Raw genomic sequence first — 57,671 nt, 5'->3', positions numbered from 1 at the left:
TCGAAGTCGCAGCTCGAAGAACGCTTGTACGCGTTTGGTGCGGAAATCGAGAGCAACACCATTGAGGTGTATATCAGCCGTCTGCGCAAAAAATTGGGGCGCGACCTGGTGGAAACCGTGCGTGGCATGGGTTATCGGCTGATGGCCGTATGAACGCCTCGATCAGCCTGCAAAAACGCCTGGGCCTGGGGTTGACCCTGGGCATGACCTTGCTGTGGCTGGGGGCAACCGTCGGCGCCTGGTTGATGTTGCAGCAGGAGCTGAACGAGGCGTTCGACAGTGCTCTGGAAGAAACCGCGCAACGCATCCTGCCCCTGGCCGTGCTGGAAATCAGCAACCGCGAGGATCCAAGCGCAGCCCAGCACATCTCCGGGCTGAAATTGCACAAGGAACACTTGACCTACCTGGTGCGCGATGCGCAGGGCCAGATCCTGATGCAATCCCATGATGCCAACCCGAAGATCTTCAACACACAACCGGCCGAGGGGTTTTCCACCACTGGAAAATACCGACTGTATGGCGCGAGCGCGCTGCGCAACACGTTGTTTATCGAGATAGCCGAGCCTCTGGCACATCGACGTGAGGCGGCGCGGGAAGCCGTGTGTGCCTTATTGATACCGCTTTTGGCGCTGATTCCCATCAGCCTGTTGGGCACCTGGCTGTTTGTGCGGGTCAGTTTGCGTAGTGTGTTGGCCTATGGCCGTGCCGTAGAGGCCCGCGGCGCGGGAGACTTATCGCCCATCCGCGTGGAGAGGTTGCCGGCGGAAATCGACCCATTGGCCGACGCGATCAACCACCTGCTCGAGCGCTTGCGCAAGGCATTGGAAGCCGAGCGCAGCTTTACCGCAAACAGTGCCCATGAGCTGCGCACGCCGTTGGCCGCGACGTTGGCGCAGATCCAGCGCCTGCGTCATGAAGCGCCGGAGGGGCCGTTGCGCTTGCGGGCGGCGAAGATCGAAAACGCGCTGCGCGAGCTGTCACGGCTTTCGGAAAAACTCATGCAGTTAGCCAAGGCCGAGGGCGGCGGGCTGCTGTCCGAGGTGCCTCAGGACCTGATTCCATTGCTGGCCCATGGGGTCGATGAGTGGCGGCACAGCAGCGCGCAGCGTATCCGGTTACAACTTCCGACCCAGGGCAGTGTTTATTCAGCGATCGATGCGGACGCCTTTGGCATCCTGCTGCGCAACCTGATCGAGAATGCCTTGAAGTATGGGGCTGCCGATCAATCGGTCGACGTCATCCTCACGGAGCAGGCGCTGCTGCGGGTCATCAATGGTGGGCCGGCTGTCCCGGCGCCGGTGTTGCAACGCCTGACCGAACGCTTTGTGCGGGGCGCCAGCGCATCCAGCGGCTCGGGGTTGGGCCTGGCGATTGTCAAAACCATTGTCCAGGGGAGCAAGGCGCGTATGACCCTGGTATCGCCAGCGACAGGAAGGGCGGACGGATTTGAAGTGGATGTCCAGTTTTTACCCGTGGCGGTGATTGAGTGAATCGTCTGTCGTGACGGGCGCGGTGGGTGGTTCGCGCAAAAAAAGCCCCGAACTCGTCGGGGCGTTTAGAGGCCGGCACGCTGGTTGCGTGTGTTGTTCAGCGACGCGCCTCAACCGCGTTCGGGCGGTTTTTCAGGTTCTTGTCGGCCTTGTAGCGCAACGCGACGTCCGGCACCGAGCCGCTCTTGCCGGTTTCGACCCAGTTGCGAATACGACTGGCATCGGCGAAGTGGGTGAACTTGCCGAATGCATCGAGGATCACCAGCGACACCGGGCGATTACCCATGCTGGTGACCAGTACCAGGCAATGACCGGCCTGGTTGGTGAAGCCGGTCTTGGTCAGCTTGATGTCCCAGTTGGCGCGGTTGATCAGGTGATCGGTGTTGGAGAAGCCCAGGGTGTAGTTGGGCTTGCGGAACGCCACGGTCTTTTCCTTGGTGGTGCTCAACTGGCTGAGCAGCGGGTAATGGCGCGCGGCGGCCAGCAGCTTGCTCAGGTCGCGGGCGGTGGAGACGTTGTGGATCGACAGGCCAGTGGGTTCGACGTAATGCGTGTTGGTCATGCCCAGGGCCTTGGCCTTGGCGTTCATTGCCGCGATAAAGGCCGCATAGCCGCCTGGATAATGGTGGGCCAGGCTCGCGGCGGCGCGGTTTTCCGAGGACATCAGGGCGATCAGCAGCATTTCCTTGCGCGGCATTTGGCTGCCGATCTTCACGCGGGAGAACACGCCTTTCATCTCTGGCGTGTCGGTGATGTTGATATCGATGTATTCATCCATGTTCTGCTTGGCTTCCAGCACGATCAGGCCGGTCATCAACTTGCTCACCGAGGCGATCGGCACCACCACGTCGGGGTTGCTGGCGTAGATGACCTTGTTGGTTTGCAGGTCTACCAGCATGGCGCTACCGGAGGCAATCTGCAGTTTGGACGGGTCGCGCGGGGCCAGGGTGGATTCGGCGGCGTGCGCGAAGGTGCCTGTGAAAGCAAAAAATAGGCTGACAAGAGAGAGACGAATTTTCACGCGGATGAACTCGCTAAAAAGGTAAGAAGATACCGTTCTGCAACGGGTTATATGACAAATGGCGTTACATTTTAGGAGTATGGAACAAAAACTGTCGAATGTTCTTCTAGAACCAGACGAAAGTGCTTAAAAACTAAGAAAAAACAGGTTTTATGCCGGGCAATAAAAAGCCCTGCGATAAGGCAGGGCTTTTTCAGTACCGCTGGTTATTAGCTGTGCAGGGTTTCTGCCGCGTACAGGGTATTTTCCAGCAGGCAGGCACGGGTCATCGGACCTACGCCGCCGGGCACCGGAGTGATCCATCCTGCGCGAGGCAGGGCGGTTTCGTACACCACGTCGCCGACCAGCTTGCCATCTGCCTGGCGATTGATGCCCACGTCGATGACGATGGCACCTTCCTTGATCCACTCACCCTTGACCAGGCCCGGCTTGCCGGCCGCAACCACCACCAGGTCGGCACGCCCGACGTGGCCGGCGAGGTCCTTGGTAAAACGGTGGGTCACGGTGACGGTGCAGCCGGCCAGCAACAGTTCCATGGCCATCGGGCGCCCGACGATGTTGGATGCGCCCACCACGACGGCGTCGAGGCCGTACAGGTCGACACCGGTGCTTTCCAGCAGGGTCATGATGCCTTTCGGGGTGCAGGGGCGCAGCAGCGGGATGCGCTGGGCCAGGCGGCCGACGTTATAGGGGTGGAAGCCATCGACGTCCTTGTCCGGACGGATGCGCTCCAGCAGTTTGGAGGCGTCCAGGTGCTGAGGTAGTGGCAGTTGCACCAGAATGCCGTCGATCGCCGGGTTGTCATTGAGATCGTCAATCAGGTCGGTAAGGGCCTGTTGGGTGGTGTCGGCAGGCAAGTCGTAGGCCTTGGAGATAAAGCCGACCTCTTCACAGTCTTTACGCTTGTGCGAGACATAAACCTGAGAGGCAGGATCGCTGCCGACCAGGATCACCGCGAGGCCCGGCGTACGCAGGCCTTGCTGGCTGCGCTCGGTGACTCGTTTGGCGATCTGCTGGCGCAGGCTGGCGGCGATTGATTTGCCGTCGATAAGTTGTGCAGTCATTACGCGTGATTAACCATCGAGAGGGGGAGGAAAAGTGCGCGCATTCTCGCACGCCAAGACGTGAGGGCAAAGGCGGTTGGTCTGCAAATTGGCCTAACCCCTTAAATAAAATGAATTTTTTTTAAAAAAGATTTGACGGGTTTCCGGGCCCTCTATACTATTCGTCGCACTTGTCGGGCACAGCCTAGCACTGGTTAAGAAGGCCGAGCAGAATGGTTGTTCTGCAAGGCTGGAAGCACTTAGTTTGTAATCCTCCAAGAGTACAGATTAATAAGGCGCCCGTAGCTCAGCTGGATAGAGCATCCGCCTTCTAAGCGGATGGTCGCAGGTTCGAGTCCTGCCGGGTGCGCCATTAGGCAGCTTTGGCACAAGTAGCGCTATATGGTGGGCGTAGCTCAGTTGGTAGAGCACGGGATTGTGACTCCCGTTGTCGAGGGTTCGATCCCCTTCGTCCACCCCATATTCTGAAAGGCGCCAGATTAATCATCTGGCGCCTTTGCTTTAAGAGCTTCAAGCGCGGATGTGGTGGAATTGGTAGACACACTGGATTTAGGTTCCAGCGCCGCAAGGCGTAAGAGTTCGAGTCTCTTCATCCGCACCAATTACAGCGTTGCCCGTTGGCATGAAGGGCAGGGTTGAACAAAGAAGTGGTTTGGTTTCTTTGTTGATGCAATATGGTGGGCGTAGCTCAGTTGGTAGAGCACGGGATTGTGACTCCCGTTGTCGAGGGTTCGATCCCCTTCGTCCACCCCATATTCGAAAGGCGCCAGATTTAACAGTCTGGCGCCTTTTTTGGTTTCAGCGGTTCGAAAGGTTGGCGGCTGCAGGTGTTGAGTCGCAACGTCAGGGCGTTTCATCGTATTTATGTGTCTCGATGATGCCGCGTTGTCTGCCCGCCCTCACTGCGGGGCGGCGCGCCGGGGCGATGAATGGCGGCTTCTTCTATATATAGAAGGGCGGCGCAGAGCCCTGGGGTAATTGGCTGTATTTGTCAGCGGGGCGAGGTGCAGCAGTGCTCTCGTACCGATAAATTGCCGGCTGTTTACGGGCGTATTTCCAGTAGGGTGACTTCTTGAGTTTGACCCACTAGAATGCATGCCCTTGATTGGGGTCGGAAATGGCCGGCTAACGTCTGTGCAACGAGGAATATCCATGCAAGTTTCTGTTGAAAATACTACTGCTCTCGAGCGCCGCCTGAGCATCACCGTGCCGGCAGAACGTATTGAGACTGCGGTCAACAAGCGTCTGCAGCAGACTGCCCAAAAGGCCAAGATCGCTGGTTTCCGTCCAGGCAAGGTGCCAATGAGCGAAATCAAGCGTCGTTTTGGTGCCGATGCGCGTCAGGAGGCTGTGGGTGACGTGATCCAGGCTTCCTTCTACGAAGCAGTTGTCGAGCAAAAGCTGAACCCGGCTGGTTCGCCTTCGATCGAGCCTAAGTCCCTGGAAGCCGGCAAGGACCTGGAATACGTTGCCGTATTCGAAGTGTTCCCGGAGTTCACCGTTGCCGGTTTCGACGGTATCGCCATCGAGCGCCTGAGCGCCGAAGTGGCTGATGCCGACCTGGACAACATGCTGGAAATCCTGCGCAAGCAGAACACCCGTTTTGAAGTGGCCGAGCGCGCTGCTCAGAACGAAGACCAGTTGAATATCGATTTCGTCGGCAAGGTTGACGGCGAAGCATTCGCTGGCGGCTCCGCCAAGGGTACTCAGCTGGTGCTGGGTTCCAACCGCATGATTCCTGGTTTCGAAGACGGCCTGGTTGGCGCCAAGGCTGGCGAAGAGCGCGTTCTGAACCTGGAATTCCCTGCTGACTACCAGAACCTGGACCTGGCTGGCAAAGCCGCCGAGTTCACCGTGACCGTCAACAGTGTTTCCGGGCCTAAGCTGCCAGAGTTGAACGAAGAGTTCTTCAATCAGTTCGGTATCAAGGAAACCGGTATCGAAGGCTTCCGCACCGAAGTTCGCAAGAACATGGAGCGCGAGCTGCGTCAGGCTATCAAGTCCAAGGTCAAGAACCAGGTCATGGACGGTCTGCTGGCCGCCAACCCGATCGAAGTGCCTAAGGCCCTGCTGTCCAACGAAGTGGATCGCCTGCGCGTTCAAGCGGTCCAGCAGTTCGGTGGCAACATCAAGCCTGACCAATTGCCGGCCGAGCTGTTCGAAGAACAGGCCAAGCGTCGCGTTGTGCTGGGCCTGATCGTGGCCGAAGTGGTCAAGCAGTTCGACCTCAAGCCTGACGAAGACCGCGTTCGTGAAATGATCCAGGAGATGGCTTCGGCCTACCAGGAGCCTGAGCAGGTCGTGGCTTGGTACTACAAGAATGACCAGCAACTGAACGAAGTACGTTCGGTTGTGCTGGAAGAACAAGTTGTGGATACTGTTCTGCAGAAGGCTAAGGTGACCGATAAAGCGGTCTCTTACGAAGAAGCAGTCAAGCCGGCGGAAGCAGCACAAGCCGACTGATTGTCCAACTCGTTGGAAATTCAACCATAAGCCAGCCTCGCGCTGGCTTATGCGTTTTCAAGACATGACTATTTGGGAGTAACTGCAGAGCATGTTCCGTAATTCCTATATTCAGCAGAACTCTGATATCCAGGCCGCAGGCGGCCTGGTCCCGATGGTTGTCGAGCAATCCGCTCGAGGCGAACGCGCCTACGACATCTACTCGCGCCTGCTCAAGGAGCGAGTGATCTTTCTGGTGGGTCCTGTAGAGGACTACATGGCCAACCTGATCTGTGCGCAATTGCTGTTCCTTGAGGCGGAAAACCCGGACAAGGACATCCATCTCTACATCAACTCCCCAGGCGGTTCGGTGACGGCGGGCATGTCGATCTACGACACCATGCAGTTCATCAAGCCGAACGTATCGACGACCTGTATTGGCCAGGCGTGCAGCATGGGTGCATTCCTGCTGACGGCCGGCGCCGAGGGTAAGCGTTACTGCCTGCCGAACTCGCGCGTGATGATTCACCAGCCACTGGGCGGTTTCCAGGGGCAGGCGTCGGACATCGAAATCCACGCCAAGGAAATCCTCTTCATCCGCGAACGCCTCAATACGCTGATGGCCAAGCACAGCGGGCACACCCTGGAAGAAATCGAGCGTGATACCAACCGTGACAATTTCATGAGCGCCGAAGCCGCACGTGAATACGGATTGATCGACGCGGTGATCGAAAAGCGCCCCGCTTAATATAAGCAGCTCAAAATAGGGCTGGTCGGCGTGTCCGATCACCGGCGGGCTTGAAAAAGCCCGCATAAGCCTTCATCTTGTGTTGCAAGCCTATCGGATTTGGATCGAACGAATGACTGACACCCGCAACGGCGAGGACAACGGCAAGCTGCTCTATTGCTCCTTCTGTGGCAAAAGCCAGCATGAAGTACGCAAATTGATTGCCGGCCCCTCGGTCTTTATCTGCGACGAGTGCGTCGACCTGTGCAATGACATCATCCGCGAGGAGGTGCAGGAAGCCCAGGCCGAAAGCAACGCGCATAAATTGCCTTCGCCTAAAGAAATCAGCGGCATCCTTGATCAATACGTGATTGGTCAAGAGCGTGCAAAGAAGGTTTTGGCCGTAGCGGTATACAACCACTACAAGCGCTTGAACCAGCGTGACAAGAAAGGCGACGAAGTCGAACTCGGCAAGAGCAACATCTTGCTGATCGGCCCCACGGGCTCGGGTAAAACCTTGCTTGCGGAAACTCTCGCTCGCCTGTTGAACGTTCCCTTCACCATCGCCGACGCCACCACCCTCACCGAGGCTGGCTACGTGGGTGAGGACGTCGAGAACATCATTCAGAAACTGCTGCAGAAATGCGACTACGATGTAGAGAAGGCCCAGATGGGTATTGTCTACATCGACGAAATCGACAAGATTTCGCGCAAGTCCGACAACCCGTCGATCACCCGGGACGTTTCCGGTGAAGGCGTGCAGCAGGCCCTGTTGAAACTGATCGAAGGCACGGTTGCTTCCGTACCGCCACAAGGCGGCCGCAAGCATCCGCAGCAGGAATTCCTTCAGGTTGATACGCGTAACATCCTGTTCATCTGTGGCGGTGCGTTCTCCGGGCTGGAAAAGGTTATTCAGCAACGTTCCACCCGTGGCGGCATTGGTTTCAGTGCAGAAGTGCGCAGCAAGGAAGAAGGCAAGAAGGTGGGCGAGTCCCTGCGTGAAGTCGAGCCTGACGATCTGGTCAAGTTCGGTCTGATCCCGGAATTCGTTGGTCGTCTGCCAGTCCTGGCGACGTTGGACGAGCTGGATGAGGCTGCCCTGATTCAGATCCTCACCGAGCCGAAAAACGCCCTGACCAAGCAATACGCCAAGTTGTTCGAGATGGAAGGTGTAGACCTCGAGTTCCGTACCGACGCACTCAAGTCGGTGGCCAAGCGGGCGCTCGAGCGCAAGACCGGTGCGCGTGGTCTGCGTTCGATTCTCGAGGGCGTATTGCTCGACACCATGTACGAAATCCCCTCGCAGTCCGAGGTGAGTAAGGTGGTGATCGACGAAAGCGTTATTGAAGGTAAGTCCAAGCCACTGTACATCTACGAAAACAGTGAGCCGGCGGCCAAGGCTGCGCCAGACGCGTAAGCGTTTCGCAGTTTCGGTACAAACAAGGGGCCTTTAGGGGCCCTTTGTTTTTCATAAGGTTTTTTACTACGTGTAACAACAGGCTATTGAGCTTGTTTTTTTTACACGCAGCCCCCATCTTGGTTTCAAGCTTATTTTTGAACTGTCATAGAGGCGAAATCATGAAGACAACCATCGAATTGCCTCTCCTGCCGTTGCGTGATGTCGTCGTCTATCCGCACATGGTTATCCCGCTGTTCGTGGGGCGCGAGAAGTCTATCGAAGCCCTCGAGGCTGCGATGACGGGCGACAAGCAGATCCTGCTGTTGGCCCAGAGAAACCCGGCTGATGATGATCCAGGCGAAGATGCCTTGTATCGCGTCGGCACTATTGCGACGGTACTGCAATTGCTCAAGTTGCCTGATGGCACCGTCAAGGTGCTGGTGGAAGGCGAGCAGCGCGGCGCGGTCGAGCGTTTCATGGAGGTGGACGGTCACCTGCGTGCCGAAGTGGTGCTGATCGACGAAGTCGAGGCCCCTGAGCGCGAGTCCGAAGTGTTTGTCCGCAGCCTGCTTTCGCAATTCGAGCAGTATGTGCAGTTGGGCAAGAAAGTCCCGGCTGAAGTCCTTTCTTCGCTCAACAGCATCGATGAGCCGAGCCGCCTGGTCGATACCATGGCCGCGCACATGGCGCTGAAAATCGAGCAGAAGCAGGATATCCTCGAAATTATCGACCTGCCGGCCCGTGTCGAGCACGTGCTCGCGTTGCTGGATGCCGAAATCGACCTCCTGCAGGTCGAGAAGCGCATCCGTGGTCGCGTGAAGAAACAAATGGAGCGCAGCCAGCGCGAGTACTACCTGAATGAGCAGATGAAGGCCATTCAGAAAGAACTTGGCGACAGCGAGGAAGGCCACAACGAAATCGAAGAGCTGAAAAAGCGCATCGATGCCGCCGGTCTGCCGAAAGATGCCCTGACCAAAGCCACCGCCGAGCTGAACAAACTCAAGCAAATGTCGCCGATGTCGGCCGAAGCCACCGTGGTGCGCTCGTACATCGACTGGCTGGTGCAAGTGCCGTGGAAGGCTCAGACCAAAGTGCGTCTTGACCTGGCGCGCGCCGAAGACATTCTCGACGCCGATCACTATGGCCTCGAAGAGGTCAAGGAACGCATTCTCGAATACCTCGCCGTGCAAAAGCGCGTGAAGAAGATTCGTGGCCCGGTGTTGTGCCTGGTTGGCCCGCCTGGCGTGGGCAAAACCTCGCTGGCCGAGTCGATCGCCAATGCCACCAACCGTAAATTCGTGCGAATGGCCCTGGGCGGCGTGCGCGATGAAGCGGAAATTCGTGGCCATCGCCGGACTTACATCGGTTCGATGCCGGGAAGATTGATTCAAAAAATGACAAAAGTGGGCGTGCGCAACCCACTGTTCCTGCTCGATGAAATCGACAAAATGGGCAGCGACATGCGTGGCGATCCGGCATCGGCTTTGCTGGAAGTGCTCGACCCGGAGCAGAACCACAATTTCAACGACCATTATCTGGAAGTCGACTACGACCTGTCCGACGTCATGTTCCTGTGCACCTCCAACTCCATGAACATTCCGCCAGCCTTGCTGGACCGGATGGAGGTGATTCGTCTGCCGGGTTATACCGAAGACGAAAAGATCAACATCGCCGTCAAATACCTCGCGCCCAAGCAGATTTCGGCCAACGGCCTGAAGAAGGGCGAGATCGAATTCGAGGTCGAGGCGATCCGCGATATCGTGCGTTACTACACCCGCGAGGCCGGTGTGCGGGGCCTTGAGCGTCAGATTGCGAAGATCTGCCGCAAGGCGGTCAAGGAACATGCACTGGAAAAACGCTTCTCGGTGAAGGTCACGGCCGACTCCCTGGAACACTTCCTCGGCGTGCGTAAATTCCGTTACGGCCTGGCTGAGCAGCAGGATCAGGTAGGGCAGGTGACTGGCCTGGCGTGGACTCAGGTGGGCGGCGAATTGCTGACTATCGAGGCTGCGGTGATCCCGGGCAAAGGCCAGTTGATCAAGACCGGTTCCCTGGGTGACGTAATGGTCGAATCGATCACCGCCGCGCAGACCGTGGTGCGCAGCCGTGCGCGAAGCCTGGGGATTCCCCTGGACTTCCACGAGAAGCACGACACCCACATCCATATGCCGGAAGGGGCGACGCCCAAGGACGGCCCCAGCGCTGGTGTAGGCATGTGCACGGCGCTGGTTTCGGCATTGACCGGCATTCCGGTGCGCGCCGATGTGGCGATGACGGGGGAAATCACCCTGCGTGGTCAGGTATTGGCTATCGGTGGGCTGAAAGAGAAATTGCTTGCCGCACACCGGGGTGGAATCAAGACCGTGATCATTCCTGAAGAGAATGTTCGCGACTTGAAGGAAATTCCTGACAATATCAAGCAGGATCTTCAGATTAAACCGGTTAAATGGATTGACGAAGTCCTGCAAATTGCGCTGCAATACGCGCCGGAGCCCTTGCCGGATGTGGCTCCGGAGATAGTTGCAAAGGACGAAAAACGTGAGTCTGATTCCAAGGAAAGAATTAGCACGCATTAATGCGAATAAGCCTGGGGTCTTCCTTGACAGCTTTTTAGAGCCCTTGTTATAAAGCGGCTCTTAAGTGTCTGTAGGCCATTCAGCACTGGTTTTTGCTTTTACCAAAAAAACTTAGAATCATACTCAATAGATATATAAGGGGACTTAGAGTGAACAAGTCGGAACTGATTGATGCTATCGCTGCATCCGCTGATATCCCGAAAGCTGCTGCTGGCCGTGCGCTGGATGCAGTAATCGAATCCGTCACTGGCGCTCTGAAGGCCGGCGACTCCGTGGTACTGGTAGGCTTCGGTACTTTCTCTGTGACTGACCGCCCAGCTCGCACTGGCCGTAACCCACAGACTGGTAAAGCACTGCAAATCGCTGCTGCCAAGAAACCAGGTTTCAAAGCCGGTAAAGCCCTGAAAGAAGCCGTTAACTAAGCTTCGATCAAGCCTTTGCTTACCCGGGTCCGACGCAGGTCTGGCCTGGCAGCGGAGCGGAAGCCGACCCATGTATCCATCGGGTCGCCACGCCGGGGGTGTGGGTTCGAACCCCCGTCCGCTCCGCCAGTTACGAGAAGGCGCATCCTCGGATGCGCCTTTCTTCTATCCGGACTCTACCCACGCTCCACGGTTGCCAATTTTTGAAGTTCAACCGTTTCTGGGGGACGCATGCTGCAAAATATCAGGGACAATTCACAAGGCTGGATTGCCAAGACCATTATCGGGATCATCGTCGCATTGATGGCGTTCACCGGTATCGAGGCCATTTTTCAGGCTTCAGGTAATAACAAGCAGGACGTGGCCAAGGTCAACGGTGAAGCGATCACCCAAACCGAACTGAGCCAGGCCGTCGATATGCAACGTCGCCAGCTGATGCAACAGCTGGGCAAGGATTTCGATGCTTCGCTGCTGGACGAAAAACTGCTGCGCGAATCGGCCCTCAAGGGCCTGATCGATCGCAAGCTGCTGTTGCAAGGCGCCGCCGATTCCAAGTTTGGCTTCTCTGAAGCCGCACTGGACCAGGTGATCCTGCAAACGCCGGAATTCCAGGTGGACGGCAAGTTCAACGCCGAGCGCTTTGACCAGGTGATTCGCCAACTGGGCTACAACCGTATGCAGTTCCGTCAGATGCTGACCCAGGAAATGCTGATCGGCCAGGTTCGCGCAGGCATTGCCGGCAGCGGTTTCGTGACGGATGCCGAGGTGCTGGCATTTGCCCGTCTGGAAAAACAGACCCGCGATTTCGCCACTGTCAATATCAAGTCCAACCCTGCGGCGGTGAAACTCACCGACGATGAGGTCAAGGCTTACTACGACCAGCACGCCAAGGAGTTCATGACCCCGGACCAGGTGGTCATCGACTATCTGGAACTGAAGAAGTCGTCTTTCTTCGATCAGGTCAGCGTCAAGGACGATGAGCTGCAGGCGGCCTACGAGAAAGAAACCGCCAACCTCGCCGAACAGCGTCGTGCCGCGCACATCCTGATTGAAACCAATGACAAGGTCACTGACGCGCAAGCCAAGGCCAAGATCGAAGAGATCCAGGCACGCCTGGCCAAAGGTGAAAAGTTCGAAGCCCTGGCCAAGGAGTTTTCCCAGGATCCAGGTTCGGCCAACAATGGCGGCGACTTAGGTTTTGCCGGCCCTGGGGTGTACGACCCGGACTTCGAAACCGCCTTGTACGCCTTGAAACAGGACCAGGTATCGGCGCCGGTGCGCACTTCCTTCGGTTGGCACCTGATCAAGCTGTTGGGCGTGGAAGCACCGCAAGTGCCGACGTTCGCCAGCCTGAAAGACAAGCTGACCCGCGAGCTCAAAGCCCAGCAAGTCGAGCAGCGTTTTGTCGAAGCGACCAAGCAATTGGAAGATGCGGCATTCGAGGCCTCCGACCTGGCTCAGCCAGCGTCCGACCTGAAGCTGACCGTGCACACCTCCGCGCCGTTTGGCCGTGAAGGTGGCGAAGGTATTGCGGCCAACCGTGCCGTGGTCACTGCTGCGTTCAGCCCGGAAGTACTGGATGAGGGCGCCAACAGCAGCGCCATCGAGCTGGACCCGGAAACCGTCATCGTGCTGCGTGCCAAAGAGCACCGCAAACCGGCGCAACTGCCGCTGGAAAGCGTTGCCACGGCGATCCGCACCCAGATGGCCAAGGAGCGCGCCAGCGCGGCCGCCAAGGCTCACGCTGAGGAGTTGATCGCCAGCCTGCGTGATGGCAAGACCCCGCTGAACCAGCCCGTTGATGGTCAAGCCTGGAAAGTCACTGAAGCGGCCACCCGTAACGCGGAAGCGATCGACCCGGCCGTGCTGCAAGCCTTGTTCCGCATGCCCAAGCCTGCGGCCAAGGACAAGCCGACCTTCACCACCGTGACCCTGGCCGACGGTAGCCTGGTGATCGTACGCTTGAACGGTGTGAACGAAGCAGCCGCCCCATCGGACGAAGAAAAGGCGCAGTACCGCCGCTTCCTCGCTTCCCGTGTTGGCCAGCAGGACTTCGCGGCGTACCGCAAGGAGCTGGAAAGCAAGGCTGACATCAAGAAGTACTGATGGCGGCTTGAATGAAAAAGCCCCCGGCCTGAAAAGACCGGGGGCTTTTTCATGGGAACGCCATTGTGTGGGCCTGTGACGTTTTACCGACAGGAATGCGCGCGCCAAGGCCTCGTTCTGTTGCACAATACCGGCCAGACCGTTTTCCTCAGGATTTTAAATGTCCACATCATTTCATTTGCGTTGCCTCGGGCTGGCGCTGGTGTTGGCGGGCGCCGCGGGCTGCTCGTCACCCAAGACCGCTATTTACGAACACGAGAATTTCGACGACTCCGGTACGTTTTCCCGGGATTACCCGGTCAGTGATACGGCGGCGTGCGAAGCCGCCAGGCGTGCCTTGTTGAGCCAGGGTTACATCATCACCAGCAGCGATCCGAAACTGGTGGTGGGTAACAAGAGCTTCCAGCAGACTGGCGAAACTCACCTGCAGATCAGCTTTAACGTGGTGTGCGCCGCTGACGGCAAAGGCGCCAACCACTCGACGATGTTCGCCAATGCCCTGCAGGATCGTTATGCGCTGAAGAAGGTCAACAACTCGGCGAGCCTGGGTGTGGGAGTGCTGGGCTCGGTGTCGATGCCGATCGGTTCCACCGACGACTCAATGGTTAAGGTCGCCAGCGAGACTGTCTCGGCGCCGAAATTCTACGAGCGCTACTTTGCGCTGGTGGACGTGTTCCTGCCCCAGGAAGTGAAAAAGGCCAAGGATACCCCCGAGCAGCCCAAGGCTGAGCTGGGTGTGCCGGAACCCAAGGTTGCGCCCGATGCCGAGAAGGTCGAGGCACCGAAGGAAGAACCGGCCGGCGCGCAACCCGTGGCGCCACCTGCCGAGCTCGCGCCGATCACGCCGATCACGCCTCAGGAAACGCCGGCCCCCGCACCGACACCTGCACCAGCCCCCGCACCTGCACCGACCCACTCGGACCTGCCTGCGCCGACGGAAGCCATTCCACCGCTGCCGACGCCAGCGCAGTAAATCAGCGCGCTACGGGATCGAGGTTGATCCCGTAGCGACAACGATTGCGGCGTATCTCACCCCCTCGCTGCTAAATCCACGCAACATTGCTACGTCTATTCTGAGTGTGCAGGAACGTCATGACGCCGACATTTTTTCGTCATCACGGCACTTTAGGCTGGCTGTGCAGGTCATTAATTGTGCAGCCGCTTTTAACTCAACAAGGAGTCCACCATGGACGATTACCAGGAAGAACTGCTGGAGTACCAGGCCTTTGAATGGGATCCGTTGGATCCGGCCGACGACGCCACCGAGCTGTAGGATCGACTTCAGGCGGAATGCCGCTGACTGCGGCGAAATTCCCCTGGAGTCTGGTTGTTCCATCGCCTGAACGCCCGTTGGAAGGCTTGGGCGGAGGCAAAACCGAGCAAGTAGGCGATTTCGCCGAAGGCCAGTTCCGTGTCGCGGATGTAGGTCATGGCCAGGTCGCGGCGGGTATCGTTGAGAATCGCGCGGAACTGAGTGCCTTCTTCGGCCAGTTTGCGGCGCAGTGTCCAGGTGGGCAGCTTCAAGCGTGCCGCCACTTCTTCCAGGTCGGGTTCCCGGCCGCCATTGAGCATTGGCCCCAGTAACCGAATAATGCGCTCGCGCAGGCTGCGTGTGCGGGTCAACTGCTCCAATTCCCGCTCGCATAATTGCAACAACAGCTGCCAGGTACTCGGGCAATGCTGGGGGTTGCGCAGTGCCAGGGTGTGCTGGTTCAGGCGCAGTTGATTGGCGTCGGCGCCGAAGTGTACCGGGCTGTCACCCAGCACGCGGTATTGCTCGCTGTAGTCCGGCGCCTCGAACTCGATCTCGATCCGCTGCGCCTGCACCGGTTGTTGCGCCAGGCTGGACAGTTGATGCAGCCAGCCAGCGATGATCGAGTCCACTACAAAACGGTTGTAGGCGTTATAGGGGCTGATGGAATAGAAGCGCAGCCAGGCGCCGTTGGCATCTTCTTCAAAACTCGACTGCCCACGATAGTTGGCGCCATACAGCGGTTCGAAGCGGGTCAGCGTGCGTGCGGCCTCGCGTACGTTGGGCGCCTGGGCAGCCGTGACGCCGGCCAGCCCCGCCTGGCTCAAGCGGCTGAGCTGGCCCATGCGCAAGCCCAGGGCGGGATCGCCGGTGAGTTGGATGGCCGCATGGCCCAGGCGCATATAGCGCGGTATCGACAAACGCGCACCGGCTTCGCCGAGGCGTGCCGGGTCCAGGCCGTATTGCAACAGCAGGGGTTGTGGGTCCAGGCCGTGGCTGAGGATCGCGTCGGCCAGGGTGTGCACGAAGCTTACCGACAGATCCCCCAGGCGCACCGGCTTCACGGCGTTACAGCCAGATATTCAGCAGGCGCGCGCCATGGGCTTCGCGGTCGGCGCTGATCTGCCCGGCATGGCTCACAAAGCTCTGCCCGGCGGTGCCCAGGTCCCAGAACTGCCCACGCAGAAACACGCTCATACCGGCGGTTGCCAGGCTGATCGGTGGCTGGCTGATGAGCGTGAGGCGGCGCCACGCCTCGCCCTCGCTGAGCTCCTCGGGCTTGAGGCTGACTTCCGGCGGAGTGAGGGCGCTTTTGAAGCCCGGCCACGGGCGGTCCCAGGTATCGCGTCCGAGGACAAACGCCGGTACGGCGATCAGTTGCGCGCCTTTTTCATTGAGTTTGCGGTAGTTGTCCGGGTACCAGCTGTCGCTGCCCACCAGTACGCCCAAGCGCCCGGCCGGGGTATCAAGCACGTTGACGAGGTTTTCATCGCCCGGCTGGATAAAGCCGCGTTCATCGTAGATCGGGTAGAGCTGGCGTTGTGGCTCGCCAATGGTCAGGCCGTCGGCGGCAAACACAACGCTGACGTTGTACAGGGCGCCGTGGCCGACCTGCAACTGGCCCTGGCTGACACTCGGGTTGGGCAGGGCGATGGAGCCGGCCACCAGCGTGACCCCGAACTCCTTGGCCAGGCCACCGAACAGCACCTGGTAGTCACGCGCCATGTCCGGGGCTTTCATGCGCAGGTAGGCGTCGTCCATGCGGTTTTCGCCAGTGGCGCTGATCCAGCCGCGCAGGAACAGCACCGGGTTGCTGAGCGACAGCCAGTTCATCGCGTCCTTGACGTTGAGCGCCTGGTACACCTCGTTTTTCTCGCCCTTGAGCATCAGCCAGGTGCCGATATGCTCCGGCAGCACCACGATGGTCTTGGCATTGATCAGGCCTTGGTCGCGAGCCTTTTGCAGGTAGGCCGCGAGTTTCAGGTGCAGGCGTTCCAGGCTCTGGTAGTCGGCGGGGAACAGCTCCGGCTGGATGCCCAGCAGGTTGCCACGATCGGCAGGCTGGCCTTCGTTGACGGCGAGGGTGATGCGCAGGTCCGACAGGTAATGCGCCACGGGGCGCTCCTGGGTCCAGACCAGATAAGAGGCGATGGCGGCAACCAGGGCCAGGGTGATGGTGAACGCTAGAAGTTTACGCATGGAGGAACAGACAACAGACCGTTTGCGGGGTTCGCCGACTAGGGTAGGGCCCATGCACCGGCTTGCCAAGGGGCGCTGTGCATTTGGATCAATAAGTTGTGAGTTTAGGTCATTGAGCCGTAGGGGATCGCCTCTTAGTCTGTGGAACATAAACCGATGGGGCATCGTTCGAATGCCCCACGTCCCGTGATGATCCGTTGTGGAGCTGTACCATGACCGCTGCTGCGTACCCGCACCTGCTGGCCCCGTTGGACCTGGGTTTTACCACCTTGCGCAACCGTACCCTGATGGGCTCGATGCACACCGGTCTGGAAGAAAAGCCCGGCGGTTTCGAGCGCATGGCGGCCTACTTTGCCGAGCGCGCCCGTGGCGGCGTGGGCCTGATGGTCACTGGCGGCATTGGCCCCAATGACGAAGGCGGCGTGTATGCCGGCGCGGCCAAGTTGACCACCGACGAAGAAGCGCTCAAGCACAAGATCGTCACCCAGGCCGTGCATGCCGCGGGTGGCAAGATCTGCATGCAGATCCTCCACGCCGGTCGTTATGCCTACAGCCCCAAGCAGGTGGCGCCGAGCGCGATCCAGGCGCCGATCAACCCGTTCAAGCCCAAGGAGCTGGACGAGGAGGGCATCGAAAAGCAGATTCAGGACTTCGTCACCTGCTCGTTGCTGGCCCAGGTGGCCGAGTACGACGGCGTGGAGATCATGGGGTCCGAGGGCTACTTCATTAACCAGTTCCTCGCCGCCCACACCAACCACCGCACCGACCGCTGGGGGGGCAGCTACGAAAACCGCATGCGCCTGGCGGTAGAGATCGTGCGCCGTGTGCGTGAAGCGGTAGGCCCTAACTTCATCATCATCTTCCGTCTGTCGATGCTCGACCTGGTCGAAGGCGGCAGCACCTGGGAGGAAATCGTGCAGTTGGCCAAGGCCATCGAGCAGGCCGGTGCAACCCTCATCAACACTGGCATCGGCTGGCACGAAGCGCGTATCCCGACCATCGCCACCAAGGTGCCCCGTGGCGCGTTCAGCAAAGTCACGGCCAAATTGCGCGGCGCGGTGCGGATCCCGCTGATCACCACCAACCGTATCAATACCCCGGAAATCGCCGAGCAGATCCTTGCCGAAGGCGATGCGGATATGGTCTCGATGGCGCGGCCGTTCCTTGCCGACCCGGAGTTCGTCAACAAGGCCGCGGCCGGCCGCGCCGATGAAATCAACACCTGCATCGGCTGCAACCAGGCGTGCCTGGACCATACCTTTGGCGGCAAGCTGACCACCTGTCTGGTCAACCCGCGCGCGTGCTACGAGACCGAACTCAATTACCTGCCGGCCCGGCAGATCAAGAAAATTGCCGTGGTCGGCGCCGGTCCCGCGGGGCTGGCCGCGGCCACGGTTGCCGCCGAACGCGGCCACCAGGTGACCCTGTTCGACTCGGCCAGCGACATCGGCGGCCAGTTCAACATCGCCAAGCGTGTGCCGGGCAAGGAAGAGTTTTTTGAAACCCTGCGTTATTTCAAGCGCAAGCTGCAGACCACCCACGTCGAGCTGTGCCTCAACACTCGTGTGGATGTTGCGCAACTGGCGGCCGGCGGTTATGACGAGATCATCCTCGCCACCGGCATTGTGCCGCGCACCCCGGCGATTCCGGGCGTTGAGAATGCCAAGGTGCTGAGCTACCTGGATGTGATCCTCGAGCGCAAGCCGGTGGGCAAGCGTGTCGCGGTAATCGGCGCCGGTGGTATCGGCTTTGACGTGTCGGAATTCCTTGTGCAGCAGGGCGTATCGACCAGCCTGGACCGCGCAGCGTTCTGGAGGGAGTGGGGGATCGACACCCAACTGCAAGCCCGTGGCGGTGTGGCCGGGATCACGCCCCAGGTGCATGCGCCTGCGCGCGACGTGTTTTTGCTGCAACGCAAGGCTTCCAAGGTCGGCGACGGTCTGGGCAAGACCACGGGTTGGATTCACCGTACGGGCCTGAAGAACAAGCAGGTGCAGATGCTCAACAATGTTGAATACCTGAAGATCGATGATGACGGCCTGCATATCCGCATCGGCGCCGAGGGCGAGCCGCAGCTGTTGGCGGTGGACACTATCGTCATTTGCGCAGGCCAGGACCCACTGCGTGAATTACAGGACGGCCTGGTCACGGCAGGCCAGACTGTGCACCTGATCGGCGGCGCCGATGTAGCGGCCGAACTGGATGCCAAGCGCGCCATCAACCAGGGCTCGCGATTGGCGGCCGAGCTGTAAACCCCGAGAAGGGGCGGTGTTAGACTACCGCCCCTTTTTTCATGCAGATCTGCCCGATGGGTCCCTTTGCTTGGCTGCCCCACGCTCCCCTTGAACCCCTGCTGCTGGACTGGCTGAAGGGGGTCGAGCTGGCAGTGCTGCGCCTGGACCGTATCGACCCGCTGATCAGCGGCAACAAGTGGTTCAAGCTCATCGGCCATCTGGCCCAGGCGCAACAGGCGGGGGCCAGCGGGATCATCAGCCTCGGCGGCGCTTACTCCAACCACCTGCACGCCCTGGCGGCGGCGGGCAAGCGCTTTGGTTTTCCCACCGTCGGCCTGCTGCGCGGGCAGCCCCAGGACACCCCCACCGTCCAAGAGTTGAAAGCGTTCGGCATGCAGCTGCATTGGCTGGGTTACGGCGGCTATCGCGCGCGCCATGCAGCAGGTTTCTGGGGGCCGTGGCGTGAGCAATATCCGCACCTTCATCCCGTGCCTGAAGGGGGCGGCGGATTGGCCGGCGCGTCGGGTTGCAGGGGGCTGGTCGAACAGGCCCGCGCGCAGTTGAGCAACCTGGGCTGGGCCGACTACGACGCCTGGTGGTTGGCCGCAGGTACCGGCACCACACTGGCCGGGGTGGTGCTGGCCGAGGCGGGCGCGCATCCGGTGTACGGCGCAATGGCCGTGCCGGATGACCATGGGGTGGCGCAGAACGTGAGTGCGCTGGTGCAAGGCGGCTATGAATTGTTCGACGCCAGCCGGGGCGGCTTTGCCAAGGTCGATCCGTTGCTGCTCGACTTCATTGACGTCACGGAACAGGCCTGTGGCGTGCCGTTGGAACCGCTCTACACCGGCAAGGCCTTGCTGGCGTTGAAGCAGCAGATCGAGGCCGGGCGCATCAGGCCCGGCACTCGCCTGATTTTTATGCACACCGGCGGCCTGCAGGGCCGCCGAGGGTTTACAGCCTAGCGCGCTTGCCAGGCATCATGCGCAACGCGGTGTTATCGCGCATCACGTAGTGATGAAAGATCCCCGCCAATGCGTGCAGCCCGATCAGCCAATACCCGATCTGGCCGAACAGCACGTGCCAACCCTCAATCTGCTTGGCCAGCGCCTTGTTTTCGCCAATCAACGGCGGCAACTCCATGCCGTAGAACAGCACGGAATGCCCTTCGGCGCTGACGATCAGCCAGCCCGCAATCGGCATGCCGATCATCAAGGCGTACAGCGCGAAGTGCATCAGCGTGGCCAGCAGGCTTTGCCATTGCGGCGGTGCCGGTACGATCTTTGGCGCAACGCCCAGGCTGCGCGCAAACAGCCGCAACCACACCAGCACGAACACGGTAAGGCCGAGCATAAAGTGCATCTCGACGATCAGCGTGCGTGCGCCGCTGCCCTTGGGGAACTGGCCGCGTAACTCAATGCAGGCGTAAACCACCGCCAGCAGCAGCACCATCAACCAGTGCAACGCAATCGACATGGTGCTGTAGCGCGTATCGGAATTTTTCCATGGCATCGCTGGGTTTCCTCATTCATCAGGGCAAGCCTCCGTTCTTTGGCGACGGAGTCCTTTTACTGTAAGCCTGTTTTGAACGCTTTGTCCGGCGTGAATGCCGTTATCTTGACCTTTATCAGTGGCTTTGCGGCATTTCGCCACGGGCCAGGCGCGCGTTGATATCCGTGATCACCGTCGGCAGCTCGGTGATGGTGTCGATCAGGTAGTGCGGGCGCGAGCCTTGGAACATCGTTTCGATACGCGAGCGCTCGTTGGCCAGTGTGGTGCTGTCGAGGGCGCGGAATTGCGCGTAGGTCAGGCCCAGGGCATTGCCGGAGCAGGTCAGGGCCACGGTCCACATCCCGGCGCGACGGCCTTCGAGGATCCCGGGCACGGTGTCGTCGACCTTCACGCACGCCGCCACATCATCAATGCCCAGCGCGATCACGTTGGCCAGGGCCTGGGCCGGCCAGGGGCGGCCGTTGGGCACCTCGTCGGTGGCCACCACATGATCGGCGACATAGCCGTTGCTGCAGGCCAATGCGACGACCTTGTCCATCACTTGTCTGGGGTAGCCGGAGCAGGAACCGATCTTGATTCCTTGCGCACGCAGCACCGCAATGGTCTCCAGGGCGCCGGGGATCAGCGCCGAATGTTCGGCGATCTTCTCGATCTGCAACGGCATGAAGCGTTGGTAGATGGCGGTGACGTCGTCATCGGTAGGGAGGCGGCCGAAGGCCTGGCGGTAGCGCTCGGCCACCTGCGGCTGATCGCAGAGGGTGCGGATATGGTCCCACTTGCCCATGCCCATCGGGCCACGGGCTTCTTCGATGGAGACTTGCACGTCGAACTCGGCGAAGGCCTCGACAAAGATCTGCGTGGGTGCGAACGAGCCGAAGTCGACCACGGTGCCGGCCCAGTCGAGGATGACGGCCTGGAGGGTGTTGGGGGTTTGATAGTTCATGCATGCAATCCAGACGTAGAGTGGGTGATGCCCATCGCGTTCAGCGCTTGGGCGATAGCGGCGACGGCGGCGCGCATATCAGCCGCATCGACATGGCCAATGCAGCCCACGCGAAAGGTGTCCACTTGGGTCAATTTGCCGGGGTACAGGATGAAACCCTTGGCCTTGACCCGTTCGTAGAAGTCCTTGAATTGGTAGCGTGGGTGTTGCGGGGCGTGGAAGGTGACGATGATCGGCGCCTGGATCGCCGCCGGCAGAAAGCTGCGCAGGCCCAGTTCGGCCATGCCATCGAGCAATACCTGGCAGTTGTTGATATAGCGCCGATGGCGCGCGGGCAGGCCGCCTTCTTCCTGGTATTGCACCAGGGCTTCGTGCAGGGCGGCGACCACGTGGGTGGGCGGGGTGAAGCGCCACTGGCCGGTCCTGGCCATGTAGGCCTGCTGGTCGAACAGGTCCAGCGCCAGGGAGTGGCAGTTGCCTTGGGCGCCGGCCAACGCTTGTTTCTCGGCGAACACAAAGCCCATGCCAGGTACACCTTCCAGGCATTTGCCGGAGGCGGCGATCAGCGCGTCGAACGGCACTTCGCGGGCATCGATCGGCAACGCGCCAAAGGCGCTCATCGCGTCGATGATCAGGCGTTTGCCATGGGTTTTAACCACCTGGGCGATCGGCCGCAGCGGGTTGAGAATACCGGTGCTGGTTTCGCAGTGGATCAACGCGACGTGGGTGATGGTCGGGTCGGCGTGCAGCAGGCGGTCGACATCGGCGGCGGCGGTGGGTTGGTCTTCGGCGGTTTCGAAGGTGCTGAATGGACGGCCCAGCACTGCGCAGATCTTTGCCAGGCGTTGGCCGTAAGCGCCGTTGATCAGCACCAGCACCTTGCCGTCACGCGGGACCAGGGTGCCGATGGCGGCTTCGACGGCAAAGGTACCGCTGCCTTGCAAGGGGATGCAGTGGTGGCTGTCGGCGCCATGAAGGATGGCCAGCAGTTGCTCGCAGACGCTGGCGGTGAGTCTGTTGAAGCGCTCATCCCAGGAGCCCCAGTCGACCAGCATCGCCTGGCGGGTGCGGGCAGAGGTGGTCAGGGGGCCTGGGGTCAGCAGGGTCGGCGCGGCGGTGCTCATCTCAAGTCCTCGCGAGGCATCGGGGTTGACGCTACGGCGCCTAAATTGCAGTTTGACTTGTTATCAATCAAATTGTTTGTTGTTATGCAAGCTATCAGTGAGGCCGATAACGATGAACCTGTTCCAATTGCGCGCATTCGATGCCGTGGCCCGCGAGGGCAGTTTTACCCGTGCGGCGGCACGGTTGTTTATCAGCCAGCCGGCGGTGACCGGGCATATCAAGGCCCTGGAAGAGCACTACCAGATCCCGCTGCTGCGCCGTACGGCGCGGCGGGTGGAGGTGACCGAGGAGGGCGCGCGCCTGGCGGCGATCACCCGCGCGATCTTCGGGCTGGTGGACGAGGCCCAGGCCATGCTTGAGGCCAATCGCCAATTGCTCAGCGGGCGCCTGGAGGTGGCGGCGGACGGCCCGCACCTGGTGATGCCGATGATCGCCAGCCTGCGTGCGCGTTACCCGGGCATCACCGTTAACCTGCGCCTGGGCAATGCCCAGGAAACCCTGGTGGCGTTGGTGTCCGAGCATGTGGATGTGGCCGTGCTCACCGAAGTGGAACCGCGCAACGGCCTGTACTTGCAACCCTTGGTCGAATCACGGATTTGCGCGTTGGTACCGGCCGGGCATGCCTGGGCGGACCAGGCCGAGGGTATTGGCCTGGAGCAGTTGAACGAGGTGATCATGGTGCTGCGCGAGCCCGGTTCGATTACCCGGCGCACCTTTGACGAGGCGTGCCAGACGGCAGGCGTGCAGCCCAGGGTGCTGCTGGAACTGGACAGCCGCGAGGCGGTGGCCGAAGCTGTCGCCGCGCGATTGGGCGTGGGGATCGTGTCATCGGTGGAGGTCAGCCAGGACCCTCGGTTGCAGGCGGTGCCGATCCGCGGCGATGGGCTGCTGAACCGGCATATGCTCGGCTGCATGGAGCGGCGCCGTTCATTGCGCCTGATCCAGGCATTTTTCGAGTGGATGCCCTGAGGGGTTTTTGGTGGAACGATGCGTTCTCGCGCTATAAACTCTGCCCCCAAAGCGCCGGCCAGTAGACGTTTCGGCGCGATGGACGAGAAGAGAGTGAGTCATGGGCGCACAGTGGAAAGTCAAACATAAAGAAGCGGCAGCCAATGCCAAGGGCAAAATTTTCGGCAAGCTGGTGAAAGAAATCACCATCGCCGCCCGCAACGGTGCCGACACCGCGACCAACGCCCACCTGCGTCTGGTGGTGGAGCAGGCCAAAAAGGCCTCGATGCCCAAGGAAACCCTGGACCGCGCGATCAAGAAGGGCGCCGGTCTGCTCGGTGAAACCGTGCAGTATCACCGCGTGACCTACGAAGGGTTCGCGCCGCATCAGGTGCCGTTGATCGTTGAATGCGTGACCGACAATATCAACCGCACCGTGGCGGAAATTCGCGTGGCCTTCCGCAAGGGCCAACTGGGTGCTTCCGGTTCGGTGGCCTGGGACTTCAACCATGTCGGCCTGATTGAAGCCTCGCCGGACACCCCGGACGCCGACCCGGAAATGGCCGCTATCGAAGCCGGCGCCCAGGATTTCGAAGACGGTGAAGAAGAGGGCACCACCCTGTTCATCACCGAGACCACCGACCTGGACGCCGTTCAGAAAGCGCTGCCGGAGCAGGGGTTCACCGTGCTGTCGGCCAAGCTGGGCTATATCTCGAAAAACCCGGTGAGCGGTTTGACTGACGAGCAGATGGCTGAAGTCGAGGCGTTCCTGGAAGGCCTGGACAACCATGATGATGTGCAGGATATGTTCGTCGGCCTGGCAGGCTGATTTAGAACTGAATAAACACCGTTCAAAAAGGTGGGAGCTGACTTGCCTGCGATGAGGGCTAAACATCCAACGTTGACGTTGGCTGTTAAATTGCTATCGCAGGTAAGTCAGCTTCCACATGTGCATCGGGTTTCAGCTTGATTCGAGCAACGCCTCGACTTCCTCAAAAGCAGGGCGTTGCAGCACATCAGGCTGGCAGCAGCGTTCGCGCAAGTCTTCCAGCCGCTGGCGCGTGCCTGTATCCAGCCCCGCCTCGATCCGCTCCAGCAACTCCCCCAGCAACACCCCGAACGCTCGCACTTCAATGCGCTGCAAGGCGCGTGTTTCCAAGGTGTCCACGGTGGCATGGAACGACGCCGCGCCGAAGTCACCGAGCAGGCAATCCCCGGCTTCATTCCACAGAATGTTATGGCCGTACAGGTCGCCGTGGGTGATGCCGTGCCGATGCAGGTGCGTGGCCACCGAGGCGATGCCGCGGGCCATGCGCAATGCCACATCAGCGCTGAAGCGGGTCGTGGGTTCGTAGATGTCGCGGGTGCATGAGGCCAGGCTCGGCAGGGCCGCGAGGTTGCGGTAGCTCGGGTCGATCAGGTCCATCACCAGGGCGGCTTGAGCGTCGGGGTGGCCAACGACGCGGCCCTCTATTTTGATCAGGTTGGGGTGCAGCCCGGCGGCGATGCAGGCCTGCATTTCGTGCAGCGGCGAGCCGTCGCTGGTGATGCTGCCTTTGTAGAGCTTGACGGCGACGGGCAGGGCCTGCGGTACCCACAGGGCTTTGCGAATCACCCCCGAAGCGCCTTCGCCCAGCACGTCGGCCAATTCCAATTCGGCCCAGGGAATGTCCGGCGTGGCATCGTCCGCCGCCAGGTCCACGGCCATTTCCACCGGGTTGCCGGCATAGGCCAGCCACGTCAGGCTCGGCAGCCTCAGCAGCCACTCCGGCAGACAGGTGAGGCGATTGGAGGCGATACGCAGCAGTTCCAGGTTTTTGCAGTTGGCCAGGCTTGCTGGCAACCCGGCCAGTTGATTGCCGGCCAGCATCAGTTTTTGCAAGCGTGGTCGCTCGCCGAGTTCGTCGGGCAAGTGGCTGATGCAGTTATCGGTAAGGATCAACCAGCGCAGCAGGGGCGGCAGGGCGGCGGCCGGCACATGGCTGATGCGGTTGGCCTTGAAAGCGATCATGCTCAGTTGTGCGCACTGGCCCAGGCATTCCGGCAGTTCGGTAAAGGCGTTGTCCGAGCAGAACAGCACACGCAGGTGGGGCAGGCGGTGCAGGTCGTCTGGCAGTCGGCTCAGGGCGTTACCGCTGAGGTTGAGGATTTCCAGGGAGTCGGCCAGTTCGAAGATTTCCCGGGGGAATTCGGTAAGCCCGCAGGACAGGTCCAGGCGCGTGATACCGGCCAATTGGCCGGCCTTGAGTTGGGCGAGGGTATGCATGAACGGCGCGGTCACTCGGCTAGGGGGCGTAAAGGGCGCTCATGATACCGGGTCGGGCAGGTGTTGCGGGCTGGCCTGTTGCAATTGGTTCAATCGGCTGGCGGTACGGGCAAGGTCGATGGCCTGGCCGCCCAGAGCCTGTGACAGCGGTTGTTCGCCGATCAGGACCAAGTGCTTGTCCTTGTCGTAGAGCACATCCACCAGGTTGATAAAGCGCTGCTGCACGGCGATTGGGCACTGCGCCAGCTCGGGCAGGCCGTCGATGATCCAATGGTCGAAGTCCTGGCACAGCTGCAGATAGTCCATCACGGCCGTCAGCTGTTCGCACAGGTCATTGAAGGTGACGGCGAGGGTACGTGCCTGGTGGTAACGGCAGATCAATTGCCGGTTGCCCACCGTCAGCGCCCGCGCCGGGCCATGGGTGTCGGGCAGGCCGAGCGCCGCACGCTGGGCCGCTGTGCCGGGCCACAGGTAGTGGCCGGTGGTAAAGCGCTGTGTGGCATGGGCCTGGGGCAGGCTGCGAAAATCCTCGGGCGCACTGACCTCCAGCACATCCATGCGCGCCGCAATCAGGTCGATGACCGGCTTGAAACGCTGGTGGTAGAGCGGGTTGGGCAACAGCGCTTGCGGTGCATAGTTGGAAGTGACCAGCACCAGGACGCCGCGCTGGAACAGGGCCTTGAACAGCCGGCTGATCAGCATGGCATCGCCGATGTCGTGGACGTGGAACTCGTCGAAACACAGCACACGGCAGCCGTCGAGCAGCTCATCAAGGGCCAGGCCAAGGGCATCGTCCGCCGCCTGGTGCGTAAATATGCCCCGGTGCAGCCGGGCAAAAAACTCATGGAAATGCACGCGCTGTTTCTCGGCGACAGGCAGGGCCTGGAAAAAACCGTCCAGCAGCCAGCTTTTGCCGCGGCCTACCGGCCCATGCAAATACAGGCTGCGAGTGGGTTGGCCGGCGAGAAAACGCGCCGTTTCACGCGCCATGGCGGCGATCGCCCGGGCCTGGCCGGCGCTGAGGGTGTAGCCCTGTTGGCGGGCCTTGTTCTCAAAGAACGCCTGGATAGGCGAGTCTTGGTGACGCTCGGGTTGTTTACCGAGCAAGCGACGGATCAGGGGAAGCACGGCCAATGCGAGTCACTCTGTCATGCGGTGGTCGCTCACTTTAGGCGGCGCGCGACGATTTGACCAATAGTGAAGGGCGCCGCCAGCGATCTCGAACAGGCCTGGGGCGCCGCTCGTCGACGCCAGTGGTTAGAACTTGACCAGCGGCGCTGGCGCCTGGTCTGCCGGGCTGACCATCGCATAGTTGTAGCCGGCGCCGGACCAGTATTGCGCCTGCAAGCCGTCCGCCGTGCGGTTGCCGGGGGGCAGGAAGCCGTTGTTCGGGCCCGGCGGGCGGATGTAGAAACTGATGCGCCGACCTAGCGGGTCTTCGTACAGCACCATGGCGGCGGCGCCTTGCTCGGTGGTGAGCAGGCGCCCGCTGACGGGCGTGAAGCCCGATTGGCTCAAGTCCGGCAGACGGTGGGCATGGTTGAAGTAGCGGTCGAGCCAGGCTTGCATCGTGCCGCTGTCCTGGGCGCTGTAGTCGGCGGGCATGATGCCGTCCTGGGCAAACAGGCGGAATGCTTGCATCGCGTCGGCCATCGGCAACAGGGCCGGCTGGGTCGCCTCGCGGGCGTGCCAGCCGCCGACGCCACCCAGGCTGACAGCAACCAGCAGTACCGCCGCCGTTGCGAAGTGGCGGCGCGATTGGTACCTGACGCGTTGGCGAATCAGCGCCGGGTCCAGCGCCGGGTTGGCCGGTTGTTGCAGAGTGCCACTCAATGACGCGCGCAGCCGTTGCGCGTCCTGTTGCCAGGCGTGGACCTGGGCCGCGACATCCGGGTGGGCCGCCAGCCAAGTCTCGAGGAGGCGCCGATCGCTCTCCAGGAGTTGGTGATCGACGTAGGCATGCAAGTCGTGTTCGCTGGGAGGCAGGCTGATCATTTGAGTATCCGCAAGGAAGGGCTGGCAATTTCGCCGTCGCTGAGTTGCCGCAGGGCCTGGCGCGCCCGTGACAGGCGCGACATCACGGTGCCGAGCGGCACGTCGAGTATTTGCGCGACTTCCTTGTAGCTCAGGCCCTCGACCGATACCCACAGCAGCAAAGCGCGCTGTTCGGCGTTGAGTTGATCGAAGGCCTGCAGGGTCGATTCGGCCATCACGGTTCGCTCGACCGACGGCTGCGCATCATCGCGGCCGGTGAAGAACTCCAGCATGCGGGCATAACGGCGCCCGCGGCGGTGGGCATCGAGAAACTGGCGGTAGAGGATCGAGAACAGCCAGGCGCGCAAATCGCCTTCGAGGCGTTTATCGGCCCAGCGGCTGAGCGCGCGTTCCAGGCTCGACTGCACCAGGTCGTCGGCGCTGCTGGCGTTACGGGTCAGGGACACGGCAAAACGCCGCAACCTGGGGATGAGTTCACGTAACTGTTCGTCGAGTTCATGCATGGGGATCTGGCTGGTCACTACGCTGGGACTAGAGAGACGTGCGGCGTTGAGCGTTATTCCATACGCCGAAAAATAAATCCTGGGGTGAGGAATAGAGCACGTTGGCGTTCGTCTCAATGCTCCGACCTTGTGTTTCCCCCTAAGGCCTTTGGCCCTGGAGTCTGTTCATGGTAGATCACTCATCACCGCCCCGTCCTGCGTTAAGTACCGCGAGTCTGATCGCGCGCCTGGCCGGTATCGGCGCCGTGGTTGCGGTTGTGGCCGGGGCATTTGCCTACGTCAACGGTACGCTCGACCCACAACGCCTGCGCCCGAAAACCCTGGTCAATGCCCTGGAAACCAACAACGGCGTGCATCCCGGCTTTCGCCGCAACCATGCCAAGGGCGTCTGCGTGGCCGGGTATTTCGAGAGCAGCGCCGAGGCTCGCGCGTATTCCAGCGCCCAGGTGTTCAGCGAAGCCAAAACGCCGGTGATCGGCCGCTTTGCCTTGCCCAGCGGCAACCCCTATGCGCCGGACAGCAGTGTGCCGATCCGCAGCTTTGCCGTGCAATTCACTCAGGCTAACGGTCAGCAATGGCGCACCGGGATGAACAGCATGCCGGTGTTCCCGGTGGGCACGCCCGAGGCGTTCTATCAATTGCTCAAGGCCGGTGCGCCTGACCCTGCCACCGGCAAACCGAACCCGGCGAATATGCCGGCGTTTTTTGCCGCGCATCCCGAGACCGCGCCGTTCCTGGCGTGGGTCAAGACCGCCAAACCATCAGCCAGCTATGCCACCGAGACTTATAACGGTATCAATGCGTTTTACCTGGTGGGCGCCGATGGCAAGCGCCAGGCCGTGCGTTGGGAGGTGATACCGCAGCATCAGGATGCGGCGGGCGATGTCGCGCCAGACGGCGCCGACTATCTGGAAAAAGACCTGGTGCAGCGCCTGGCGTCCGGGCCGCTGCGCTGGCAGTTGCACATGACCCTGGCCAACCCTGGCGACCCGCTGGATGACGCCAGCAAGCCCTGGACCGGCGAGCATAAGGTCTTGAACGCCGGCACGCTGGTGTTGCAAAGCAGCCAGCCCCAGGCCGACGGTGATTGCCGCGACATCAACTTCGATCCGCTGATTTTGCCCAGTGGTATCCAAGCCTCCAACGATCCGCTGCTGGCCGCGCGTTCGGCCGCGTATGCCAGTTCCTACCTGCGCCGCGCCGGCGAAGTCAGCCCCTTGCACAGTGCCCCTCAGGAGTCGAAGCCATGAATGCTCAACCGCGCTTTTTCGCGCCACTGGCGCGCCTGCTGCACTGGCTGATGGCGCTGATGGTGATCGCCATGCTGTTTATCGGCGCGGGCCTGGCAGCGTCGGTTTCAGAACGGCATGAGTGGTTGATCCACCTGCACAAGCCGTTGGGGATCGCCATTCTGGCGCTGGTGATTGTGCGTTTGGTGGTGCGTTTTTCCACCCGTCAGCCGCCGCTGCCGGCGGACTTGCCTGGGTGGCAAGTGCTCGCGGCCAAGGCGTCTCACGTGCTGCTGTATGCCTTGATGCTGGTGTTGCCGCTGTTGGGCTGGGCGATGATTTCGGCGGCGGGCGATCCGGTGATGCTCAGCAGTTCAGTGCAATTGCCCGCGCTGGTGGCGGCCAACGCACCGCTGTTCGCGTTGCTGCGCAAGGCCCATGGTTACTTGGCTTACCTGCTGTTCCTGACGGTGCTGTTGCACCTGGCGGCGGCGTTGTTCCACGGGCTGATTCGGCGCGACGGTGTGTTGCAAAGCATGACCGGCACCAAGGACTGATGCCGGGGGGCAGGGGCGGTCAGCGCAGGATGTTGACCATATCGGCGACGGTACTCAACACGTCCTTGCCCAATTGTTTGGAACGTTCACCCGACCAACCGGTTTTGGGGTTGGGCGCGTCGTTGTTGTCCTTGAATGGCATTTCCAGGGTCAGGGACAGGCAGTCGTAGCGTTCGCCGACGGCATTGCAGGCCAGGGTCATATTGGCTTCGCCCGGCAGGTCGCGGGTGTAGCCATGGGTGGTCTGGAAGTCGCGGGTCAACGCGCTCAAGTGGCGACGGAAGTGTTTTTCCAGCGCTTCGATGCGTGGTGTGTAACCGGGGTTGCCTTCACACGCGGCGGTGAACACGTAGGGGATTTCTTCGTCGCCGTGGATATCGAGGAACAGGTCGACGCCGTAGTGTGCCATTTGCTCCTGCACGAACAGCACTTCCGGGCTGGTCTGCGGGTTGGCGGTCTGCCAGGCACGGTTGAGGTCCTGGCCCGCGGCGTTGGTGCGCAGGTGGCCGTGGAACGCGCCGTCGGGGTTCATGTTCGGCACCAGGTACAGGTCGGCCACCGCCAGGAGTTTTTTCATCTCGGCATCGCCGTCCTGTTGCAGGCGCTCGATGATGCCTTCCATGAACCATTCGGCCATGTGCTCGCCGGGGTGTTGCTGCGCGATGATCCACACGTTGCGTCGGCCATCGCCACCTTTGCCACGGCGCAACAGCTGGATATCACGGCCTTCGACACTTTTGCCGGTGGCCAGCAATTGGGTGCCGGCGTATTTCAGTGCCTGGTCGATCAGCCAGTCGTGGCGTGCGCGGCTGTAAGGTTCGAAGTAGGCAAACCAGGCGTGCTTCTCGCGGGTTTCGAGGCTGATGTGCAGGATCTCGCCGTCAAAACGCGTGGGTACGCGAAACCAGTTGATATGGTCATAGGACGCCACGGCGTTGTAACCGCTCCACGCGTGCTTGTAGGAAGACTTGCCGGCGTTGCTCAGTCGGAAGGTGTGGGTGTGGCCCACGTGCATGCCTTCGGCCTTGAAGTGGAACCATTGGAAATGTTGGCTGCGAGTGTCGGGTTTGATTGCCAGCAGTAACTGGTAGGCATCGCTGGCGTCGAGTACCTGGATATTGCCACTGTCGAAGTCGGTGCTGATCTTGATGGAGGTCAAGGCCACGGTCATAGTCTGCTTGCCCGAATAGAATGTTGTGGCGGCTATATTACACAGGACTCCAGCAATGGCTGGATGCAAAATTGTTGCGGGGAGGAGGGGGGCGTCGTCCATGACGCCGCCGCAGCTTAGAATCTATGAGATTGATTCTCAAGCGCTATTTCGTAGAGAGGTGGGCTAGAGCGCTCGCCAGGGTTTCTTTTGACGATGGTCTTTTGCTACCATGCGCGCCATCAAGCAACACACAGTCTTCATTAGCCTGAAGCCACGCCAGTAAACTGGCAAAAAAAAGACCCGGCCAAAGAGCCGGGTCAAAAACCGTGATTAGCCTGATGAGGAGATATTCCAAGAGTCCGACCTAAGGTCCCTTGGTCTATCGACTGATCTCGCGATCAGCTGGGTCCAATAATAATCATTATCATTTGCAAGTCAAATGTTTTTATCCGTGGGATAGAAATATTTTTTCTTCGTGCCTGTCACACATTCGCCTGAGCCTCCGGCGCCTGCAACGACCGCTCCACCATCGCCTTCGCCATATCGATCAGATACACCACTGAAAACGCCAGGTCCCGGTGATTCCCGTCATGGCTGTTCGCTGATTCATAGGCCGTGGCCGCGGCGCTGCGCAGCAGGTCCGAAGCGTGTACCAGTGCTTCCTCCTGGCTGATGCCCGGCTTGATGGCAAACAGGGTGTGATCCGCAGTTGGCATCGACATGGATTGTTTCAAGTAAAAGTCCAATGCGCGCTGGGCAGCACCGCTGCTGCGCAGCTCTTGCAGGTCATCGGCTTCAGGTCGTTCAGGCAGGGCGTACGGGCTCGTCGTCATAAGGGGCGGTACTCTGGGTGGGTGTCGAAAACCTTATGCCTGATAATAGTACGTATCGTATTTATGTCGTTTTATGGATTACTACAAACTGTTTATTGCCCTGGAAAATACCTGACGTATCGTCAGGCCCCATGGATAACTGGATAGCGTTGGTCAAGACCAACATGAAAGACCGCAAGGTCACGCAGGGTGAGTTGGCTGAACGCTTGGGCATGTCCCAGGGCGGTGTGGGCCATTGGCTCAAGAAGCGTCGTGTGCCTAGCCTGGCGGACATGAACCGGGTGCTGGAGGCATTGGGCCTGGATTACCTGGAAGTGGTGCAGGAAATTCGCGAGAAAACCGCCACTGCGTTGCCTTCGGCAAAACACTACAACGCGTATTTCCGCTACCCGGTGAGTGACTGGAAAAGCCTCTGCCAGGTCCGCGAGGGGCGCCCGGCCTACGGTGCCGCGCACTTCGAACTGACCGATTACCCTGCCAGGGGCGACGCCTTCTGGCTGCGGGTCAACGGTGACGCAATGACCGCGCCCAGTGGCCCGAGCATCGCGGCAGGCATGATGATCCTGGTTGACCCGGCCATCGCCGCCGAGCATGGCAGACTCGTTGTGGCCCACTGCGCCGACAGCCCCCAGGCGACCTTCCGCCAGTTGCTGGAAGAGAGCGGCCAGCTTTACCTGGTGCCGCTCAACCCCACCTACCCGAAGCGGTTGTTCACTGACGATTGCCGCATCCTGGGCGTTGTCGTGCAGGCGACGGCGAAGTTCTAGTGCGCCGTTTCGAGCTCCACCAGTGCGCAACCTTCGGCAACCATTTCGCCCTCCTGGCAGAACAGTGCCTTGACCACCCCGGCGTGGGGCGCGCGGATGCTGTGTTCCATTTTCATCGCTTCGAGCACCACCAGTGGGGTGCCGGCCTCAACCGTCTGGCCGACGTCCACCAGCAGCCGTACGATGCTGCCGTTCATCGGCGCCGTGAGGCCGCCCTGATGAGATGGGTTGGCCTCAACCGCGGCGATCGGGTCGAACAGGCTCACGCCGTGCATCTCGCCGTCCCAACGCAGGAACAGCGTGCCCTCGCGACGTACCGCCAGGTGTGAGCGACGTACGCCCTGATGCTCGATCAGCAACTGTTCGCCGTTAAGTCGTGCCGTCTCTTCTCCCAGCATCACCAGCCGATCCTGCCCGTTGCAGCTCAAATGCAGCGATACCTCGGCTGGCAGCCCGGCGCGAAAACCGCGCTTGTCGGCCCATGGCCCGTCACCCGCCGGCAAGCTCTGCATGAAGGCCGCACCGGCGGCCTGCCAGAACCCGTCGCTCAACGCTGCGGCCACTGGCAGCAGCTCGTCCTGGTAACGTGGGATAAACCCGGTGTCCAGTTCTGCCGCCGCAAACGCCGGATGGCCGATAATGCGCCTCAGGAAACCCAGGTTGGTCTTCAGCCCGCCCACCGCAAACTCATCGAGCATGTTCAGCAAGCGCAGGCGCGCCTGTTCACGGTCTTCGCCCCAGGCAATCAGCTTGCCGAGCATCGGGTCGTAGAACGGCGAGACGTTGTCTGCCTGCTCGACGCCGCTGTCCACACGGCGTCCCGCGCCCGGCGCGGATTCGCGGTACAGCGCCAGGTGCCCGGTGGCCGGCAGGAAATCATTGGCCGGGTCTTCGGCATACAAGCGTACTTCGATCGCATGCCCGATCAGGGGCACCTGCGCCTGGGTGATCGGCAGCGCCTCGCCCTGGGCCACGCGGATCTGCCAGGCCACCAGGTCGAGGCCGGTAATCGCCTCGGTCACTGGGTGCTCGACCTGCAGCCGCGTGTTCATTTCCATGAAGAAAAACTCGCCACGTGCATCCAGCAGGAACTCCACGGTGCCCGCGCCGACATAACCGATGGCCTGGGCCGCGCGCACCGCCGCTTCGCCCATGGCCCGGCGCTGCTCAACACTCAACCCTGGCGCCGGGGCTTCCTCGACGACCTTCTGGTGCCGCCGTTGGATCGAGCAATCGCGTTCATTGAGGTACAGGCAATGCCCTTGCTGGTCGGCAAATACCTGGATCTCCACATGGCGCGGCTTGAGCAGGTATTTCTCCACCAGCATCTGCCCGTTGCCAAAGGACGACAAGGCTTCACGTTGGGCGGAGGCCAGGGCTTCGGCCAACTGCTCGACATGCTCGACCACCTTCATGCCCTTGCCGCCACCCCCCGCCGTGGCCTTGAGCAACACCGGATAGCCGATGCGCGCGCAGGCCTCGCGGAAGGTCTCCAGGTCCTGGGCTTCCCCGTGATAGCCCGGCACCAATGGCACACCGGCGTTTTCCATCAGCGCCTTGGCGGCGGATTTGCTGCCCATGGCGTCGATGGCCGAGGCGGGCGGGCCGAGGAAGATCAGGTCTGCGGCTTCAATCGCACGGGCAAAGGCGGCGTTTTCCGACAGGAAACCGTAGCCTGGATGAATCGCCTGAGCGCCGCTGGCCTGGGCGGCGGCAATGATTTTGTCGATTTGCAGGTAGCTCTCAGTGGCCTTGCTGCCGCCCAGGTCGACGCAGATATCCGCCTCGCGGCTGTGCCGCGCATCGCGGTCGATGGCGCTGTGCACGGCGACCGTGGTCAAGCCCATGGCCTTGGCGGTGCGCATCACCCGGCAGGCGATTTCGCCACGGTTCGCCACCAGTACGCGGGTCAATGTACTCATGAACGCGGCTCCTGGGGTTGCCAGTTGGGCGCACGTTTTTGCAGGAAGGCTCTTAATCCCTCCTGGCCTTCGGCGCTGACGCGAATCCGCGCGATGGCATTTTCGCAATAGCGGCGCAGGGCTGGCGTGAGGGCGCCGTTGCCCACCTCGCGCAACAGGTCTTTGCTGGCGCGCATCGCTGCCGGGCTGTTGTGCAACAGGTTGGCGATCCAGTGTTCCACGTGTGTATCCAGCTCGTCCGCCGGGTAGCTTTCCGCCAGCAGGCCGATATCCCGCGCCCGCTGGCCGTCAAAACGCTCGGCGGTGAGGGCATAGCGGCGTGCCGCGCGTTCGCCGATGGCTTGTACCACGAAGGGGCTGATCACCGCCGGCGCCAGGCCGATGCGCACTTCCGACAGGCAGAACTGCGCGTCATCGGCGCCAATCGCCATGTCGCAGCAACTGATCAACCCCAGTGCGCCACCGTACGCTGCGCCTTGCACCACGGCCAGGGTCGGGATTTTCAGCTTGGCCAGGTTGTACATCAGCTCGGCCAGTTCGCGGGCGTCGTCGAGGTTGGTGTGGTAGTCCAGCTCGGCCGATTGCTGCATCCAGGCCAGGTCGGCACCGGCACTGAAGTGCCTGCCACGCCCGCGCAGTACCAGGAAACGCAGGGAGGCATCGCCTTGCACCTGGTCGAGGGCGATGATCAGTTCGCGGATCATTTCGGCGTTGAATGCGTTGTTCTTGGCTTCACGACTGAGCCATAGCGTGGCAAAGCCACGGCTGTCGGTGATCAGTTCGAGGGTGTTGAAATCGCTCATGGGGTACAGCTCCATTTACATGCGGAACACGCCGAAGCGGCTCGGCTCGATGGGGGCGTTCAGCGCGGCGGACAAGGCCAGGGCCAGCACATCACGGGTTTGCAACGGGTCGATCACGCCGTCGTCCCACAGCCGTGCACTGGAGTAGTAGGGGTGGCCTTGGGTTTCATACTGGTCGAGGATCGGCTGCTTGATCGCGGCCTCTTCCTCGGCGCTGAAGCCGTTGCCGGCACGCTCGGCCTGCTCGCGCTTGACCTGCACCAGCACGCCGGCGGCCTGCTCGGCACCCATCACGCCGATGCGCGCGTTGGGCCACATCCACAAAAAACGCGGGTCGTAGGCGCGGCCGCACATGCCGTAGTTGCCGGCGCCAAAGCTGCCGCCGATGATCACGGTGAACTTCGGCACCTTGGCGCAGGCCACGGCGGTGACCAGCTTGGCACCGTGCTTGGCGATGCCGCCGGCTTCGTATTTCTGACCGACCATAAAACCGGTGATGTTCTGCAGGAACAGCAGCGGAATCCCGCGTTGGCAGGCCAACTCAATAAAGTGCGCACCTTTCTGCGCCGCTTCGGCAAACAGAATGCCGTTGTTGGCCAGGATCGCAATCGGGTAGCCGTGCAGGTGCGCAAAGCCGCACACCAGCGTGGTGCCGAACAGCGCCTTGAATTCATCGAACACTGAACCGTCCACCAGGCGCGCAATCACCTCGCGTACATCGAAGGGCTGCTTGGCATCGGCCGGAATCACGCCGTACAGCTCCTCGCTGTTGTACAACGGTGCCACCGGCGTGCGTTGCAGCAACTGCCCCTGTTTGCGCCAGTTGAGGTTGGCCACGCTGCGTCGCGCCAAGGCCAGGGCGTGTTCGTCGCTGTCGGCATAATGGTCAGCCACGCCGGAGACCTTGCAGTGCACATCGGCACCGCCGAGTTCTTCGGCGCTGACCACTTCACCGGTTGCCGCTTTCACCAACGGCGGGCCGGCGAGGAAGATGGTGGCTTGCCGGCGCACCATGATCGCTTCGTCGGCCATGGCCGGTACATAGGCGCCACCGGCGGTGCACGAGCCCATCACCACGGCGATCTGTGGGATGCCCTGGGCGCTCATGTTGGCCTGGTTGAAGAAGATCCGCCCGAAGTGCTCACGGTCGGGGAACACCTCGTCCTGGCGCGGCAGGTTGGCGCCGCCGGAGTCCACCAGGTAGATGCACGGCAGGCGGTTCTGCTCGGCGATGGTCTGGGCGCGCAGGTGTTTTTTTACGGTGAGTGGGTAGTACGAGCCGCCTTTTACCGTGGCATCGTTGGCCACGATCATGCATTCGACACCTTCCACGCGACCGATCCCGGCGATCACCCCGGCGGCGGGCACGTCTTCGCCATACACCTGGTGGGCGGCCAACTGGCTGAGTTCAAGAAACGGCGAGCCTGGGTCGAGCAGGCGATTGATGCGCTCACGCGGCAATAGTTTGCCGCGTGCGGTATGCCGTTCCTGAGCCTTGGTGCCGCCGCCTTGTTGTACATGGGCGAGCAGGGTGTGCAGGGCATCGACCTGTTGGCGCATTGCCGCGCTGTTGGCGGCAAACTCCGCCGAGCGCGGGTTGAGCTGGGTGTGTAAAGGCATGGCTTACTCCGTAAGCGCTACAAGCTTCAAGCCTTTAGCTGCAAGTGAGCACGTCGCTCTGACTTGCAGCTTGCAGCTGATAACTGGCAGCTGCGAAATTCATTTCGTTTCATTGAACAGTTCGCGACCGATCAGCATCCGCCGAATCTCACTGGTGCCCGCACCGATTTCATACAGCTTGGCATCCCGCAGCAGGCGTCCGGCGGGGAATTCGTTGATATAGCCATTGCCGCCGAGAATCTGGATGGCGTCGAGGGCCATTTGCGTGGCGCGTTCGGCGCTGTAGAGGATCACCCCGGCGGCGTCCTTGCGCGTGGTTTCGCCGCGCTCGCAGGCCTGGGCCACCGCGTAGAGGTAGGCGCGGCTGGCGTTGAGCTGGGTGTACATGTCGGCGACCTTGCCCTGGATCAACTGGAATTCGCCGATGCTCTGGCCGAACTGTTTGCGGTCGTGGATGTACGGCACGATCAGGTCCATGCAGGCCTGCATGATGCCGGTCGGGCCACCCGAGAGCACCACGCGCTCGTAGTCCAGGCCGCTCATCAGCACTTTCACACCGCCGTTGAGCATGCCGAGGATGTTTTCTTCGGGCACCTCCACGTCATCGAAGAACAGCTCGCAGGTGTTGGAGCCGCGCATGCCCAATTTGTCGAACTTGTTGCTGCGGCTGAAGCCTTTCCAGTCGCGTTCGACGATAAATGCGGTAATGCCGTGGGGGCCCTTTTCCAGGTCGGTCTTGGCGTAGATCACGTAGGTGTTGGCGTCGGGGCCGTTGGTGATCCAGGTCTTGCTGCCATTGAGCACATAGCGGTCGCCGCGTTTGTCGGCGCGCAATTTCATCGAGACCACATCGGAGCCCGCATTCGGCTCGCTCATGGCCAGGGCGCCGATGTGTTCGCCGCTGATCAGCTGGGGCAGGTAGTTGAGTTTCTGTTCATGGTTGCCGTTGCGGTTGATCTGGTTCACACACAGGTTGGAGTGGGCGCCGTAGGACAACGCCACCGAGGCCGAACCGCGGCTGATCTCTTCCATGGCCACCACGTGGGCCAGGTAACCCAGGCCGGCGCCGCCATATTCTTCCGCCACGGTGATACCCAGCAGGCCCATGTCGCCGAACTTGCGCCACAGGTCGGCGGGGAACAGGTTGTCGATGTCGATCTGCGCCGCGCGGGGGGCAATTTCCTTGGCCACGAAGGACTGCACCTGGTCGCGCAGCATGTCGATGGTTTCACCGAGGGCGAAGTTCAGGGACGGGTAACTCATGACTGGCACCTTAATGTGAGCGTTGTTGTTGTGTGGGTGATGGGCCAGGAGAGGGCGCTCACCTTTACGTTAACGTAAGCTTGCGTTGCGGCACTGTCAATCGTAGTTTACGTTTACGTCAACCTACAAAAAAGACAACAGGGGTCGTTATGGAACAGTCGGACCAGAGCTACAGCCGTGGCTCCCAGGATAAGCCCTTATTGGCCATGACCATTGGCCAGGCTTTCGATCAAACCGTCGCGCAACATCCCGATGGCGAAGCCTTGGTGGTGCGTCATCAGCAACGCCGCTACACCTGGCAGCAACTGGCCGAGACGGTTGAGCTGCACGCCCGTGCCTTCCTGGCCCTGGGCATGCAGGCCGGCGACCGCCTGGGCATCTGGGCGCCCAATTGCGCGCAGTGGCTGATCAGCCAGATCGCCAGCGCCAAGCTCGGGGTTATCCTGGTGAATATCAACCCGGCCTATCGCAGCAGCGAACTGGACTACGTGCTCAAGCAATCCGGTTGCCAGTGGCTGGTGTGCGCCGGCTCGTTCAAGACCTCTGACTACCACGCCATGCTGCAGGAACTGAAGCCGGACCTGCAGGGCATCATCAGCCTCGACCCCAGCCCGCCGCCGGGTTTTATGCCCTGGTCGCAGCTGGCGATCCTCGGCGCAGGTGTCTCGCCCGAGCAATTGCATGACCGCCAACGCAGCCTGCACTTCGACCAACCCGTCAATATCCAATACACCTCCGGTACCACCGGCTTCCCCAAGGGTGCCACCCTCAGTCACCACAACATCCTCAACAACGGCTACATGGTCGGCGAAAGCCTGGGCCTGGGCGCGCAGGACCGCCTGGTGATCCCTGTGCCGCTGTATCACTGCTTCGCCATGGTGATGGGCAACCTGGGCTGCATTACCCACGGCTCCACCATCATCTACCCCAGTGACGGCTTCGACCCGCTGCTGACCCTCGGTGCCATTGCCGAAGAGCGCGCCACTGGCCTGTACGGTGTACCGACCATGTTTATCGCCTTGCTCGATCACCCACGCCGGGGCGAGTTCGAATTATCCACCCTGCGCACCGGCATCATGGCCGGCGCAACGTGCCCCATCGAAGTGATGCGGCGGGTCATCAGCGAGCTGCACATGGGGGAGGTGCAGATTGCCTACGGCATGACCGAGACCAGCCCGGTGTCGTTGCAGACCGGTGCAAATGATGACCTGGAGCGCCGGGTGACGACTGTCGGCCGCACCCAGCCGCAACTGGAAAACAAGATCATCGACGACGCCGGCAACACGGTGGCGCGCGGCCAGATCGGCGAACTGTGCACCCGTGGCTACAGCGTGATGCTCGGCTACTGGAACAACCCGCAGGGCACCCGCGAGGCCATCGACGACGCGGGCTGGATGCACACCGGCGACCTGGCGACCATGGATGAACACGGCTATGTGTGCATCGCCGGGCGTAACAAGGACATGATCATCCGGGGTGGCGAGAACGTGTACCCGCGGGAGCTGGAAGAGTTTTTCTTCACCCACCCGGCGGTGGCCGATGTGCAGGTCATCGGCATTCCCGATGAGCGTTACGGCGAAGAGATCGTCGCCTGGGTCAAGCTCCATCCTGACCATGTGGCCAGCGAACTGGATTTGCACACCTGGTGCAAGGGCCGTATTGCGCACTTCAAGACACCCAAGCATTTCAAATTCGTGGATGAGTTTCCGATGACGGTGACGGGCAAGATCCAGAAGTTTCGGATGCGCGAGATCACCCTGGAAGAGATCAGCCGCGGCTGACACACGTCGCCATACGCAAGGTGATATTTGTGTGCCGCTTGTGTGCCCATGCCACAACCTAGGGTAGCGAACCTATTTCGTTCCCCAGGGTTACGCACGTGCCAGAGACCACTTCAGACCAGAATGAACAAGATGTTCACCTTCACACCCTCAGAGACAACACACCCGGCTGGTACACCGATTCGCTGGCCAAACACAAAACACAACTGGCCCTGCAGCCACTGAACATTCCGGATTGGTTCAAGCATGCGTCGGGTCCAAGCAGGGACGCGCTCAAGGCGATCCATGTACGTAGCCGGCGTTCGTTGAATCAGTTGGACCAACTGCTGATCGGGTTGAACAGTGCCGCGGATTTTGCCGAACCCTTGCTGGTCGAGGCCATCAAGAAAACCTTCGGCCTTCAATTGGATGTCAGGCGGGTTTTTTATGCCCGCAAGATGGAACAAAAGGAATGTGATCGCGTGCCCTATGAAGCTTCCCAAAGCAGTAAGTCGGCACGGACATCAAGGTTCTATTTCTATAAAGGGGTGAGCCTGCTTGAAGCGGCACTGAGCAACTTCAACGAAGATGAAACCAGGGTGCCCGTTTGCCAGGACTGCCACCTGATTACCCGATACGATTTTCATCGGCCTTTACTGCCGCATTCCGGCGATCTCAGGTCTATGCCGGCCGGAATCAAGGCACATGAGTTTGCCCGCATGTGCAGGACACTGGACCTCGGGGCGCGGTACTACGAGCATGTCCGTGCCACCCTCAATACGCAGATCACCTCGACAATTGCGGGGGTAGCCTCCGGTAAGCTTTACAGCTCGATGATCACCGCGCATCGCAACCAATTGGAACTGGCCGCGCAGGTCGCGGTGATGAAGCGGGACATCCAGAATGATGGCCATGCGTTGATAAGGGATATCCTCGTCAACCAAAGCGGCAGGCAGCTGGACGGGGAGGATATTAAGTTCTCCAGGTTTTCGCTGTGCGCATTGACGCTGGAAAATATTCTGATCATCGGGCCTGTGGCGGTAAAACCCCACTTAAGGAATGCTTCGACTCAGCCACGTCGATGCCTGGTTTATATCCCGGGCGATCCAGAATGTGTCTTGAAGGAATACTCCAATCTAGGCTGGTTTGCCGATGAGTTGACCACGCGTTTGTGCAAGGCCGAGTACCGTGCGTTCTTCAGCCAATTCGTGCCGCTTTCCGAACAGGAGGTTTTTTTCACCAAACTCAAGACGCTGCTTGACCCTACGGGAAAGTTCACTCAGTTCCAGGACTTCGACCCGGCTCGTAAAAGCAGGATCCGTAGTCCAGCCGACTTCGGCTACGGCCTGTCATTAAAGGATGTGTGGCTGGACAGCGCGTTGCAGAGCATCCGCGTGATCATGGCCAACAGTCGCGCCGCAGCTGTTTCGACTGCGGACATGGATAACCGTGTCGCAAGCGCCAGGCTGTCGTTGTGGGGAAACAGGCTGCTGGACATTCTGAACGTGGCAGGGCTTGTGGTGCCTGGTCTTGGCGAAGTCATGCTGGCCGTGGGGGCTCTGCAAATGGCCTACGAGCTTTTCGAAGGAATCGAGTCGTGGTCCGGCGGGCACGCTCAAGAGGCCTGGGCGCATTTCTCGACGGTATTGCTGAGTGTGGCGGGGTTGGCGATTCCCAAGGCACTGCTGTTGGCCAAGGAGTCGGCGTTCGTTAAGCGCCTGGTCCGTGTCGAATTTGCGGACGCAAGAGTCCGCTTGCTTGACTCCGATCTGGGGGCTTTCAGGCACTCGATTACGTTGCCTGCTGAGCTCAAACCTGATGCCAGGGGGCTTTACGTTCATGACGGCGAGAGTTACCTACCGGTGGAGGGCGGGCACTATAAAGTCGCCGGCACCCACAACGATACCCGGCTGATTCATCCAGACGACGCTTCGCAGTATTCACCGCGCATTCGGCATAACGGCGGCGGTGCCTGGGTGCATGAGTTCGAACAGCCCCTGACCTGGGACCGCAGGACGTTGTTACGCCGTATAGGGCACACTGTCGATGCCCTGAGCGATACAGACTTGGAGCGGCTCAGGGTCATGAGCGGGGTGACGGATGAAGAGCTGCGCGCCATCTACATCGACCAGCAGTTGCCCCCACCGCTGTTCATGGAGGCCCTGGGACATTTCGAGGCGAACGCCAGGTACCAGACGTTGCTCGAAAATTTGCGCAGTACGGAGCCTGAAGCGCTTATGCGTGTAGACGGGTATCAGCAGCTCAAGCTGATCACGCGCGAGGGTGTGTGGCCTGCTACGAAGACGGTCGCAGTCATTGACGATAGCGGCAACGTCGTATGGCAATCGGCTGATGCAAACACGCAAAAGCCAGTGATTCGTCTGGACGAAGGCGATGTTCATGCAGGGCGTATCTTGCCGTCTCTGTTGGCGCAGATGGACCTGGTCGAAGCGCGTCAGTTACTGGACGAGGGCATTGTGCGCGATACCGTTACGCTCGATCTTATGTTCGGCCCGACCGAAGTCGAATTGCCAGAACACTTGCAACGCCCGCTCCAGAGGCGGGCGCTTGACGTGCCGTCTGATGCCAAAAGGGCTGCGAATTACCAGCGGCGTTTGCTGCAATTGGCAACCGACCATCGCATTGAAATCATCGAGCACAACATTGCGTCCAGTAACCTGTCCGGTGACAGCAATGTGCAGTTGGTCCAGCGCTCCTTTCCTGGCCTGCCCAAACGGGTCATCGAAGAAATCCTGGCTCACGCCAACAGCGCCGAACTGGAACAAATGGCACAACACTCGCGCCTGCCGTTGCGTTTGGCAGAAGAGGCACGCTGTTATTTGCCCCGTGTGCGTATCATGCGCGCAAACGTTGCCATCAACTTTGACACTCGACTGACGATGGACAGCGCGCGGCTTGCCTTGCACAAGCTGGCAGCGATCCCCGGTAAGTTGGATGGTACAGGCATCGAATTGCGCGCCGGCAGCTCCACGGGCACAGTGCTCGACCGCGTTGGCAGCGCAGATGCGCCCCGGCACTTTAAACTGGTACGTGCCAGCATGGAGCATTGGGAAGTCCTCGATGCATCGGGTAGCACCCTGTACTCACGTGCAGACAAAGATGCTTTCTACAGCGCGCTTTGGTACACCACGGGCGGGCAATTCACAGACTGGGAAGCGCTCAATATCGCGACCGAAGATCTGAAATCCGAGCTTGTGCGCCAGCCATTGAGTGAGTCAGTGGCCAGACGTGCGTTGGGTGTGCAGCCCATCAATCCCGCTTACAAATCACCCCTGCGCCTTGCCGATGGGCGTTTCGGTTATCCATTGAGCCCTGTGGGGGGAGCCGCGAAACGTCCTTTCTCTTGTAGCCTTGCCGCAGCCAAGGTCTATCCATCCAAGACACTTGAAGAGGTGGAAGCCTTTCTGGACCTTGAGGGACGTAGCGATGCTGACCTCCTGGCAAGATTGACCGCGCTTGGGCATGAATTCGAGCAGCTTGATACCGTACTGGCCACATGGAGCGAGGAGGCGGGCTCAGCCTATGCCCGTGCCAGGCGCAGGGTTGCCCATTCGATCAAATACGCTTGGCAGCGAGCCTCTGCCCCAAGCTTCGCGGCGGATGGGACGCCCATCGGCTGCAGCCTGGATTTGTCTGAGGAGTCCATCGGGCAACTTCCGATGATCACCGCCAATATGGATCATGTGGGCAGTCTTAATTTGAGCCGTATGAGCCTGACCGACGACTCAATGGCGTTCTTGAGGTGTTTTGGCAGATTGCGCTGGTTGAAGCTCCATGGAAACTATCTGACCCAATTGCCGGATTTTGCCAATGACGGTATGTGGTTGACCAAGCTGGACGTGAGTACAAATGATATTGAGCTGACCGCAGAGGCGAACGCGCGGCTGGAAGGGATGCACCGTTTGAAGATCCTCAATCTGTCCGGCAACCTCCGTTTGGGATGGACCGCCAACCTGAGCGGAATGCGCAGCCTCAATCGGCTTGACTTGAGCGACACAGCCACAACGACCTTTCCCTCTGGCGCGGAACATCTGACGCAGCTTGCCTGGATCGATCTGCATTCGAACCAGATCAGCACGCTGCCCGAGTATGCGTATGAGCATCCTCAACGAATCAATCTGCACGACAATCCGTTATCAGCACAGACGCTCCAGCGGCTTGGTCTCCAGGCCCCTGTGGTTCAGCCAGGCTGGGAGCATGTTACGGCTGCCGAAGGGCGCGAGGCATGGCTGCGTGACCTGGAGCAAACCGAGCGATCCCGCTGTGAAACCATCTGGGACTCGCTCACGGCCAATCCGCAATCAAGCACATTGCTTACAGTCGTGGCCGATACCACACGGTCCGCCGAATACCTCACCGCAGCCACCCGACCGCAATTGAGGGCGCGTGTTTGGGAGATGCTCAAGGCGGTCAGCGAAAGCGAGAGTATCCGCAATGGATTGTTCGAGATTGCCGACGACAGGGTCACTTGTGGTGATGGCAGCACGCTTGAGTTCATGAACCTGGAGCGTGAACTGTTTGTGCTGAACGTTACTGATCTGGCAGATGGACCGGATCTTGAGAATCAGTTGTTGAGCGCATCGAAAAAACTGTTTCGACTGAAGTTGGTCGATGAGATTGCGCAACGAGAGGTGATTTCCAGAGGCGCTGCGTTTACAGAGCAGAGTGAAGTGATTCTGGCGTATCGAATTGGGTTGGCAGACAAGCTGGCTTTACCGGTCAAGTCGCGGGAGATGCTGTTTTCTCAGGTGGCCAACGTGAGCCAAGCGGCCATCAATGACGCCTACGCTCAAATACTCACAGCCGAAGCGGTCAGCAGCGATCAGGAAACGTTTCTGGTTCAACAAGCCTTCTGGGACAGATACCTGCGTACGCACTATGGCGCTGAGTTCAAAGCGCTGATAGCCGGCGAAATCGAGCGTATAGATGAAAAGACCGACGCTTTGTATGAGTTGTCGAGGTCGCAGGAAGCGCCGGGTGCTCAAGTGGATCAAGCGACAAGGGATGCCTGGCAAACAACACGAGACCAGGCGGTCGAGAGGGTGGCAAGTGCGCTGGGCATGAGCCGGGAACAGATTCTGGTGGATGGCTCGATGCAAAGTGACTTCTATGTAAAACAGATGGACGCGCTCAGCACCGCACGAAGGGAACAGGAAAACCTGGGGCTAGCGTTGTTGACGCGAAAAATACTCAATAATCACGCGGCGGAGCAGGGTACGCAGCTCTGAAACATCAACGGGAGAAAGCACAAAGGGGACCCGAAGGTCCCCTTTAATGTGTCGTTGCGTGCTCTTTTTTTATTATTGAGGGGCGGTCTATTGTTGTTTTTGGCAACCGTTACCCTTTACCGCTATTTTTGGCGACCCCCATTCGGGGTCAAGAGCAAACGTATTTTTTTGAGCGCTGATCTGCTTCTTCGTTATCGATCCAACCAGTGGGCAGCTACCTGAGGTAGTTTTATTTTTCTCTAACCGGTTGCGGGTTTCGGCGAGCCTGACCCTGCGAAGCACATCTTCTCCAAAAAAATCTGTTAGCTGCGTCTCTGCCGTGTTGTTTTTGTTATGTCAGAGTCGTTTCGTCTTATTTTTATTAGGTTTGGCGCTTTTTATTCTTGTTATGCCAAAGAGATAGCAGAAGGCGTGCCAACTTTTAAAAGTCTTTTAAAATCAGCGTGTTGTATTTTTTGTGGGAAATGACCTGCGGTAAACCGGGCGAGAAATGTTCCCGTGTTACTCGCTTTGTCAGCGTGCGGTAACACATTGTCACAGCCGCGCTACTCAACCGGCGTTACGTGCCTTGGCGACCCGCGATCCGCTGGGGCGTCCGAGGACGTTGCTGATTTGCCGCCCCGCGCGAATCAACGCCTCCAGGTCAATTCCGGTGTCGATCCCTAACCCATTGAGCAGGTACACCACATCTTCGGTGGCGACGTTACCGCTGGCGCCTTTGGCATAAGGGCAGCCGCCAAGGCCTGCGATAGAGCTGTCGAAGACGTGGATACCTTCCAGCAGGCTGGCGTAGACATTGGCAATCGCCTGGCCATAGGTGTCATGGAAGTGACCGGCCAGCTTGTCCCGTGGCACCTGCGCACCCACCACCTCAAACAGCCGCCGCGTGGCCCCCGCCGTGCCGGTGCCGATGGTGTCGCCCAGGGACACCTCATAACAGCCCATGGAAAACAGTTCGCGCGCGACCGTCGCCACCTGTTCCGGGGCGACCGTGCCTTCGTACGGGCAGCCCAGCACGCAGGACACATAACCGCGCACACTCACCCCATGCTGCTTGGCGGCAGCCATGATCGGTATAAAGCGCTCCAGGCTCTCGCGGATGGAGCAGTTGATATTGCGTTGGGAAAACGCCTCGGACGCCGCCGCAAATACCGCAACCTCTTTGACGCCAGCCGCCAGCGCGTCTTCAAAACCACGCAGGTTCGGCGCCAGCGCGCCGTAGGTCACGCCGGGCTTGCGTTGTATCTGCGCAAACACCTCGGCGGAGCCGGCCATCTGCGGCACCCACTTGGGCGACACAAAGCTGCCGACTTCGATATAGCTCAAGCCGGCGGCGCTGAGGGCGTCCACCAACTGCACTTTGTCGGCCACGCTGATGGGCTGGGCTTCGTTCTGCAAACCGTCGCGCGGGCCGACTTCCACCAGGCGTACGTGTGAGGGTAGGGACATGGCAGTTACCTTCTGATCAATGGCCGGCCTGGCTCATGGTGTGCGCAAGGGCTTGGGTGCAGCGCTCTTCGGCGGTGTCCAGCTCCAGTTTCATCTGTTCGATATCCAACAGTTGCTGTTCCAGCTGCTCGCGGCGCTCGGCGATTTTCGCCAGCATGCTGTTGAGCTGGATATGGTTGCCGCTGGACGGGTCGTAGAGTTCGATCAGCTCGCGGCACTCGGCCAGGGAAAAACCGATACGCTTGCCGCGCAGGATCAGCTTGAGGCTGACCTTGTCCCGTGCCGAATAGATACGCTCCTGGCCCCGGCGCTCCGGGGCCAGCAGGCCCTGTTCTTCGTAGAAGCGAATGGCGCGGGTGGTGATGTCGAGTTCGCGGGCAAGGTCGGAGATGCTGTAGGTCGTGCTCATGGAGGCGCTCAAGAAGGTCTTGGCGCTAAGCTAATGGCAGGTTGACGTAAACGTCAAGCCTGCCGGCTGTTCTCGCTCCTACACGGAATGGGCTTGCAGTTTGTCCAGCTTCTTCTCATGGGCCGTGACCTGCTGGCACAACTCGATCATCTGCTCACGCATCCAGCGGTTCGCCGGGTCCTGGTCGGTGCTTTCGTGCCAGTACAGATGGGTTTCCACCGATGGCACGTCATTGATCGGCAAATAGAACCAGTGCAGTTCATGGCGCCGAGCGAAGCGCTCCGGCACGGTCATCACCATGTCGGTTTGCTGCAGCACTTGGGAGGCCATCAGGTAATGCTGGGAACGCAAGGCGATCTTGCGCTGCAGGCCCATCTTGCCCAGGGCCAGGTCGACATGGCCCAGGCCGTTGCGACGGCTGGAGATATGGATATGGGTCAGCCCCAGGTAATCGTCCAGGCTCAGCTTGTCCTTGCCCGCCAGCGGGTGGCCCTTGCGCATGGCGCACACGTAACGGTCTTCCATCAACTTGACATGGCGCACCTGCGGGTCGGTGTTGAGCGGCGCATCCACGGCAAAGTCCAGGCGCCCGGCGGCCAGTTCCTTGGTGGTTTCGCGGCGTTTGGACAGGAAACTCTCGATGACCACGGTCGGCGCCAGGCGACGCAGACGCTGGAACAGCGGTGGCAGGATCACCGCCTCGGTGAGGTCGGTCATGCTGATGCGATAGGTCTTGGCCGCCTGCTGCGGGTTGAAGATGCGGCTTTCCTGCACCGACACCCGCAGCAGCGACAGCGCATTGCGCACCGGGCCGATGATGTTCTGCGCCATCGGCGTGGGCACCATGCCTTGAGCGGTACGTACGAACAGCGGGTCGTTGAAGGTCTCGCGCAGACGCGCCAGGGCGTTGGACACCGCCGGCTGGGTGATCCCGACAATCTGCCCGGCGCGGGTCAGGTTGGCTTCGGTGTAGATCGCGTCAAAGACGATAAACAGGTTGAGGTCGACCTTGCTCAGATTCATGGGGTTGCGCTCTTATTGTTAGATGGCGATTGGTTGCGTGCTGAGGCGCCGATCATATATCGGTGATGAATGTTAATACACGCCGAGAATAGGCTAGGTAAATTATCAACGCTGTTCTAGCATCGAATGCATGACCTAAACAACCTCTCAAAGAAGGGAGCTGCCCATGGATTTCGCCTATTCGCCCAAGGTTCAGGAACTGCGTGAACGCGTCACCGCGTTCATGGACGCCTACGTCTACCCGGCCGAGCCGGTGTTTGAACGGCAAGTCAGCGAAGGCGACCGCTGGCAGCCCACAGCCATCATGGAAACGTTGAAAGCCAAGGCCAAAGCCGAGGGCCTGTGGAACCTGTTTCTGCCCGAGTCCGAACTGGGCGCCGGCCTGACCAATCTTGAATACGCACCGCTGGCGGAGATCATGGGCCGCTCGCTGTTGGGCCCGGAACCGTTCAACTGCTCCGCCCCCGACACCGGCAATATGGAAGTGCTGGTGCGCTATGCCAATGAAGAACAGAAACAGCGCTGGCTCGAACCGTTGTTGCGCGGCGAGATCCGCTCGGCATTCGCCATGACCGAACCGGACGTTGCTTCTTCCGATGCCACCAACATGGCCGCCCGCGCCGAACGCCAGGGCGACGAATGGGTGATCAACGGCAAGAAATGGTGGACCTCCGGTGCCTGCGACCCGCGCTGCAAGATCCTGATCTTCATGGGCTTGAGCAATCCCGACGCACCGCGCCACCAACAGCACTCGATGATTTTGGTTCCGGTGGATGCGCCGGGGGTGAAAATTGTGCGTCCGCTGCCGGTATTCGGCTATGACGACGCACCCCACGGCCACGCCGAAGTGCTGTTCGACAACGTGCGGGTGCCCTATGAAAACGTCCTGCTCGGCGAAGGTCGCGGCTTTGAAATCGCCCAGGGCCGCCTTGGCCCGGGCCGTATCCACCACTGCATGCGCTCCATCGGCATGGCCGAGCGGGCGCTGGAATTGATGTGCAAACGCTCCGTCAGCCGCACCGCGTTCGGCAAGCCGCTGGCACGGTTGGGCGGCAATATCGACAAGATCGCCGACTCGCGCATGGAAATCGACATGGCACGGCTGCTGACATTGAAAGCGGCGTACATGATGGACACCGTGGGTAACAAAGTGGCGAAGAGCGAAATCGCGCAGATCAAGGTGGTGGCACCGAACGTGGCCTTGAAAGTGATCGACCGCGCCATCCAGATCCACGGCGGTGCCGGTGTATCCAACGACTTTCCGCTGGCCTACATGTACGCCATGCAGCGCACCCTGCGCCTGGCCGACGGCCCGGACGAAGTGCACCGGGCGGCGATCGGCAAGTTCGAGATCGGCAAGTACGTGCCCAAAGAGCTGATGCGCGGCGGGCAGTAAGACCGCCGCGCCCGATGAGCATGGGTATCTACACATTTTCAGAACCTGACAAATCTCCCTGTGGCGAGCGGGGCAAGCCCGCTCGCCACAGCGCGTCACATCCTTAACTGACCAGCATTGGGACAAGCCCGGCTCCCACAACAGCCCTATCTGCCGGGCGTTCAGCGTTGAGCCAACGTTGTGTAGATACCTATGCCGCGATGAGGCCGGCGTCAACAACACAAAACCCAGGGCTCAATACACCCAAACCTCCACCCGCCGATTCTTGATCCGCCCTTCATCCGCCGTATTCGTCGCCACCGGCATCTGCGCGCCAAACCCGCGAATATCGCGCAGCACCACGCGGTGTTTGACCAACTCCCGACGCACCGCCATCGCGCGCAGTTTCGACAGCAACGCCGCGCGTTGCGGGTCGTTCTTGGCATCGCCAAACCCCACCAGCGTGACCTGCTTGTCGAGTTTTTCGTGGTCTTTGAGATACGCCACCACGCGCTGCAGGTCCTGGCGCGCCTTGTTATCCAGGCTGGCGCTGCCTTCCTCAAAGCGAAAATTCACCGTCAGCCGCTGGGCGTCGCGAGCGATGGCCTGATAGTCCTCGGGCATCGACGGGCGTGGCTCCACGGCCATCGCCTGCACCTGCTGCGCGATAAACCCGTTGGCCGCCACGATCGCCTGGCCTTGGCTGCTCTGGGTAAATCTCACCAGTGCCTTGGCCCACGGGTTATGGCCCGATGGCGGCAGGTAAAAGAACAACCGCCGTGACAGCGGGTAATCCTCGGTGGCAATCAAGCTGTTCAACGGCAACATGGGGTGCGAGTCGCCGTCGACAATCGCCACGGCCTTGGCCTTGCGCACGTACGGCAAGCCGATAAAACCGATGCCTTGGGGGTCCTGGCTGACCGCATCGGACAGCTGCTCGCTGGACTCGAAACGCTTGGCCGACGACACAAGGGGTTTGTCGCGCAGGCGCAGCACCAGTTCCTTGAACGTGTCGTAGGTGCCGGATTGGTCATCCCGCGCATACACATGAATGGCACCACCGACGCCCCCCAATGCTTCCCAGGTGCTGGTCTGGCCGTTAAAAATCTGCGCCAGTTGCTCAGTGTTCAGGCTGGTCAACGGGTTGCTTGGGTTGACGATGATCGCCAGGCCGTCGATGGCGATCACTTGTTCGGCCTCGGGGCTTTTCAGGTCGCCGAGGGGTTCCAGGTCCACCAGTTCACCGTCTTTGATCGGGCGCGAAGAGGCGGCGAGGTCGGCGCTGGCTTTTTTCAATGCGGCGAACCCGGTGCTTGAACCGTGGGCCGCGACTTCCACGGTGACCGTCTTGCCCTGGCGCGTCTTGCCAACCATGCGCTGCTCATTGGCACCCTCGACGGGTTCGCTGTGCACGCTGCGCAGCCCCTGATGCTCCATCAACCCTTTGACCAACGCCGGCCCCAGCGCGGCGCCAATGGTGTTGGAACCCTGGATGCGCAATGCGGGACCCTGGTCGGGAACGGGTAGGGGAGCGGCCACAGCGGAAAAGGAAAATACGCCACACAACAGAAACAGAACGCGCAGCGTCATGCCGGCACCTTCTTAAGCCAAAGGGAGTGCCGGGAGATTAAGTCAGTTGCATTTCAATCATGTGACTGATGCGTTATCAATCCAACTGCAGGGGCAGGCCTGCATTGAATGGACTCAGCTCAATTCCAACCAGATCGGCGCATGGTCCGAGGGCTTTTCCAGGCCCCGCAAATCGTAATCGACGCCGGCATCTTTCACGCGCGGCACCAGGCCCGTGGACGCCATGATCACATCGATGCGCAGCCCGCGCTTAGGCTCGTCTTCAAAGCCACGACTGCGGTAGTCGAACCAGCTGAAACGGTCGGTCACGTCCGGGTTCAGGTGCCGGAAGCTGTCCACCAGGCCCCAGTTCTTCAGGCGAGCCATCCACTCGCGCTCCTCCGGCAGGAAGCTGCACTTGCCGGTTTTCAGCCAGCGCTTGGCGTTATCGGCGCCAATGCCGATGTCGCAGTCTTGCGGGGAAATATTCACATCGCCCATCACCACCAGCGCCTGCTCATTGCTGAATTGGCTTTCCAGTAATTGCTGCAAATCTTCGTAGAAACGTTGCTTGGCCGGGAACTTGGTCGGGTGGTCGCGGCTTTCGCCTTGTGGGAAATAGCCGTTCATGATGGTCACCGGATGGCCGTTTTCGTCCGCGAACGTGCCCCAGATAAAACGGCGCTGGGCGTCTTCGTCATCGCTGGCGAAGCCTTTCTGTACGCTCAGGGCTTCCTGGCGCGAGAGCATGGCCACGCCGTAATGGCCCTTTTGCCCGTGGTAGTACACGTGATAGCCCAAGGCTTGTATTTCGGCCAGCGGGAACTGGTCATCGTGCACTTTGGTTTCCTGCAGGCCGATGACGTCCGGCTGGTGCTTTTCAATCAGCGCCGCCAGCTGATGAGGGCGAGCGCGCAGCCCGTTGATATTGAAGGAGACGATTTTCATGGTCGGCAGTCCAGTCCTGGCAAAAGGGCGATGCTAGCCGACAAGTCGGATGGGGGCCAGCATGGCGGTAGGACAGATGCGCTGCTAATGTCTGGGAACGACTGCCGCCGTGCAGGTTCGTACCCATAAGAACGCCATCCTTTGAGTGGCGCCCAGGGAGATTCACCGTATGCCTGATACAGACACCGCCCTTGCCGAGATACGCCTGCTCAACAGCGGTTATTCCCGCGAAGCCCGTTCCCTGTTGTACCAGGCCTATCGGCATGAGCCGACATTCGCTTACATCTTTGAAGCGGAACGCGCCGGCTATGAACAGCGCGTACGCGCCACGGTACGTGAACTGGTCAAGCAGCATTTCTTTCAGAAACTGCCGGCGATTGGTCTGTTTGTGAATGACCGGTTGATCGGCATTGCCTTGATCGCGCCACCGCAACGGCGGCTGGGGATTACCGAGAGCTGGGCCTGGCAATTGCGCATGTGGCTGAGCACCGGTGTGCGCGGTACCCGGCGTTATCTGGAATACCACCAGGCGGTGCTGGCCTGCCTGCCCAGCGAGTCGGTGCATGTGCTGCCGCTGCTGGGCATCCACCCGCAACTGCAGGGCAAACATTACGGTGAGCAGTTGTTGCAGGCCGTGCATAACTGGTGCGCCGAAGACCCTCACTCCTCCGGCGTGGTATTGGATACGGGCAATTCACGCTATCTGGATTTCTATAAACGTCAGGGCTACGAGGAAATCGGTGAAGTCGCTGTAGGCCCTATCCTGGAACACGTGTTTTTCCACCCCAATCCGCAGCCGTTACATGCTGCAACGGCTTAACACAGAATTATTCAGACAATTCTCGGTTCAAACAGCCTCCCCAGCTCGTGTAGCATCCGCGCCTATGAAGTTTCCAGGAAGATTTACCAGCGGCTTGGTTCTGCTGTTCACAAGCTGCGGCGCGTTTGCGCAAAGCGAATTGGACGTGCGGATCAAGCCCTCAAACGACGCGTTGAAAGCCAATATCGAAGGCTACATCGGCGGGGTGGGCGACCGTGATGAAGAGGCTTTGCTGCGCTTCAGCCGTGGCGCCGAGGAGCAGGCGCGCAAGGCCGCCCAGGCCTTGGGCTTTTATCAGCCACGGATCGAAAGCGATGTGAAGGGCGGCAAGAACCCGCGCCTGATCCTCACCATCGACCCCGGCGAACCGGTGCATTTGCGCAATGTGACCCTACGGGTCGACGGCCCTGCCTCGAACCTCAAGGCGTTTCGCGTGCCCGTCAGCGACGACCTCAAACCCGGTGCCGTGCTCAACCACGGCCATTACGAAGACGCCAAGCGTCTGATCCAGAACCAGGCCTCGCGCTACGGCTTTTTCAGTGGGCGCTTTACCCACCAGCAACTCTCGGTAGACCCCCAGGCCGGCGTTGCCGACATTGACCTTGTGTATGACAGCGGCCCGCGCTACACCCTGGGTAAGGTCAACTTTGCCGGCGACACGCCGTTCGACGAAGCGCTGTTGCAACGCATGGTGCCGTTCAAGGCGGGTGCCCCTTACGATTCCGAGCTGATCGCGCAGCTCAATCAGAACCTGCAAGCCAGCGGCTTTTTCGAAGGCGTGCGCGTGGACGCCGCGCCCGCTGCGTCGGCCAATGACGTGATCCCGGTCGACGTGCGCCTGGAAACCCGCAAGCCCCGCACCATGGGCCTCGGCCTGGGGTTCTCCACCGACGTCGGCCCGCGTGGCAAGGCCAACTGGACGCGCCACTGGGTCAACCCTCAGGGCCATAGCTACGGCTGGGAAGCCGAACTGTCGGCGCCGCGCCAGAACGTAGGGCTGTGGTACGACATTCCGCTGGACCCACCGCTCACCGACAAACTGCGCTTCGCCGGCGGCTACCAGAACGAAGAACTGGCCGGCACCGATACCCTGAGTAAATTGCTCACCCTCGGCCCCGAATGGCACAGCAAGTTGCCCAGCGGCTGGACCCGGGTGATCTCGCTCAAATATCAGCGCGAAGAATATCGCCTGGGCAACGACTCGGGGCTCAGTAACCTGGTGATGCCGGGTGTCAGTTATTCCTACCTGCGCAGCGACAACCGCATCGACCCCCACCATGGCTACCGCCTGCAATTTGATACCAAGGTGGCCAAGGAGGGGTTGGGTTCCGACACCAACCTGCTTTACGGCACGGCCATGGTCAAGGGCCTCACCACTCTGTGGGACAACCACCGCTTCCTGGCGCGGGCGCAGGTTGGCGGCAGCGCCACCAATGGCTACAAGTCGGTACCGCCGTCGCTGCGTTTTTTTGCCGGTGGCGACCAGAGTGTGCGTGGCTATGAGTACCAGACCTTATCGCCCGAGAACGACCGTGGCGACCGGATCGGTGGCCGCTACATGGTGGCGCTGAGCGCCGAGTATCAATATTCCATCGCCGAGAAATGGCGGATAGCGACCTTTATCGACCAGGGCAATGCCTTCAATACCCTGGACTTGCCCAGCCTGAAAACCGGCGTCGGCGTCGGCATCCGTTGGGTCTCGCCGGTCGGTCCGATCCGCCTCGATCTGGCCCATGCCCTGGACGACCCGGGTGGCGTTCGTTTGCACTTTTCCATGGGGCCTGAGTTGTGATGCGTGGTTTGAAAATAGCAGGGCTGGTGTTTATCGCGGTCCTCGCCGTGGGGTTGCTGGCGTTGTGGACGGTGCTTGGTACCCAGGCGGGCAGTCGCTGGGCCTTGGGCCAAGTGCCGGGTTTGACGGTGGAGAATTTCCAGGGCCGCCTCGGTGGCCAATGGCGCGCCGATCATCTGGTGTGGCAGCAAGACGATAGCCGCGTGGAACTCGATGCGCCGATGTTCGATTGGTCACCGGCCTGCCTGTTGCGCATGACCCTGTGCATCAATCAGCTGGATGTGGAACAGGTCAGCCTGCAATTTCCCCCGAGTACCGAAGACAGCAGTGGCCCCATTACGCTGCCGGATTTGAAGTTGCCGGTTGCCCTCCAGTTGGGCGACATTCGCATCGGTAGCCTGCTGTTCAACGGCAGCGAGGAACTCAAGGGCCTGCAACTGGCGGCACATTGGACCGCCGCCGGCATGCGGATCGACTCGGTGCACCTGCAGCGCGACGACCTGGTGCTGGACCTGGCCGGTCTGCTGCAACCCAGCGGCGATTGGCCATTGAGCGCCACCGGCAACCTGAGCCTGCCCTATGCCCCAGACGGTGCGCCGTGGATGGTGGCCCTCAAGGTCGATGGCAACCTGCTCAAAACCCTCACGCTCGACGCCGACAGCACTGGCTACCTGCCCGCCAAGCTCACCGGCGAACTGCAACCGCTGGTAGAAAACCTGCCGGCAACCCTGCACATCAGCGCCGATGGCTTCAAGCCCAGCGCCGATTTGCCCGATACCCTGCAACTCAATCAGCTTGACCTCAGCGCCACAGGTGACCTGAAAAACGGCTATCAACTGCTGGGCAAGGCCATACTCCCGGCAGAAAGAGGCCCGGTGGACGTGCTGTTGCAAGGCAAGGTCGATGCCAAGGGCGCGCAGATCGCCGGGCTGGACCTGACGGCCGGTGACCGGCAAAGCCTCACGCTCAGCGCCCAGTTGGATTGGCAACAAGGCTTCAGCGCGGAGGCCAAGCTCGATTGGCTCGACTTCCCGTGGCATCGCCTCTATCCGGTGATCGATGAGCCGCAGGTGACCTTGCGTACATTCAATGGCGAGATTTCATACAAAGACGGCAACTACCTGGGCAACTTCAAGGCCGACCTCGACGGCCCGGCAGGCAAGTTCAATCTGGTCACGCCGTTCAGTGGCGACCTCAAGCAAGTCTTCCTGCCCGAGTTGAAGCTGACGGCCGGCCAAGGCAAGGCTGAAGGCCACCTGAACCTGCAATTCGCCGATGGCATCGCCTGGGACACGGCGCTCGACCTGTCGGCGCTGAACCCGGCGTACTGGGTTGCCGAACTGCCCGGCACCCTGGCCGGGCCGCTGCGCAGCCAGGGCGAATTCAAACACGAGCAGCTCAAGCTCAATGCCGACCTCGACCTCAAGGGTCGCCTGCGTGGCCAAACCGCAGTGCTGGCGGCCAAGGCTGAAGGCGCCGGAGAACAATGGACCCTGGCCAACTTGAATATTCGCCTGGGTGACAACCGCATCAACGGCAGCGCCAGCCTGCAACAACGCCTGGCCGGGCAGATCGATATCAAGCTCGCGCGCCTGGCACAGCTGTGGCCACAGCTACGCGGGCAGATCAATGGGCGCCTGGACGTGGCCGGCAGCCTGAAAGCACCCCAGGGCAAACTCGATCTCAAAGGCCAGCAACTGGCGTATGCCGATAATCGCCTGCAAAGCCTTACTCTCGGCGCCACCCTCGACAGCGCCCAGCGCGCGAAGATCGACCTCAAGGGCAGCGGCATCCAGAGTGGCGACACCCAGCTCGGCACCCTGACCGCCAGCGCCCAGGGCGATATCAAGCGCCAGGCGGTCCAGTTGGACCTGGTCGGTCCCTTGCTCAAGCTGGCCCTGGCCCTGGACGGCAACCTCGACCAAGGCAACTGGCGCGGGCGCCTGGCCAGCGGTGACGTACAGGCCGGCGGCCAGGACTGGAAGCTGCAAGCCCCGGCGAAAATCGAACGCCTGGCCGACGGCAAGCTGACCTTTGCCGCGCACTGTTGGGTCTCCGGCCCTGCCAGCTTTTGCGGTGAAGACCAACGGCTGATGCCCGAACCCAAGTTGCGCTACCACCTCAAGCTATTCCCCATCGACAGCCTGGCGGCCTTTTTGCCCAAGGACTTCGCCTGGCAAGGCACGCTCAATGCCGACCTGCAACTGGACCTGCCCGCCAGCGGCCCCAAAGGCGTGATCGCCGTGGATGCCAGTGGCGGCACCTTGCGCGTGAAAGACAAGGAGCAATGGCTGGATTTCCCCTACGACACCCTCAAGCTGGAAACCACCCTCAACCCCAGGCGCATCGACACCCAGTTGAATTTCCAGGGCGGCAAACTTGGCGAACTGCTGCTGCAAGCGCAGATCAACCCGCTGCCGAAGAACAAGCCGATCACCGGCACCTTCAATCTCAGCGGGCTCGACCTTGCCGTGGCGCGGCCGTTTGTGCCGATGGTGGAAACCCTCAACGGCAAGCTCAATGGCAGCGGCCGCATTGCCGGCGGGCTGCTGGCGCCGCAGGTCAACGGCAATGTGAACCTGGTGGGCGGGGAAATCTCGGGGCCGGCACTGCCCATCAGCCTCGAAGGCCTCAACGTGCAGGCGCTGATTGCCGGTGAAAGTGTGCAACTCGACGGCGGCTGGCGCAGTGGCAAGGCCGGGCAGGGCAGCGTCAAGGGCCGGATCGACTGGGGCCAGGCGCTGGTGGTGGACCTGCGCCTGCAAGGCTCGCAACTGCCGGTGACGGTGGAGCCGTACGCCGTGCTGGAAGTGGCGCCTGACCTGAAGATCAGCCTTAAGAACGACAAACTGGCCATTGCCGGCAAGGTGCAGATCCCGCGCGGTGATATCACCGTGCGTGAACTG

44 protein-coding genes and 4 tRNA genes (2 of these 48 only partly in view) are annotated in these 57,671 nt (G+C 60.7%); 26 read left to right on the top strand and 22 right to left on the bottom strand.

What is annotated here, in order from left to right:
- Window positions 1–153, top strand: partial view of a response regulator transcription factor gene (locus tag AB4O05_RS21775; RefSeq protein ID WP_460135355.1) — the 3' end only. 507 nt of this gene lie to the left of the window's left edge; the window shows 153 of its 660 coding nt (coding positions 508–660); its start codon lies off the left edge, out of view; the stop codon is at window positions 151–153.
- Window positions 150–1,490: a sensor histidine kinase gene (locus AB4O05_RS21770; RefSeq protein ID WP_460135356.1), complete on the top strand. Its 1,341-nt coding sequence runs from the start codon at window positions 150–152 to the stop codon at window positions 1,488–1,490. The genes AB4O05_RS21775 and AB4O05_RS21770 overlap by 4 nt, the downstream gene beginning before the upstream one ends.
- A 97-nt stretch (window positions 1,491–1,587) precedes the next feature.
- On the opposite strand, the gene pbpG is transcribed toward AB4O05_RS21770, so the two are convergent.
- Window positions 1,588–2,511, bottom strand: coding sequence for a D-alanyl-D-alanine endopeptidase (gene pbpG, locus AB4O05_RS21765; RefSeq protein WP_460135358.1), 924 nt, complete (start codon window positions 2,509–2,511; stop codon window positions 1,588–1,590).
- A 209-nt stretch (window positions 2,512–2,720) separates the two neighbouring features.
- A complete protein-coding gene (gene folD / locus AB4O05_RS21760) occupies window positions 2,721–3,575 on the bottom strand; it encodes a bifunctional methylenetetrahydrofolate dehydrogenase/methenyltetrahydrofolate cyclohydrolase FolD (protein ID WP_460135359.1) in 855 nt (284 codons plus the stop codon).
- Between the two features lie 275 nt (window positions 3,576–3,850).
- Between folD and AB4O05_RS21755 the strand changes: the two genes are divergently transcribed.
- The 11 genes from AB4O05_RS21755 (at window position 3,851) to AB4O05_RS21705 (ending at window position 14,220) form a co-directional block, all read left to right on the top strand.
- A tRNA-Arg gene (locus AB4O05_RS21755) sits at window positions 3,851–3,927 on the top strand.
- A 32-nt stretch (window positions 3,928–3,959) separates the two neighbouring features.
- A tRNA-His gene (locus AB4O05_RS21750) sits at window positions 3,960–4,035 on the top strand.
- Between the two features lie 56 nt (window positions 4,036–4,091).
- Window positions 4,092–4,176, top strand: a tRNA-Leu gene (locus tag AB4O05_RS21745).
- A gap of 76 nt (window positions 4,177–4,252) precedes the next feature.
- Window positions 4,253–4,328: transfer RNA gene (locus tag AB4O05_RS21740), tRNA-His, on the top strand.
- A gap of 399 nt (window positions 4,329–4,727) precedes the next feature.
- Entirely contained in the window at window positions 4,728–6,038 is a 1,311-nt protein-coding gene (gene tig, locus AB4O05_RS21735) for a trigger factor (protein WP_460135360.1), read from the top strand.
- A 91-nt stretch (window positions 6,039–6,129) separates the two neighbouring features.
- Window positions 6,130–6,765, top strand: a complete 636-nt coding sequence (clpP, locus tag AB4O05_RS21730) for an ATP-dependent Clp endopeptidase proteolytic subunit ClpP (RefSeq protein ID WP_003174822.1) — start codon at window positions 6,130–6,132, stop codon at window positions 6,763–6,765.
- A gap of 112 nt (window positions 6,766–6,877) precedes the next feature.
- Window positions 6,878–8,161 carry an ATP-dependent Clp protease ATP-binding subunit ClpX gene (gene clpX / locus AB4O05_RS21725; RefSeq protein WP_460135361.1) on the top strand — a complete coding sequence of 428 codons (1,284 nt, stop codon included), beginning with the start codon at window positions 6,878–6,880 and terminating at the stop codon, window positions 8,159–8,161.
- Window positions 8,162–8,322: 161 nt separating this feature from the next.
- A complete protein-coding gene (gene lon / locus AB4O05_RS21720; RefSeq protein WP_460135362.1) occupies window positions 8,323–10,719 on the top strand; it encodes an endopeptidase La in 2,397 nt (798 codons plus the stop codon).
- 149 nt (window positions 10,720–10,868) lie between these two features.
- Window positions 10,869–11,141, top strand: coding sequence for an HU family DNA-binding protein (locus tag AB4O05_RS21715; protein WP_003174819.1), 273 nt, complete (start codon window positions 10,869–10,871; stop codon window positions 11,139–11,141).
- Between the two features lie 231 nt (window positions 11,142–11,372).
- Window positions 11,373–13,247: a SurA N-terminal domain-containing protein gene (locus AB4O05_RS21710; RefSeq protein WP_460135364.1), complete on the top strand. Its 1,875-nt coding sequence runs from the start codon at window positions 11,373–11,375 to the stop codon at window positions 13,245–13,247.
- A gap of 160 nt (window positions 13,248–13,407) precedes the next feature.
- A complete protein-coding gene (locus AB4O05_RS21705) occupies window positions 13,408–14,220 on the top strand; it encodes a DUF2242 domain-containing protein (protein WP_460135365.1) in 813 nt (270 codons plus the stop codon).
- Between the two features lie 308 nt (window positions 14,221–14,528).
- On the opposite strand, the gene AB4O05_RS21700 is transcribed toward AB4O05_RS21705, so the two are convergent.
- Window positions 14,529–15,563 carry an AraC family transcriptional regulator gene (locus AB4O05_RS21700; RefSeq protein ID WP_460135366.1) on the bottom strand — a complete coding sequence of 345 codons (1,035 nt, stop codon included), beginning with the start codon at window positions 15,561–15,563 and terminating at the stop codon, window positions 14,529–14,531.
- A gap of 4 nt (window positions 15,564–15,567) precedes the next feature.
- Window positions 15,568–16,698 carry a carbon-nitrogen hydrolase family protein gene (locus tag AB4O05_RS21695; RefSeq protein ID WP_460135367.1) on the bottom strand — a complete coding sequence of 377 codons (1,131 nt, stop codon included), beginning with the start codon at window positions 16,696–16,698 and terminating at the stop codon, window positions 15,568–15,570.
- 212 nt (window positions 16,699–16,910) lie between these two features.
- On the opposite strand from AB4O05_RS21695, the gene AB4O05_RS21690 reads away from it, so the two are divergent.
- Window positions 16,911–18,950 carry an oxidoreductase gene (locus tag AB4O05_RS21690; RefSeq protein WP_460135368.1) on the top strand — a complete coding sequence of 680 codons (2,040 nt, stop codon included), beginning with the start codon at window positions 16,911–16,913 and terminating at the stop codon, window positions 18,948–18,950.
- A 56-nt stretch (window positions 18,951–19,006) separates the two neighbouring features.
- Entirely contained in the window at window positions 19,007–19,897 is an 891-nt protein-coding gene (locus tag AB4O05_RS21685) for a 1-aminocyclopropane-1-carboxylate deaminase/D-cysteine desulfhydrase (protein ID WP_460164800.1), read from the top strand.
- On the opposite strand, the gene AB4O05_RS21680 is transcribed toward AB4O05_RS21685, so the two are convergent.
- The 3 genes from AB4O05_RS21680 to AB4O05_RS21670 all read right to left on the bottom strand — a co-directional run bounded on the left by AB4O05_RS21680 (window position 19,887) and on the right by AB4O05_RS21670 (window position 22,511).
- Window positions 19,887–20,444 (bottom strand): cytochrome b, encoded by a 558-nt coding sequence (locus tag AB4O05_RS21680; protein WP_460135370.1) that lies wholly within the window; start codon window positions 20,442–20,444, stop codon window positions 19,887–19,889. The genes AB4O05_RS21685 and AB4O05_RS21680 overlap by 11 nt on opposite strands.
- A 115-nt stretch (window positions 20,445–20,559) precedes the next feature.
- Window positions 20,560–21,387 (bottom strand): phosphonoacetaldehyde hydrolase, encoded by an 828-nt coding sequence (phnX, locus tag AB4O05_RS21675; protein ID WP_460135371.1) that lies wholly within the window; start codon window positions 21,385–21,387, stop codon window positions 20,560–20,562.
- On the bottom strand, window positions 21,384–22,511 hold the full coding sequence (locus AB4O05_RS21670) for a 2-aminoethylphosphonate--pyruvate transaminase (RefSeq protein ID WP_460135372.1): 1,128 nt from the start codon (window positions 22,509–22,511) through the stop codon (window positions 21,384–21,386). The genes phnX and AB4O05_RS21670 overlap by 4 nt, the downstream gene beginning before the upstream one ends.
- Window positions 22,512–22,623: 112 nt before the next feature.
- Between AB4O05_RS21670 and AB4O05_RS21665 the strand changes: the two genes are divergently transcribed.
- Entirely contained in the window at window positions 22,624–23,481 is an 858-nt protein-coding gene (locus AB4O05_RS21665; protein ID WP_460135373.1) for a LysR substrate-binding domain-containing protein, read from the top strand.
- A gap of 100 nt (window positions 23,482–23,581) precedes the next feature.
- Entirely contained in the window at window positions 23,582–24,289 is a 708-nt protein-coding gene (locus tag AB4O05_RS21660; RefSeq protein WP_131698122.1) for a YebC/PmpR family DNA-binding transcriptional regulator, read from the top strand.
- 132 nt (window positions 24,290–24,421) lie between these two features.
- Here the strand turns inward: AB4O05_RS21660 and AB4O05_RS21655 are convergent, their stop codons facing one another.
- The 4 genes from AB4O05_RS21655 to AB4O05_RS21640 form a co-directional block, all read right to left on the bottom strand.
- The gene (locus tag AB4O05_RS21655) at window positions 24,422–25,726 is read right to left on the bottom strand and encodes a leucine-rich repeat-containing protein kinase family protein (RefSeq protein ID WP_460135374.1); all 1,305 of its coding nucleotides are present in this window, start codon (window positions 25,724–25,726) and stop codon (window positions 24,422–24,424) included.
- A 39-nt stretch (window positions 25,727–25,765) separates the two neighbouring features.
- Complete coding sequence (gene zapE, locus AB4O05_RS21650) at window positions 25,766–26,860, bottom strand: cell division protein ZapE (protein WP_460135375.1); 1,095 nt, start codon at window positions 26,858–26,860, stop codon at window positions 25,766–25,768.
- 123 nt (window positions 26,861–26,983) lie between these two features.
- Window positions 26,984–27,721 carry an anti-sigma factor family protein gene (locus tag AB4O05_RS21645; protein WP_460135376.1) on the bottom strand — a complete coding sequence of 246 codons (738 nt, stop codon included), beginning with the start codon at window positions 27,719–27,721 and terminating at the stop codon, window positions 26,984–26,986.
- On the bottom strand, window positions 27,718–28,224 hold the full coding sequence (locus AB4O05_RS21640) for a sigma-70 family RNA polymerase sigma factor (protein WP_460135377.1): 507 nt from the start codon (window positions 28,222–28,224) through the stop codon (window positions 27,718–27,720). Before AB4O05_RS21640 ends, AB4O05_RS21645 begins: the two co-directional genes overlap by 4 nt.
- Window positions 28,225–28,391: 167 nt before the next feature.
- Between AB4O05_RS21640 and AB4O05_RS21635 the strand changes: the two genes are divergently transcribed.
- Together AB4O05_RS21635 and AB4O05_RS21630 are read left to right on the top strand one after the other, a co-directional pair.
- Complete coding sequence (locus tag AB4O05_RS21635) at window positions 28,392–29,474, top strand: catalase family peroxidase (RefSeq protein WP_460135378.1); 1,083 nt, start codon at window positions 28,392–28,394, stop codon at window positions 29,472–29,474.
- Complete coding sequence (locus AB4O05_RS21630) at window positions 29,471–30,010, top strand: cytochrome b (protein WP_460164799.1); 540 nt, start codon at window positions 29,471–29,473, stop codon at window positions 30,008–30,010. Before AB4O05_RS21635 ends, AB4O05_RS21630 begins: the two co-directional genes overlap by 4 nt.
- A 19-nt stretch (window positions 30,011–30,029) precedes the next feature.
- Here the strand turns inward: AB4O05_RS21630 and AB4O05_RS21625 are convergent, their stop codons facing one another.
- On the bottom strand, window positions 30,030–31,181 hold the full coding sequence (locus AB4O05_RS21625; RefSeq protein ID WP_460135380.1) for a M14 family metallopeptidase: 1,152 nt from the start codon (window positions 31,179–31,181) through the stop codon (window positions 30,030–30,032).
- Window positions 31,182–31,645: 464 nt separating this feature from the next.
- Entirely contained in the window at window positions 31,646–31,996 is a 351-nt protein-coding gene (locus tag AB4O05_RS21620) for a DUF6124 family protein (RefSeq protein WP_460135381.1), read from the bottom strand.
- A 131-nt stretch (window positions 31,997–32,127) separates the two neighbouring features.
- Here AB4O05_RS21620 and AB4O05_RS21615 point away from each other — a divergent pair, with 131 nt between their 5' ends.
- Entirely contained in the window at window positions 32,128–32,763 is a 636-nt protein-coding gene (locus AB4O05_RS21615; RefSeq protein ID WP_460135383.1) for a LexA family protein, read from the top strand.
- Here the strand turns inward: AB4O05_RS21615 and AB4O05_RS21610 are convergent.
- The 4 genes from AB4O05_RS21610 to AB4O05_RS21595 form a co-directional block, all read right to left on the bottom strand.
- Window positions 32,760–34,685: an acetyl/propionyl/methylcrotonyl-CoA carboxylase subunit alpha gene (locus tag AB4O05_RS21610; RefSeq protein ID WP_460135384.1), complete on the bottom strand. Its 1,926-nt coding sequence runs from the start codon at window positions 34,683–34,685 to the stop codon at window positions 32,760–32,762. The two genes, AB4O05_RS21615 and AB4O05_RS21610, sit on opposite strands and share 4 nt — an antisense overlap.
- The gene (locus tag AB4O05_RS21605; RefSeq protein ID WP_460135385.1) at window positions 34,682–35,488 is read right to left on the bottom strand and encodes a gamma-carboxygeranoyl-CoA hydratase; all 807 of its coding nucleotides are present in this window, start codon (window positions 35,486–35,488) and stop codon (window positions 34,682–34,684) included. Before AB4O05_RS21605 ends, AB4O05_RS21610 begins: the two co-directional genes overlap by 4 nt.
- 15 nt (window positions 35,489–35,503) lie before the next feature.
- A complete protein-coding gene (locus AB4O05_RS21600) occupies window positions 35,504–37,108 on the bottom strand; it encodes a carboxyl transferase domain-containing protein (protein WP_460135386.1) in 1,605 nt (534 codons plus the stop codon).
- A 99-nt stretch (window positions 37,109–37,207) separates the two neighbouring features.
- On the bottom strand, window positions 37,208–38,371 hold the full coding sequence (locus AB4O05_RS21595; RefSeq protein ID WP_460135387.1) for an isovaleryl-CoA dehydrogenase: 1,164 nt from the start codon (window positions 38,369–38,371) through the stop codon (window positions 37,208–37,210).
- 149 nt (window positions 38,372–38,520) lie between these two features.
- Between AB4O05_RS21595 and AB4O05_RS21590 the strand changes: the two genes are divergently transcribed.
- The gene (locus AB4O05_RS21590; protein WP_460135388.1) at window positions 38,521–40,152 is read left to right on the top strand and encodes an AMP-binding protein; all 1,632 of its coding nucleotides are present in this window, start codon (window positions 38,521–38,523) and stop codon (window positions 40,150–40,152) included.
- A 98-nt stretch (window positions 40,153–40,250) separates the two neighbouring features.
- A complete protein-coding gene (locus AB4O05_RS21585; protein WP_460135389.1) occupies window positions 40,251–45,380 on the top strand; it encodes an NEL-type E3 ubiquitin ligase domain-containing protein in 5,130 nt (1,709 codons plus the stop codon).
- Window positions 45,381–45,929: 549 nt separating this feature from the next.
- On the opposite strand, the gene AB4O05_RS21580 is transcribed toward AB4O05_RS21585, so the two are convergent.
- The 3 genes from AB4O05_RS21580 to AB4O05_RS21570 form a co-directional block, all read right to left on the bottom strand.
- Window positions 45,930–46,829 carry a hydroxymethylglutaryl-CoA lyase gene (locus tag AB4O05_RS21580; RefSeq protein WP_460135391.1) on the bottom strand — a complete coding sequence of 300 codons (900 nt, stop codon included), beginning with the start codon at window positions 46,827–46,829 and terminating at the stop codon, window positions 45,930–45,932.
- Window positions 46,830–46,845: 16 nt separating this feature from the next.
- A complete protein-coding gene (locus AB4O05_RS21575) occupies window positions 46,846–47,238 on the bottom strand; it encodes a MerR family transcriptional regulator (protein ID WP_406959950.1) in 393 nt (130 codons plus the stop codon).
- A gap of 78 nt (window positions 47,239–47,316) precedes the next feature.
- Entirely contained in the window at window positions 47,317–48,261 is a 945-nt protein-coding gene (locus AB4O05_RS21570) for a LysR family transcriptional regulator (protein WP_460135392.1), read from the bottom strand.
- Window positions 48,262–48,427: 166 nt separating this feature from the next.
- On the opposite strand from AB4O05_RS21570, the gene AB4O05_RS21565 reads away from it, so the two are divergent.
- Window positions 48,428–49,657, top strand: a complete 1,230-nt coding sequence (locus tag AB4O05_RS21565; RefSeq protein WP_460135393.1) for an acyl-CoA dehydrogenase — start codon at window positions 48,428–48,430, stop codon at window positions 49,655–49,657.
- Window positions 49,658–49,891: 234 nt separating this feature from the next.
- Here the strand turns inward: AB4O05_RS21565 and AB4O05_RS21560 are convergent, their stop codons facing one another.
- Both AB4O05_RS21560 and xthA read right to left on the bottom strand, forming a co-directional pair.
- On the bottom strand, window positions 49,892–51,226 hold the full coding sequence (locus AB4O05_RS21560) for a substrate-binding domain-containing protein (RefSeq protein ID WP_460135394.1): 1,335 nt from the start codon (window positions 51,224–51,226) through the stop codon (window positions 49,892–49,894).
- Between the two features lie 114 nt (window positions 51,227–51,340).
- Window positions 51,341–52,153 carry an exodeoxyribonuclease III gene (gene xthA / locus AB4O05_RS21555; RefSeq protein ID WP_460135395.1) on the bottom strand — a complete coding sequence of 271 codons (813 nt, stop codon included), beginning with the start codon at window positions 52,151–52,153 and terminating at the stop codon, window positions 51,341–51,343.
- A 169-nt stretch (window positions 52,154–52,322) separates the two neighbouring features.
- Between xthA and AB4O05_RS21550 the strand changes: the two genes are divergently transcribed.
- The 3 genes from AB4O05_RS21550 to AB4O05_RS21540 form a co-directional block, all read left to right on the top strand.
- Complete coding sequence (locus AB4O05_RS21550) at window positions 52,323–52,973, top strand: GNAT family N-acetyltransferase (protein WP_460135396.1); 651 nt, start codon at window positions 52,323–52,325, stop codon at window positions 52,971–52,973.
- A gap of 64 nt (window positions 52,974–53,037) precedes the next feature.
- Entirely contained in the window at window positions 53,038–54,765 is a 1,728-nt protein-coding gene (locus AB4O05_RS21545; RefSeq protein ID WP_460135397.1) for an autotransporter assembly complex protein TamA, read from the top strand.
- On the top strand, window positions 54,765–57,671 hold the 5' portion of the coding sequence (locus AB4O05_RS21540; RefSeq protein ID WP_460164798.1) for a translocation/assembly module TamB domain-containing protein. It continues 765 nt past the right edge of the window; the window shows 2,907 of its 3,672 coding nt (coding positions 1–2,907); its start codon is at window positions 54,765–54,767; the stop codon falls past the right edge of the window. The genes AB4O05_RS21545 and AB4O05_RS21540 overlap by 1 nt, the downstream gene beginning before the upstream one ends.

The sequence above is a fragment of the Pseudomonas sp. S1_G07 genome, assembly GCF_054668565.1.
Note: the sequence above shows the minus strand (reverse complement) of the source record. Positions and strands in the feature narration are given on the sequence as shown.

Bases quoted from the DNA above. Each gene is read 5' to 3' on its own strand.
- AB4O05_RS21640 (WP_460135377.1), bottom strand. From the start codon at position 28,224: ATGCATGAACTCGACGAACAGTTACGTGAACTCATCCCCAGGTTGCGG.
- AB4O05_RS21635 (WP_460135378.1), top strand. From the start codon at position 28,392: ATGGTAGATCACTCATCACCGCCCCGTCCTGCGTTAAGTACCGCGAGT.
- AB4O05_RS21685 (WP_460164800.1), top strand. From the start codon at position 19,007: ATGGGTCCCTTTGCTTGGCTGCCCCACGCTCCCCTTGAACCCCTGCTG.
- AB4O05_RS21680 (WP_460135370.1), bottom strand. From the start codon at position 20,444: ATGCCATGGAAAAATTCCGATACGCGCTACAGCACCATGTCGATTGCG.
- AB4O05_RS21580 (WP_460135391.1), bottom strand. From the start codon at position 46,829: ATGTCCCTACCCTCACACGTACGCCTGGTGGAAGTCGGCCCGCGCGAC.
- AB4O05_RS21550 (WP_460135396.1), top strand. From the start codon at position 52,323: ATGCCTGATACAGACACCGCCCTTGCCGAGATACGCCTGCTCAACAGC.
- AB4O05_RS21645 (WP_460135376.1), bottom strand. From the start codon at position 27,721: ATGATCAGCCTGCCTCCCAGCGAACACGACTTGCATGCCTACGTCGAT.
- AB4O05_RS21575 (WP_406959950.1), bottom strand. From the start codon at position 47,238: ATGAGCACGACCTACAGCATCTCCGACCTTGCCCGCGAACTCGACATC.
- AB4O05_RS21600 (WP_460135386.1), bottom strand. From the start codon at position 37,108: ATGCCTTTACACACCCAGCTCAACCCGCGCTCGGCGGAGTTTGCCGCC.
- phnX (WP_460135371.1), bottom strand. From the start codon at position 21,387: ATGAACTATCAAACCCCCAACACCCTCCAGGCCGTCATCCTCGACTGG.
- AB4O05_RS21560 (WP_460135394.1), bottom strand. From the start codon at position 51,226: ATGACGCTGCGCGTTCTGTTTCTGTTGTGTGGCGTATTTTCCTTTTCC.
- lon (WP_460135362.1), top strand. From the start codon at position 8,323: ATGAAGACAACCATCGAATTGCCTCTCCTGCCGTTGCGTGATGTCGTC.
- AB4O05_RS21565 (WP_460135393.1), top strand. From the start codon at position 48,428: ATGGATTTCGCCTATTCGCCCAAGGTTCAGGAACTGCGTGAACGCGTC.
- AB4O05_RS21665 (WP_460135373.1), top strand. From the start codon at position 22,624: ATGAACCTGTTCCAATTGCGCGCATTCGATGCCGTGGCCCGCGAGGGC.
- AB4O05_RS21615 (WP_460135383.1), top strand. From the start codon at position 32,128: ATGGATAACTGGATAGCGTTGGTCAAGACCAACATGAAAGACCGCAAG.
- AB4O05_RS21545 (WP_460135397.1), top strand. From the start codon at position 53,038: ATGAAGTTTCCAGGAAGATTTACCAGCGGCTTGGTTCTGCTGTTCACA.
- AB4O05_RS21690 (WP_460135368.1), top strand. From the start codon at position 16,911: ATGACCGCTGCTGCGTACCCGCACCTGCTGGCCCCGTTGGACCTGGGT.
- AB4O05_RS21770 (WP_460135356.1), top strand. From the start codon at position 150: ATGAACGCCTCGATCAGCCTGCAAAAACGCCTGGGCCTGGGGTTGACC.
- AB4O05_RS21620 (WP_460135381.1), bottom strand. From the start codon at position 31,996: ATGACGACGAGCCCGTACGCCCTGCCTGAACGACCTGAAGCCGATGAC.
- AB4O05_RS21655 (WP_460135374.1), bottom strand. From the start codon at position 25,726: ATGCATACCCTCGCCCAACTCAAGGCCGGCCAATTGGCCGGTATCACG.
- AB4O05_RS21605 (WP_460135385.1), bottom strand. From the start codon at position 35,488: ATGAGCGATTTCAACACCCTCGAACTGATCACCGACAGCCGTGGCTTT.
- AB4O05_RS21705 (WP_460135365.1), top strand. From the start codon at position 13,408: ATGTCCACATCATTTCATTTGCGTTGCCTCGGGCTGGCGCTGGTGTTG.
- clpP (WP_003174822.1), top strand. From the start codon at position 6,130: ATGTTCCGTAATTCCTATATTCAGCAGAACTCTGATATCCAGGCCGCA.
- AB4O05_RS21590 (WP_460135388.1), top strand. From the start codon at position 38,521: ATGGAACAGTCGGACCAGAGCTACAGCCGTGGCTCCCAGGATAAGCCC.
- AB4O05_RS21595 (WP_460135387.1), bottom strand. From the start codon at position 38,371: ATGAGTTACCCGTCCCTGAACTTCGCCCTCGGTGAAACCATCGACATG.
- AB4O05_RS21695 (WP_460135367.1), bottom strand. From the start codon at position 16,698: ATGCGTAAACTTCTAGCGTTCACCATCACCCTGGCCCTGGTTGCCGCC.
- AB4O05_RS21660 (WP_131698122.1), top strand. From the start codon at position 23,582: ATGGGCGCACAGTGGAAAGTCAAACATAAAGAAGCGGCAGCCAATGCC.
- AB4O05_RS21570 (WP_460135392.1), bottom strand. From the start codon at position 48,261: ATGAATCTGAGCAAGGTCGACCTCAACCTGTTTATCGTCTTTGACGCG.
- AB4O05_RS21710 (WP_460135364.1), top strand. From the start codon at position 11,373: ATGCTGCAAAATATCAGGGACAATTCACAAGGCTGGATTGCCAAGACC.
- AB4O05_RS21610 (WP_460135384.1), bottom strand. From the start codon at position 34,685: ATGAGTACATTGACCCGCGTACTGGTGGCGAACCGTGGCGAAATCGCC.
- clpX (WP_460135361.1), top strand. From the start codon at position 6,878: ATGACTGACACCCGCAACGGCGAGGACAACGGCAAGCTGCTCTATTGC.
- folD (WP_460135359.1), bottom strand. From the start codon at position 3,575: ATGACTGCACAACTTATCGACGGCAAATCAATCGCCGCCAGCCTGCGC.
- AB4O05_RS21630 (WP_460164799.1), top strand. From the start codon at position 29,471: ATGAATGCTCAACCGCGCTTTTTCGCGCCACTGGCGCGCCTGCTGCAC.
- xthA (WP_460135395.1), bottom strand. From the start codon at position 52,153: ATGAAAATCGTCTCCTTCAATATCAACGGGCTGCGCGCTCGCCCTCAT.
- AB4O05_RS21625 (WP_460135380.1), bottom strand. From the start codon at position 31,181: ATGACCGTGGCCTTGACCTCCATCAAGATCAGCACCGACTTCGACAGT.
- AB4O05_RS21670 (WP_460135372.1), bottom strand. From the start codon at position 22,511: ATGAGCACCGCCGCGCCGACCCTGCTGACCCCAGGCCCCCTGACCACC.
- tig (WP_460135360.1), top strand. From the start codon at position 4,728: ATGCAAGTTTCTGTTGAAAATACTACTGCTCTCGAGCGCCGCCTGAGC.